This window comes from Acidovorax sp. GW821-FHT09A11 (assembly GCF_059418365.1).
The window spans coordinates 1-56424 of the sequence record NZ_JBWKPS010000011.1; the positions used below are offsets into that span (position 1 = coordinate 1).

Genomic DNA, 56424 nt, shown 5'->3' on the forward strand with positions numbered 1-56424 from the left:
ACAGTGAAACGACTTTGCGCCGATGATAGTGCGGGTTCCCGTGTGAAAGTAGGTCATCGTCAGGCTCTTACAGCCCAAACCGCCCTTCTGCTCTGCTGAGTAGAAGGGCGTTTTGCTTTGGGCCGCACGCAAGCACGTTTACATTCAACTAGCTTCTATTTCTCCGCGTTATGCAGCTGCAAGATATTCTGTATTCCCAAGGCTTTGGCACCCGCCGTGTCTGCGCGGGGTTGGTACAGCAGGGCTGGGTATCGGTGCGCGAATCGTCGTCCGACACCCAGGGTTACGAGCCGTGCACCGACGCGGCAGCCGAGCTGGAGCCGGAAGGGTTGATACTGCGCGTTCAGGGCGTCGATTGGCCCTATCACGCTAAAGCGTATGTGTTGCTGCACAAGCCCGCAGGCACCGAATGCTCTCAAAAGCCTTCGACTTACCCGAGCATCTATACCTTGCTGCCGCCCCCTTTGCGCCAGCGGCCTACGAAAAGTGCGGTTCAAGGGGTGCAGGCTGTGGGCCGGCTGGACCAGGACACCACAGGATTGCTGTTGCTGAGCGATGATGGACAGTTCATTCACCGGATGAGTTCGCCCAAGAAACATGTAGCCAAGGTGTACCAAGTCACCACGAAGCACCCCGTGGATGGCGGACAGATCGCAAAGCTGCTTGCAGGCGTGGTGCTCGACGACGATCCAAAACCGGTGAGGGCAGCGGCCTGCGAGCAAGTGGAGAGCCATCGGCTGGCCCTCACGCTGACGGAAGGAAAATACCACCAGGTCAAGCGCATGCTCGCTGCTGTTGGCAATCGCGTGGAGGGGCTGCATCGGTCGCGCATCGGTGCGATGGAGTTGCCATCTGATCTGGCCCCCGGTGCGTGGAAATGGCTCAACCACGACGAACTGGGTTTGCTTGCTCAATCCAATTGAGAGGTAAGAGGAGGGGAGCGCACAGCAGCACTCTCGCGTGTATTCAGTGCTTGGCTGCTTGGAGAACATTCCAATGTGGGTGCTACTGATTGAGGGGGCTTGTAGCTGGAAGCACCTGAATCCGTGCCCTCTCGATGCCGAGCTTCTGGCCTTTCGAAGCCTGGTTTCTTGATCCAAGGCCGTTCTACATCAAGGATGTTACGTGTTCCTGTTCGGGGTATCCGCATGGGCGGCGCTACACTCGAATGCTGTGTTGAAAGTGGTTGTGTGAAGATTTTTTCGATTGCACGCGCATACCTTGCGCTGGGTGGGCTCTGGATGTCGATGGGGGGCGTGCTGGCTGGAGCGCCTCCTTTGTTCGTGCTCAATTCCCTGGAAGCCAATGTCAGCGTCATTGACCCTGCGACCTGGACCGAGACCGTCCGCATTCCCACGGGCAAGGAGCCTCACCATCTCTATCTCACCCCCGATGAGAAGTCGATCATCGTGGCCAATGCGCTGGGTGATACGCTGACGTTCCTGGATCCGCGCACGGCACAGGTCCAGCGCACCGTCCGCGGCATCGTGGACCCTTACCACTTGCGCTTTACACCGGACATGAAGTGGTTCATCACGGCGGCCAACCGGCTCAACCACGTGGACTTCTATCGCTGGGATGGCAAGGAACTGACTCTCGTCCAGCGCGTGGCCACATCCCGCACCCCAAGCCATTTGTGGATCGACAGCCGAAGTACCACGGTGTACTCCACGATGCAGGACAGCGACGAACTGGTGGCCATCGACATCGCGACGCAGACGATCAAGTGGCGCATCAAAACAGGAGCCATGCCTGCGGATGTCTACGGCAGCGCAGACGACAAGCGCGTGTTCGTGGGCCTGACTGGCAGTGACAGCGTGGAGGTGTTCGACGTTTCCGGTCGCGAACCCGTGAGCATCAAGAAAATCAAGACGGGCAATGGGGCGCACGCTTTCCGCGCGGCGGGTGACGGACGGCATCTGTATGTCAGCAACCGCGTGGCCAACTCCATCAGCAAGATCGACATGACGACCCAGCAGGTGGTCGAGTCCTACCCTGTTCCCGGGGGGCCCGACTGCATGGAGGTGTCCGCCGATGGCCGTTTCATCTATGTCAGTTCCCGCTGGGCGCGCAAGCTGTCCGTGGTGGATACTGAAACGAAGAAGGTCGTGCGGCAGGTCACGGTGGGCAAGTCTCCCCACGGCGTATGGACGCTGCAGCACGCGCCGCGCTGAACGGCGGGGCTGGCCGTAGCCGGCTTTCCCGGGGTTGGGGGCAGCTTGCCCGCGGGATCAGGGGTGCTATATTTTTTATAGCGCTTGGCGCATGCATATCGGGCGCCAATGCCCAAAACGACTGTAAAACTCCTGTTTACCTCACCTTTGACACGGGCCACATGGCCGTGGCGCCCCTGGTCGCGGAGGTTCTCGCGCGCCAGCAGGTGCGCGTGACGTTCTTTGCCGCCAATGAGCGGACCCAGGAAGGCGATGGCAGCCTGGGCGCCCACTGGGCTTCGTGGTGGCGCGCACGCGCGGCAGAAGGGCATGAGTTTGCCTCGCACACCTGGGACCACACGTACTGGCGCGCCGACCTTGGCACGGTAGAAAACCCTTCGTTCCGCGTGCGTCCCTCGGCAGGGCCTCGAGAGGGGCAGGATTTCGTGCTGACGGCCGCCGGGTATTGCGAAGAGATCGCCCGGGCCGCGGACCGGTTGCAGGTGCTGACGGGCAAGACTCCCCTGCCTCTGTTTCGCGCGCCGGGGGGCAAGACATCGCCACGGCTGCTCGCCAGTGCGCGCGCATGCGGCTTCACGCATGTGGGGTGGTCCCCGGCGGGGTTCCTGGGAGACGAATTGCCCAGTGAGAAGGCCAGCAACGCCGCGCTCTTGCACAAGGCCTTGCGCGAGGTGCGCAGTGGCGACATCCTGCTGGCCCACCTGGGCATCTGGTCGCGCAAGGACCCGTGGGCGCCGGCGGTGCTGGAGCCGCTGATCGTGGGCCTCAAGGAGCGGGGGTTTTGCTTTCGCACATTGCGCGAGCATCCTGACTATGCACCCGGGAAGGGGCGCTGAGATCATGGCGGCGGGGATTGTTTGGGTTGTGCACGGCCGCCGCCTGAGCGCAGGCGGGGCCGGCGGTACGGAGGGCGCGTGACGCGATGGGGTGGCTAGGCAACGGATTTGATGCGATTCAGCAATGGCTTTTTGAAAGCCTGTTGCAGCCAGCGATGTTCGCCATGGGACTGGGGAACCAGCTTGAAAGCGGCTACGAGGCCGCGGGCTGGATACTGGTGGGTCTTTTGCAGCTCGTGGTGATCGCCGCGGTGATTGGCCCGCTGCAGCGCTGGCGGCCGGTGGAGGCCGTGACCGACCGGGCGACGATCCGCACCGACATTCTCTACACGCTGATTCACCGGCTGGGCCTGTTCCGGCTGGGCCTGTTCCTGGCGGTGGACCCGCTGGCGGATTCGTTCTTCGGCGCCTTGCGGGTGGCGGGCATCAGCACATTCCAGCTCGATGGCCTCTGGCTCGGTATCACCGATGTACCCTGGGTCAGCCTGTTGCTGTATCTGGTGGTGTTCGATTTCGTGGACTACTGGATTCACCGGGGGCAGCACCATTTTGAATGGTGGTGGCGCCTTCATTCCCTGCACCATGCGCAGCGCCAGATGACCATGTGGAGCGACAACCGCAACCACCTGCTCGATGACCTGCTGCGCGACACGATTCTCGTGGTGGTGGCGCAACTCATCGGGGTCGCGCCGGGGCAGTTCATCGCCATCGTCGCCATCACGCAGCTCAGCGAGAGCTTTCAGCATGCCAACGTGCGTCTGTGGTTTGGCCGCTGGGGCGAGCGGCTGTGGGTGAGCCCGCGCTTTCACCGCCTGCACCACAGCATTGGGATCGGCCATGAAACCATCAAGCCGCTGCCGGGTGAGGGGGCGAGCGCGGGGCGCGCAAGGTATCGCACCGTCCTGGGCGGCCACAACTTCGGAGTGCTGCTGCCCTGGTGGGACATTCTGATGCGCACCGCCAATTTCGAGCTGCGCTTCGATCCGACGGGCGTGCGCGACCAGGTGGAGGCGGGGCCGACCGGGCAGGTACGGGACTACGGCAAGGGTTTCTGGTCGCAGCAATGGCGTGGCTTGCTGCGGCTGCTCGGCAAGGCTTGAAAGCCCCTGCGGACGGTCAAGACGGTATGCTTGCCGGCATGGGACTTCTGTTTGATTCTTTCTGGCGCGCCGCTGCCTACTGCCTGCGCCCGCGTGTGATTGCCCTGTCCGTGCTGCCGCTCGTGCTGATGGTGGCGCTGGCGCTGGGCTTGGGGTACTTCTACTGGGACGGCGCCGTGCGGGGAATGCGCGCACTGCTGGACGCATCCGCCCTCCTGGCCAGCTTCTGGAGCTGGCTGCAGGGCTGGGGGTTGGGAGATGTCACTTCGGTGGTGGCGCCACTGATGGTGATCCTGGCGGTGGCTCCCGCGCTGGTGGTGGTTTCCCTGCTGGTGGTGGCGGTGCTCATGACGCCTGCACTGGTGGCGCTGGTGGCCGACCGGCGCTTTCCGGCCCTGGAGCGCAAGAAGGGCGGCTCCTTCATCGCCAGCGTGGTGTGGTCGGTCAGTTCCACGTTGCTGGCATTGATCGCCCTGGTGGTGTCGGTGCCCCTGTGGCTGGTGCCGCCGCTGGTGCTCATCCTGCCGCCCTTGATCTGGGGGTGGCTTACTTACCGGGTGATGGCTTTCGATGCCTTGGCCGACCATGCCAGCAAGGAGGAGCGGCAGGCTATTTTTCGCCGCCACCGCAGCAGCCTGCTGGGCATTGGCATCCTGACGGGCTACCTCGGCGCTGCGCCCAGCATCGTATGGGCCTCGGGGGTGGTGTTTGCAGCGGCCTTTTTCATCCTGGTGCCGTTGGCGATCTGGATCTACACCCTCGTTTTCGCATTTTCATCGCTGTGGTTCGCGCACTACTGCCTGGCCGCGTTGGCACGCCTGCGGCAAGAGGCTGCGGGGCCGGTGGCCGCTGAGGCGCCCCCGATCCTTGCGCCGGCGAAGGAGCTGGCGCGCGGACCGGACGCCAGTGCCGAGCCGCCTCCTGCTGCCGCAGCCCCGGCGGCACTCGCAGCGCCTCCGACGCCATCTCCCACCCACGGAACCCCTTCCCCATGAATCCCTCTTTCGGCCTGATCATCGTGGGCGATGAAATCCTGTCGGGCAAGCGCGCCGACAAGCACATGCCCAAAGTCATCGAACTGCTCTCGGCTCGCGGCCTGTCGCTGTCGTATGCGGACTACGTCGGGGACAGCCCGGACCGCATCACCGCGACACTGCGGCGGGCCTTTGCCTCGGGCGATGTAGTCTTCTCCTGCGGAGGCATCGGTGCGACGCCCGATGACCACACCCGCCAATGCGCGGCAGGTGCCCTGGGCCGTGAGCTGGCTCTGCATGCCGAGGCCGAGGCGTTGATCTGCGAACGCATGCAGGACGTGGCGCGGGAGCAAGGTGTGCCATACGAAGCCGAGCGGCCGGACAATGTGCACCGGCTCAACATGGGCGTCTTTCCCGCAGGCGCCCGCATCATCCCCAATCCCTACAACAAGATTCCCGGCTTCAGCTGCGAGGGCGCTGGCGGCGGTGCCGTCCATTTCGTGCCAGGATTCCCGGTCATGGCCTGGCCCATGATCGAATGGGTGCTCGACCACCACTATGCAGACCTGTTCAACCGTGCTCCCCAGGTCGAGCAGTCGGTGGTGGTCTATGGCGCGATGGAGGCAGCATTGACACCTCTCATGGAGCGCATAGAAAAATCGCACCCCGAGGTCCGGGTGTTCAGCTTACCCAGCGTGGATCATCCACAATACGGGCGGCACATCGAACTGGGCGTCAAAGGTCCTGCTCCCTTGGTCCCGGCCGCCTGGCAGGATCTCAAGACGGGATTGCACAGTTTTGGTGCGGAGTGTGGCCCTGAATTGGTGCGCAATTTGTAATGCTTGGTGTTGATCGTTGTTGTGCACCTTATTGGTGCAATCTCGCAAATGTCCTATCGGCCTGCAGTCCGTAGTGCTCCTTCATAGTGCGGCGGCTGCACCCAGCTGGCACGCAAACTGCTTTTATTTCCACAAATTCTTTTTTCAACAAGCGCTTTACCCAGGAGAACCTGATGGCCAAGACCGTTGCAGACGTGATGAAGATGGTGAAGGAGAACGAAGTCAAGTTCGTTGACTTCCGTTTTACCGATACCCGGGGCAAGGAACAGCACGTGACCGTGCCGGTGTCCCACTTCGATGAAGACAAGTTCACGTCCGGCCACGCATTCGACGGTTCGTCCGTGGCTGGCTGGAAGGGCATTGAAGCCTCGGACATGCAGCTCATGCCCGACCCCAGCACCGCCAACATCGACCCCTTCTTCGAAGAAACCACGCTGTTCCTGCAGTGCGACGTGATCGAACCCGGTGATGGCAAGGCCTACGACCGCGACCCACGCTCCATCGCCAAGCGCGCTGAAGCCTACCTGAAGGCCTCCGGCCTGGGCGACACGGCCTTCTTCGGCCCCGAGCCAGAATTCTTCATCTTCGACGGTGTGCGCTGGTCCAACGAACCCGGCAAGGTCATGTTCGAGATCGAAGAGTACGAAGCCCCCTGGAACTCGGGCGCCAAGCTCGAAGGTGGCAACCGCGGCCACCGTCCCACCGTCAAGGGCGGCTACTTCCCCGTGCCTCCTGTCGACAGCACGCAGGACATGCGCGCCGAAATGTCCTTGATCCTCGAATCCCTGGGCATCCCGGTCGAAGTGTTCCACCACGAAGTGGCGGGCGCTGGCCAGAACGAAATCGGCACGCGTTTCAGCACGCTGGTCGAGCGCGCTGACTGGACCCAGGTCCTGAAGTACGTGGTCTGGAACGTGGCCAACGCCTACGGCAAGACGGCTACCTTCATGCCCAAGCCCTACGCTGGCGACAACGGCTCCGGCATGCACGTGCACCAGTCCATCTGGAAGGACGGCAAGAACCTGTTCGCGGGCGACGGCTACGCCGGCCTGTCGGACTTCGCGCTGTACTACATCGGCGGCATCATCAAGCACGCACGTGCCCTGAACGCCATCACCAACCCCGGCACGAACTCGTACAAGCGCCTGGTGCCCGGCTTCGAAGCCCCTGTGAAGCTGGCCTACTCGGCCCGCAACCGCTCGGCCTCGATCCGCATTCCTTACGTCGCCAACCCCAAGGGCCGCCGCATCGAAGCGCGCTTCCCCGATCCATCGGCCAACCCTTACCTGGCCTTCTCGGCCCTGATGATGGCCGGCCTGGACGGCGTGGAAAACAAGATCCATCCGGGCGAAGCCGCCACGAAGGACCTGTACCATCTGCCACCCGAAGAAGACAAGCTGGTGCCCACCGTCTGCCACAGCCTGGACCAGGCCCTGGAGTATCTGGACAAGGACCGTGGTTTCCTTACCAAGGGCGGCGTCTTTACCGACTCCATGCTCGACGCGTACATCGAGCTCAAGATGGGCGAAGTCACGCGTTTCCGCATGGCGCCTCACCCTGTCGAGTACGACATGTACTACTCGCTGTAATCGCCTCCCTGCAGGCTGTTGCTCACCAAAAAGGCGGCCTTGGCCGCCTTTTTTCATGGGGCCGGAGAGGCTGGTGAAACCAATCCCGGGGCCGTTGCATCCATGTACAAAGCCCTGCGAGGGCCTGCTGGTGTTGGATTGGCGATGCATGGTGATTGGTGGATACTCCCCTGACCCCTGCATGGCAGTGCGAGGAAACCGAATGAAGAAAACGCTCATCACCCTGTTACTCATCGCCGCGACGGCACCGGCCGCGTGGGCGCAAGACCGCATCTACCGCTGTGGCAACGAATACACCAACAACGCCGCCCAGGCCAAGGAGCGGGGATGCAAGCTGGTGGAAGGCGGCAATGTCACCGTCGTGCAGGGCACCCGGCCGGCGTCGGCGGCCCCGGCGCCCTCGGGCGGCGGCACGCCTGCGGCAACGGCGGCACCTTCGAATGCACCCCGGGCCAACAGCAACGACCAGAAAGCGCGCGATGCCGATGCGCGGGCCATTCTCGAATCCGAACTGCGCAAGGCCGAGGCCCGCCATGCCGAGCTGGTGAAGGAATACAACGGCGGCGCGCCAGAGCGCAATGCCCTCGATTTGCGCAACCCCCAGCGCTACATGGAACGCACGGCGGAGCTCAAGGCCAACGTGGCCCGCAGCGAAAGCGACATTGCCGGCATCAAGCGCGAGATCGCACGCCTGCCGCCCGCCAACTAAGTCACCTTCCTTTTTTCTTGCATGGCACGCGTGTGAGCTCTTCGCCCTTTCCCGACACCCCAGCCACCGACACAGGGCGATTCCATTCGCTGGATCTGATGTCGACCCTGGTGGCCGTGCTGCGCGCCGATGGCGCCGTGCAATTTGCCAATGCGGCACTGGAAAACACGCTCGGCCTGTCGCGCCGCACCCTGGAAGGCGTGGACTTCTCCACCTTTTTCACCGACCCCGCGTTGCTGCAGACCGCGCTGGCAGGTGCCCGGGGCAAGGACTTTGCCGCCTTGCGGTATGAGGCGAGCCTCAAGCGCCTGCACCAGGACCCGGTGCCCGTGCATGTGAACGTTGCCGACGCCGAGCAGGTGGGCGAGATCCTCGTCGAGCTGTGGCCGCTGGAGCAGCAGGCGCGGCAGGACCGCGAGGAGCGCCTGCTCGACCAGGCCCAGGCCAACAAGGAACTCATCCGCAACCTGGCCCACGAGATCAAGAACCCCCTGGGCGGCATCCGTGGTGCCGCCCAGCTGCTGGAGATGGAGCTCGAGAGCCGCGAGCTCACCGAGTACACCCAGGTCATCATCCACGAGGCCGACCGCCTGCAAAGCCTGGTGGACCGGCTGCTCGCGCCACACCGCCACCCGCACCTGGTGGGCGACGTGAACATCCACGAAGTGTGCGAGCGCGTGCGCTCGCTGGTGCTGGTGGAGTACCCGCAGGGGTTGCGCGTGCAGCGCGACTACGACACCTCGATCCCCGAATTCCGCGGCGACCGCGCCCAGCTCATCCAGGCGCTGTTGAACATTGTGCAGAACGCGGCCCAGGCGCTGACCGATCGCATCGCGGCCGGCGACGCGGTCATCACCCTGCGCACCCGTGTGGCCCGACAAGTAACGTTTGGTCGCCAGCGCTACCGGCTGGCACTGGAATTGCATGTCATCGACAACGGACCGGGCGTGCCCGACACGATCAAGGAGCGGATTTTTTACCCTCTGGTGTCGGGTCGGGATGGCGGGTCAGGGCTGGGGCTCACGTTGGCGCAAACCTTCGTGCAGCGCCATCATGGGTTGATCGAATGCGACAGCGTGCCGGGTCGCACCGACTTCCGCATCCTGATTCCCTTGCCTTGAAAGCGCACGATGGTCCCTGACACGCAACCACAGGGAAGGTAAGAAAAACATATGAAGCCGATCTGGATAGTAGATGACGACCCCTCGATCCGCTTCGTCCTGGAAAAGGCGCTGGCGCGCGAAAACCTGCCCACGCGCAGCTTCACGCACCCGCGCGAGGTGCTCGATGCGCTGGCCGACATCACCGCTGGCGACCCCGCGCGCCAAGGGCCCCAGGTCCTGGTGAGCGACATCCGCATGCCCGGCGGCTCGGGCCTGCAGTTGCTGGAAAAGGTGCGCGAACTGCAGCCTGGGCTGCCCGTCATCATCATGACGGCGTACTCCGACCTGGACAGTGCCGTATCCGCCTTCCAGCGCGGCGCCTTCGAGTACCTGCCCAAGCCCTTCGACCTGCCCAAGGCGGTGGAGCTGATCCGCCGGGCGGTGGAGGAAAGCCAGCGCGAAGAGGTGACGGAAGAGCGCCAGGCCGAGACGCCCGAGATGCTCGGGCAGGCGCCCGCGATGCAGGACGTGTTCCGCGCCATCGGCCGCCTCTCCCAGAGCCAGGTCACCGTGCTCATCACGGGCGAATCGGGTTCGGGCAAGGAGCTGGTGGCGCGCGCGCTGCACAAGCATTCGCCGGTCGCCGACGGGCCCTTCGTGGCCATCAATACCGCCGCCATCCCCAAGGATCTGCTCGAGTCCGAGCTCTTCGGCCACGAGCGCGGCGCCTTCACGGGCGCGCAGACGCAGCGGCGCGGCCGCTTCGAGCAGGCCGAGGGCGGCACCCTGTTCCTCGACGAAATCGGCGACATGCCCTTCGACCTGCAGACGCGCCTGTTGCGCGTGCTGTCGGACGGCCAGTTCTACCGCGTCGGTGGCCATGCGGCCGTGAAGGCCCACGTGCGCGTGATTGCCGCGACCCACCAGGATCTGGAAAAGCGCGTGAAGGAAGGCGGTTTCCGCGAGGACCTTTTCCACCGCCTCAACGTCATCCGCCTTCGCCTTCCTGCGCTGCGCGAGCGGCATGAGGATGTGCCCGTGCTCACGCGCCACTTCCTGCAGCAAAGCGCGCGGCAGCTGGGGGTGGAGCCCAAGCGCATTGCAGATTCGGCCCTCGCGCGGCTCGAGCAGTTTGCCTTTCCGGGCAATGTGCGGCAGCTGGAGAACATCTGCCACTGGCTCACTGTGATGGCACCTGCCCAGGTCATTTCCCTGCAGGACCTGCCGCCCGAAGTGCTGGAAGCCCCCGTCCATCAACCCGTGCCGCGTGCAGGCGCCACCACCGAGCCTGCCGCGCAGCAGCTGCAGCCTTCCGTCGGTGCGCCTCCTCTCCCGCATGCGGGCCCCGTGGCCGCTGTGCCGGCTGAGCGCGTTGGTGGACTGCACCCGCCCATGGCCCCGGCCATTGCGCCAGTCAGCGTGGCCCCCGGGGCGGCCGCCTGGCCGGTGGTTCCGGAGGTGTCCGCGGCGCCGGTTGCGGCCCCTGTCGGCCACGGCTGGGAACAGGCGCTGGAGACCGAAGCGCAGAAACTGCTCGCGGGTGGCCAGCCCGAGGTGTGGGATGCCCTGACGCGGCGATTCGAGTCACGGCTCATCCGCACCGCGCTCACCGCCACGCATGGCCGCCGCATGGAGGCCGCCCAGCGCCTGGGCATTGGCCGCAACACCATCACGCGCAAGATCCAGGAGCTGGGCCTGGATGCGTCAGATGAAGGGTGAAATTGGCCTGCAGCGCTTTATTTTCAAGCGCTGTATGCTATTAAAAATATAGCGTATTGGTGTGGCTGCGCCTCTTGCAGAAAGGCGCCGGACGGTTCGCATCGCCCCAGCCTGTGGCGAGGGCGCGGCGTGCTGGTCGGTGTCCTACACGCAAGCACTCCATGGACCGACCCGGGGCGGCGGGGGTGAATCCAACAATGAACTCACTGTCAACCAACCGGAGAGCTTCTATGTCGGATTTCAACGATGCCAACCGTGACCCCTTGACCAACGAGCCGGGCGCCCATCCCGTCGGCACCGGCGTGGGGGCCGCGATGGGTGGGGCGGCCGCTGGGGCGGCTGCGGGTGCCTTTGGCGGCCCCGTGGGGGCAGCCATTGGCGGTGTGGCGGGCGCCGTGGCCGGCGGCCTGGCTGGCAAGGCTGCCGCCGAGGCGGTCAACCCCACGGATGAAGACGCCTACTGGCGCGAACGCTACCACCGCGAGCCCTACTACGTGGGTGGCCGCACGTACGACCAATACCGCCCTGCCTACGAACTGGGCTGGTCTTCCGTAGACCGCTACGAAGGCGACTTTGAGGCCGTCGAACCCCGCCTGGCGGACGACTGGCGTGCCCGCCATTCGGACGGCCTGGCCTGGACGGATGCCCGTCCTGCCGCCCGCGCCGCGTGGGACCGCGTATCCAGCGCCCGCATCAACAACGAGCTTCCGCTGGACGTGGCGGACAACGAAGACACGGTGGACGTTCTCAACGATCTGCTGGAATCGGCGCGCGACGGGGAGTATGGTTTCACCGCCTGTGCCGAGCGCGCCAATTCGGCGCAACTCAAGGGGGTGTTCCAGCGCCATGCGCGGGAATGCGCCGCCGCCGCCACCGAGCTGGAAAGCGAAGTCCGCCGCCTGGGTGGCGAGCCGGCCTCGGGCGGTACCGTGGCCGGGGCTTTGCACCGGGGCTGGGTGTCGGTCAAGTCGGCGCTGTCCATCAACGATGACAAGGCGGTGCTGCAAGAGTGCGAGCGCGGCGAGGACGCTGCCGTGGCGCGCTACCGCAAGGCCTTGAAGTCGGCACTGCCCGCTGATGTACGGGCCCTGGTGGAACGCCAGTCCCAAGGGGCGCAGCGCAACCATGATGAAGTGCGTGGCCTGCGCGATTCGTACTCGAACACCTGATCGGATCTGATCGGACCGCCTGCACCCCGGGCTCCGGCCCGTGGTGCATGCAAGGGCCCCCAGCGGGCCCATGGCGCGTCTTCTGCCCTGCATGAACCAGCAAAGGCTGCAAGGAGAAATCCTTGCAGCCTTTGTGTTGTAGCCTGCCCGGCGTGCGCCCTGGCCGGTGGAATTGCTGCGGGCGGCGCCGGCAGCAGCGCAGCCGCCTTGCCAACACGTCACGCCATTGTGAGCACCACCGGTGCATGGTCGCTGGGCTGGGGGTTCTTGCGCGGAGCGCGGTCCACCACGCACGCCGTCACCGTCGGGCGCAGGGCCTCGCTCACCAGGATGTGGTCGATGCGCAGGCCCCGGTTCTTCTGGAAGCCGAGCATGCGGTAGTCCCACCACGAATAGGTTTTTTCAGGTTGCTCGAACATGCGGAAGGTATCGGTCAGGCCGAGCGCAACCAAATCCTGGAAGTGCCGGCGCTCTTCCACCGTGTGGTGGATCGTGTCCTTCAGGCCCACCGGGTCGAATGAGTCGCGGTCTTCCGGCGCGACGTTGAAGTCGCCCAGCAACGCCAGCCGCGGGTGGGCCCGCAACTCCTCGCGCAGCCAACGGTGCAGCGCCGTAAGCCACAGCATCTTGTACGCAAACTTTTCCGTACCGGGGGCCTGTCCATTGACGAAATAACAGTTGACCAGCCGCAACGCGCCGGAGGGGGTGTCCACCGTGGCGGCGATGACGCGGGCCTGTTCGTCCGTGTGGCCCGGGATGTTGCGCACCACGTCCCGCAGGGGATGCCGGCTCAGGATGGCCACGCCGTTGTAGGTCTTCTGGCCGAAGGTCACCGCTTCGTAACCGGCCTCCTTCAGCGCGTCGTGCGGGAATTTGTCGTCGGTCAGCTTGAGTTCCTGCAGGCACAGGGCATCCACCGGATTGGCCTCCAGCCAGGCCAGCACCTGGGGCAGGCGCACCGACAGGGAATTCACGTTCCAGGTGGCTATTTGCATTTTTTGAACAGTAATAGTGAATAAAAACAAGGGCTCCGCACTGACTGCCAGCAGCTGCAGCGGTGGCTGCCGTGGGCGAAGGCCCGCAGCGCGCATCGTACCCATCATTGCTTTCTTGTGGCATCAGCCTGTGCATTGCGTGCCCGACATGGCACCGCGGCACGAAGCGCCCCATCCCCCGGGACCACGGGCATTTGTCCGACGCTTCGCGGCCACCGTTCCGCAGACACTGGAAATCTGTTCCCGATGGAGAACTCCATGCCATCCATTCACCAGCAAGCGCTGGCTTGCGTTCTGGCCATGGGGGCCGCGGCTGCAGGTGCCCAGGGGGTGAACACTCCTGCGGTGGTGCCTGGCTTGCAGCCTGCGTTGACCCCAGCCTCCACGCCGGTGCAGACGCCGGCCCAGACGCCAGCTCCCCCGCCCGCGCAGACGCCAGCGGAAACACCGGCACCCGCTCCGGCCCTTACCCCCGCACAGACGCCCGATCCGTCGCGCGACCAGACGCCTGCAAAAACCCCGTCAGCCACCCCATAGCTGGGTGCAAGGGGAAAGGGAAGGGCACGTGCCCGCCGAAGAGGGACTCAATCCGCCGCGCGCACGTAGCTCACAAAACTGAAGGGCAGGCCGTTGGTGCTCACATGGTCGCTGCGGGCGGCCTCGGTCCAGGCTTTGCCTAGCACCGGCGCGTGGGCGTCGCCCTCGAAGTCCCGGGCGATCTCGGTCACCTCCAGCCGGTCTGCCGTCGGCAGGGCCTCGGCGTAAATCTGCGCGCCGCCGATCACCCACACCGTCTGGCGGGGATCGCACTGCGCCAGCGCAGCGTCCAGGCTCTCGGCGCGCCGGGCGCCTTCGGCCTGCCAGTCGTGCTGGCGCGTCACCACGATGTTGGTACGGCCCGGAAGGGGGCGAAAACGCGCCGGAAGCGAATCCCAGGTCTTGCGGCCCATCACCACGGGGCAGCCCTGCGTCAGCTGCTTGAAGTGCGCCATGTCCTCCGGCAGGTGCCAGGGCAGGGCGTTGTCCTTGCCGATCACACCGTTGGCGGCGCGGGCGTAGATGAGGTGCACTGGCATGGCGGGACGTCCTTGTTTTTCAGATGTGCAAGGCGGCGAGGGCACCCACGCCCAGGCCCACGGCGGCCACGCCGTACATGCCGTATTCCAGCCATTTTTTCTTGGTGAGCAGCGCAATGGCGGCCAGCGCGATGGCCACCTGCAGCGCCGTGGTGGCCTGGGCCCAGCGGTGGTGCTGGTGCATCTGGGCTTCGCTCTTGCGGTCGAATTCGTGGGCATCGGCCTCGAGCTTCTCGGCGGCCACCTTGATCTCGTTCTTCTCGGTTTCGTAGCGCTCCACCTTGGTCTGGTAGCCGGCCTTGCGGTCATCGGGCGCCAGGTCGCGGGCCAGTTCGGCCAGGGATTGCTTGGTGCTCTTGGACTGGAAGTAGTTCCACTGGTTGGAGGCCTCGGTCTTCTTGATGGCCGCGTCGTTCTTGAGCAGCCCGGCGTTGGCCTGCGTGGCGCCGCCCATGTACGAGAAGATCGCGCCCACCGTGGCCACGATGGCGGTGAACATCGCGATCTTGTTCATGGACGAGCCATTGCCGTCGTTGCCGTGGCTGGCCGTGGCGTCGTCATGGTGGCCGTGGGTGGCATGCTCCACCGCGTGGTCGTGGGGGCCGTGTACGTGAAATCCGCCGGAAGACATGGATGAAAGCTCGTGGTGGTGGTTGTGGGTGGATGCGGGCTGGGCGCTGCTGCACCTGGCCCTGGGGCTCAGGAGGTGTGGGGTCTCAAGGAGGGCTGGTGCGTGATCACACGGCCACGGGGGCCTTGATCGCCGGGTGGCACTGGTAGTCCACCACTTCGAAGTCCTCGTACTGGTAGTCGAAGATGCTGCCGGGGCGGCGCTTGATGTTCAGCACCGGGTAGGGATAGGGTGTGCGCGCCAGCTGCGTTTGCACTTGCTCGTGGTGGTTGCTGTAGATGTGGCAGTCGCCGCCCGTCCAGATGAAATCACCCACATCCAGGTCGCACTGCTGCGCCACCATGTGGGTGAGCAGGGCATAGCTCGCGATGTTGAACGGCACGCCCAGGAAGATGTCCGCACTGCGCTGGTACAGCTGGCAGGAGAGCGTGCCGCGTCCGCCGGGCTCCTGTGCTGGCGCCACGTAGAACTGGAAGAAAGCGTGGCAGGGCATGAGCGCCATCTTGCCGAGCTCGGCCACGTTCCAGGCGCTCACGATGATGCGCCGCGAATCGGGGTTGGTCTTGAGCGTCCTGACCACATCGCTGATCTGGTCGATGTGCCCGCCGTCCGGGGTGGGCCAACTGCGCCACTGCACGCCGTACACCGGCCCCAGGTCGCCGTCCTCGCGCGCCCATTCGTCCCAGATGGTGACGCCGCGCTCCTTGAGCCAGTTGTTGTTGCTCGACCCCGTGAGGAACCACAGCAGCTCCTGGATGATGGACCGCAGGTGCACCTTCTTGGTGGTGACGAGCGGAAAGCCTTCCTTCAGGTCGAAACGCATCTGGTGGCCGAAAACGCTGCGGGTGCCGGTGCCCGTGCGGTCGGATTTTTCCACGCCGTGGGTGAACACGTGGCGCATGAAGTCTTCGTATTGCGAGCGGACGGGGCGGGCGTGTTCGGTCATGGCGGTTGGAAGGCGAAAGACGCGATTTTAGGGGGCGGCTGCCGGCAGGAACCGGCTAAGCTCGCAGACCTTTTCGCCCAGCTGCCCTTTTTAGAAAGAAGCCCCCGATCATGCGCCCTATCTCTCCAGCCCCTTTGTCAAGCGCCGTGCTAGCCGCTCTTGCGTTGGCTGTGCTGCTGCCGGGTTGCGTGGGCACGGTACCCACGGCGCCCACGGCGCCGCGCAAGGTCGCGCGTCCTGTGCCCAACGAGGTACCTGCCGCGCCCGCCAATCCCTGGGCGAACCTGCAAACCCAGGTAGGCAGCTATCCGGTCGGGGGCTCAGACTTCCTGCGTGCCGGCCCGCTGGCCGAGCGGCTGCGTGGGCTGCTCGGTCTCGCCAACTACAACGTGCTGCTGGACAACCTGCAGGTGAGTGGGCCGCTGCGGCAAGACGGCTCCATGCTCTACATCACCGGTAACCGGCCGGACGCAGGCGACACGGAGGCTGCCGCCATCGTGGTCCACGCCGCCACCGACTCGGTACGCGTATGGCTGCTGACCGGCGGGGAGGAATGGGACGTGCAGGACCTGGGGACCCCGAAGACCCTGCCGGCCCACGTTGCCACGATGATGGAAAACGCGCGGCGCTGAGCGCGCAGCCGGTCTGCCGGATGGCGGCGTGCCCAGGGGCTGGGCGGGAATGTGTTTCTATAATCAAGAATCATTCTCAAAAAGGCCGTCACGCCATGTCTGCCGCTCACCCCCTGCACGCGCTCTACAGCCACCACCACGGGTGGCTGCAGTCCTGGCTGCGCCGGCGGCTCGGTTGTGCCGACGACGCGGCCGACTTGGCGCAGGACACCTTCGTGCGCCTGCTCGCACGGCCCACCGCCATCGCCCCCGACGCGATGCGCGAGCCGCGCGCCTACCTGACCACGGTGGCACGCGGGCTGCTGGTGGACTTCTGGCGCCGGGGTGAACTGGAACGCGCCTACCTGGCAGACCTGGCCCTGCAGCCCGAGGTGCTGCAGCCATCCCCCGAAGAGCGCCTGGCCGCCGTGCAGATGCTCCACGCGGTCGATGCACTGCTGCAGGGCCTGACGCCCAAGACGCGCGCGGCATGGCTCATGAACCGGCTCGACGGTCTCACGCACGCAGAGATCGCCGAGCAGCTGCAGGTGTCGGTGCCCCGCGTGCGCCAGTACCTGGCCAACGCCATGCGCCACGCCTACCACCTGCGTTTTGGCGGCGCGGCGTGAGCAGCGCGGGCTGGACAACGGGCGGCTTGCCTGGCGGCGCAGGCGACGACCACCCCGTGCCGCCTGCCGTGCTGGAGGCCGCCATCGGCTGGCAACTGCGCCAGGGCGAGGGCGCCACGTCGCCGGCGGACGCCCAAGCCCTGAACGACTGGCTGGCGGCACACCCCGACCATGCCCGCGCCTGGCGCCAGCTGGGCGACATCGACCAGCACCTGGCCCGTGCCGCCGCAGGGCCTGGAGCCCGCGCGGCCTTGCTGCTGCCACCGCGCCGGCGCCGTCCTGCCCGTGTGGTGGGCGCCGTGCTGGGCCTGGCGTTGGCGGTGGCCTGCGGCGTGCTGCTGCTGGACCGCCACCAGCCCGTGGGCCAACTGCTGGCCGACCACCGCACCGCCACCGGCGAGCGCCGCGCCATCGTGCTGCCCGACCAGACCGTGCTGCACCTGAACACCCGCAGCGCCGTGGACGTCGTGTTCAGCCAAGACCAGCGCACCATCCACCTTCGCACGGGCGAGGTCGCGGTAGAAACCAGCCATGCCGACCCGGCCGAGCGGCGCCCGTTCGTCGTGCTGACCGAGGACGGCAGCCTGCGCGCCCTGGGCACCCGCTTCACCGTGCGCCGCTGGCCACAGGCGCAAGCCACTGGCACCGATGGGGCGCAGAGCCTTAGCACGCCCGCCACCGAGGTCGCAGTCACCCAGTCGGCCGTCGCGGCCCGCCCGGCGACCTGTGCGGCAGCAGCCTCCGAGCCGTGCAGTGCCGAGCGCATCGTGTCGGCCGGGCAGGGCGCGCGGCTGGAGGGCGGGCGGGTGGACCCGTGGGCAGCCCCGCCCGATGCCGATGCCTGGAAGGACGGCATGCTGGTCGTGGACAACCAACCCTTGGGCGAGGTGGTGGCAACGCTCGCGCGGCACCGGGTCGGCCACCTGGGTGTCGACCCCCGCGTGGCCGGGTTGCGCGTGACGGGCACGCTGCCCCTGGCGGACACCGACCAGGCCCTGTTGGCGCTGACCGCGGCCGTGCCCGTCGATGTGGCCTGGACCACCCGCTGGTGGGTCACGCTCAAGCCGCGTGCTGCGCCCTGAGGATGAAAATGTGAAGAAAATCGGCCGCTACCGCTTGATGGGAAAGTGCTGGCAGCTATCAAAAGATGAGCAACTTGGTGCGGCTGATCGACGGTTCCATTCCGTTCAACCCAGATCCAGCAGCCCAAGCAGATCAACCCAGATCGCCCCTGCCAGCCGGCATCCCATCCACCAGCGACGCCGGCCCAAAAAATAAATGGCCCCGGCCCCCTCTCACTTTTCGGCACCCGTTCGGCAATCAGACAGAGACCGTGCATCGGCGCGGTTGCCCCTCTTTTCTGACGTGACCGTTTCGGAGCCTGACCCATGCCCTCTGCTGTTCTCCCCTTTCCGCTGAACCCCTGCGCTGCAGCGCTGCTGCTCGCGTTGGGCGCTTCTGCCGTGGCCGCACAGCCAGCCACGGCAGAGGCCCCTGCGGCCCCGGCCAGCGCTGCGGCCGTGCGCGACTACGACCTGCCCGCCGGGCCACTGGGGGCTTCCCTCAACCGCATCGCGCGTGACGCGGGCCTGGCCCTCACCGCCGATGCCCAGCTGGTGGAAGGCCGCAACGCGGCGCCCGTGCGGGGCCGCTTCGATGCGCCCGAGGCACTGCGCCGCGCGCTGGCAGGTTCGGGGCTGGAACTGCGGCAGACCACGGGCGGCGTCTTCACGCTGCGCGAGGCATCGCGCCCTGCAGCGCAGGCACCCCGGCTCAGCGATGCCGCCACCCTGGGCGCCGTCACCGTGACGGCCAGCGCCGAGGCAGCGCCCGGCGATTTGCCGCCCGCCCATGCCGGCGGCCAGGTTGCCACGGGCAGCCGGGTCGGCCTGCTGGGTCCGCAGAGCCTGATGGACACGCCGTTTCACATCACCAGCTACACGGCCGAACTCATGCAGGACCAGCAGGCGATCACCGTGGCCGATGTGCTGGCCAACGACCCGTCCGTGCGCACGGTGTCGTACAGCCTGACGAACGCTGCTGCTGGGGGCGACATCTTTCTGATCCGCGGCTTCTCGGTGCAGGACTCGGTGCTGTTCGACGGCATCGGCGGCATCGCCACCAACCGTGCCGTGGCGGTCGAAGCGGCCGAGCGCGTCGAGGTGCTCAAGGGCCCCAACGCGTTGCTCAACGGCATGGCGCCCGGGGCGGGCGGCGCGGTGGGCGGCGCCATCAACCTGGTGCCCAAGCGCGCGGGCGATGTGCCGCTGACACGCCTGACCACCACGTACCTGTCCAGAGGCAACCTGGGCGGCCACCTGGACGTGGGCCGCCGGTTCGGCGACGACCACCAGTGGGGTGTGCGCTTCAACGGCATCTACCGTGACGGGAAGACCGCCACCCAGGGCCAGTCCGTCGAGCTGGGCGCTGCGGCGCTGGCCGTGGACTACCGGGGCAGCCAACTGCGGGCCTCGGTGGATGCCGGCCACCAGACGATGAACAATGAAGCGCCGCAAGGCGCCGCGGGCTTCGGCATCGACGACGGCATTGCCATCCCCAGGCCGCCCCGGGCCAGCCATCGCATCGCGCAGGACTGGGAGTTCGCCAGGTCGCGCAGCAACTACCTTCTGGCCAAGGCCGAGTACGACCTCACCCCGGACTGGACGCTCTCTGCAGCCGCGGGTGGCAGCCACACGCGGTCCCGCTACCTCGCCACCGACGTGTTCGTGACCAGCGTGCAGGGCGATGCGCAGGCCACCACGTACTTCTGGCCCAACTGGACGAACTACCGCACCCTGCAAGGCGGGCTGCAAGGCACGGTGCGTGCCGGCGAGCTTACGCACCGCATCCACCTGCATGCGTCGTACCTGAAGAAGGACAGCGGCTTCACGGCGCAGTACTACGGCTTCGACAGCTTCGCCACGAACATGTATGCGCCCGCGGCCACCGCGCGTCCGTCCATCGACGGTTTCTCATCGCGGCCGCCACAGACCGATTCCTTGCAGTTGCCGTCCGTGGCGCTGTCCGACACCGTCTCGCTGTGGCAAGACCGCCTGTCCGTCACCCTGGGCGCCCGCTACCAGCGCGTGAAGGTCGTCAAGTACGACACCACCACCGGGGCCGGCAGCGCCGCGTACGACGAGCACGCGGTGACGCCGGCGCTGGCCGCGGTGTTCAAGCTACAGCCGAACGTATCGCTCTACGGCAATTACATCGAAGGGCTGGTCCAGGGCGATTCAGCGCCACTGGGCACCACCAACGCCGGGCAGGTGTTTCCGCCGGTTCGCACGAAGCAGCGGGAGCTGGGCGTGAAGGCCGACTGGGGCCGCTTCAGCACCACGGCGAGCCTGTTCCACATCCAGAAGCCGAGCGGGCTGGTGGCCTCCAATGGCGACGGCACGTTCACCTACCAGGTCGGTGCAGAGCAGCGCAACCGCGGGGTCGAGCTCAATGTCTTTGGCGAGGTGGCCCGGGGCACGCGCCTGCTGGGCGGCGTGACCTTCAACGATGCCCGGCTGACCCGAACCGAAGGCGGCACCTACAACGGCAACGCCGCGCCCAATGTGTCGCGCTGGCAGCTGAACCTGGGCAGCGACCACGACGTGGCTGCCGTTCCAGGGCTGACGCTGTCGGCCCGCATGATCGCCAGCAGCGCGCAGCATGTGGACGCCGCCAACCTGCGGCGCATTCCGGGCTGGACGCGCTGGGACATCGGTGCCCGCTACAAGACCCAGGCGTGGGGCCGGCCGCTGGTGCTGCGCGCGGGCGTGGACAACCTGTTCAACCGCAACTACTGGTCCAGTGGCTCCGGCAACTGGCTGTATGTGGGAAGTCCTCGCACGGCGACTCTCTCTGCCACGGTGGATTTCTGACGGGAGCAGTGCTGCCGCGGGCGGACGGGCAAATGGAGGGAGGAGGGGTATGGGCGTCACCCCAGTGGGCCTTAGTGCATGAAAATGTGGATTAAATTGGCCTCTACCGCTTGATAGGTAAGCGCTGGCAGCTATCTATTTGATAGTAATCCGGGGCATTCGCTACGCCAGCGTAGCAACGGTAGAGCCGCCTTATCGCACTCGGTTAGATACCCTGTTGACACATCTAGGTATAAATCCTGAGTATCTGGTGCAAATTAGTATTTGTGGAGGCGTCTGGAGTACCAATCGAGCATCGCAGCATCGGTATCGTTCAGTCCGTCAATGCCTGCATGCCTTGCGCCGGTGTTGAAAGGCAGATTCCCATACCAACGACCGAGGAGACATTTCCGATGCCACATTCCACCCCTGTCACCATGCCCCAGCGCCTGGCCGTCGCCGTTGCGCTGGCTTTGACGTCGCTGTGCGGCGCCGCCAGCGCGCAGACCGAGCTCGTGATCGCCACCGTGAACAACGGCCACATGATCGAGATGCAGAAGCTCTCCAAGAACTTCGAGCAGGCCAACCCCGACATCAAGCTCAAGTGGGTCACGCTCGAAGAAGGCGTGCTGCGCCAGCGCGTCACCACCGACATCGCCACCAAGGGCGGCCAGTTCGACGTGATGACCATCGGCATGTACGAGGCGCCCATCTGGGGCAAGAAGGGCTGGCTGCAGGAGCTGAAGACCGACGCCGCGTACGACGTGGACGACCTGCTGCCCGCCGTGCGGGGCGGCCTGTCCATCGACGGCAAGCTGTTCGCCGCGCCGTTCTACGGCGAAAGCTCCATGCTCATGTACCGCAAGGACCTGGCCGACAAGGCCGGCGTGCAGGTGCCCGAGCGCCCCACCTGGCCGCAGATCAAGGACCTGGCCGCCAAGATGCACGACCCCAAGAACGGCGTATACGGCATCTGCCTGCGCGGCAAGCCGGGCTGGGGCGACAACATGGCGTTCCTGACCACGCTGGTCAACACCTTCGGCGGCCAGTGGTTCGACATGCAGTGGAAGCCGCAGCTCGAATCCAAGCCCTGGAAGGACGCGATCACCTTCTACGTCGACCTGCTCAAGAACTACGGCCCACCCGGCTCGTCGGCCAACAGCTTCAACGAGATCCTGGCGCTGACCAACTCCGGCAAGTGCGGCATGTGGGTGGACGCGACCATCGCGGCATCGTTCGTGAGCGACCCCAAGCAGTCCAAGGTGGCCGACCAGATGGCCTTTGCCCAGGCCCCCACCATGAACACGCCCAAGGGCGCCAACTGGCTGTGGTCGTGGAACCTGGCCATCCCCGCCGGTTCGAAAAAGGTCGACGCCGCGCAGAAGTTCATCACCTGGTCCACCAGCAAGGACTACATCCAGCTGGTCGCCAAGACCAACGGCTGGGCCAACGTGCCCACCGGCACGCGCAAGAGCACCTACGCATCGCCTGAGTTCCAGAAGGCCGCCCGCTTCGCCGCCGCCGAGAAGGTCGCCATCGACTCGGCCAACCCGACCGATTCGACCCTGCCCAAGAGCCCGTACGTGGGCGTGCAGTTCGCGGCGATTCCGGAGTTCCAGGCCATCGGCATCGCGGTGGGCCAGCAGATGAGCGCGGCGCTGGCAGGCAAGACCACGGTGGACGCGGCCCTCAAGGCCAGCCAGGTGTCTGCGGACCGGGAAATGAAGAAGGCTGGTTACTACAAGTAAAGGCTGGCGGGGCCACCGAGGCTCCGCCGCCCACTGCCCATCCGTGGATTGACCAGTGCTGATCCTGGGGCTCGCCATTCACCATGGCGGCCCCGTCGCCCTTTCGGAAACACCATGAACCGCCGCCTGCTCCCCCGCCTGCTGCTCACGCCAGCCATGGCCACGCTCTTCCTGTGGATGATCGTGCCGCTGGTGATGACGATTTACTTCTCGCTCATCCGCTACAACCTGATGCAGCCGGACCAGACCGGCTTTGCCGGGCTGGAGAATTTCGAGTACTTCGTCACCGACCCTTCGTTCGGCACGGCGGTGGTCAACACGCTGCTGCTGCTCGGCAGCGTGATCCTCATCACGGTGGTGTTCGGCATCGCCATCGCGCTGCTCATCAACGAGCCGTTCGCGGGCCGGGGCATCGTGCGGGTGCTGCTGATCTCGCCGTTCTTCGTCATGCCCACGGTGAACGCGCTGATGTGGAAGAACATGATGATGAACCCCATCTACGGCGTGCTCGCCCAGGTGTGGATGTTCTTCGGCGCGCAGCCGGTGGACTGGCTCACCGACCACCCGCTGTTCTCGGTGATCGTCATGGTCTCCTGGCAGTGGCTGCCCTTTGCCACGCTGATCTTCATGACCGCGCTGCAAAGCATGAACCATGAGCAGCTCGAGGCCTCGCGCATGGACGGCGCCAACTACCTGCAGCAGCTGCGCTACCTGTACGTGCCGCACCTGGCGCGCTCGGTGGCGGTGGTGGTGATGATCGAACTCATCTTCCTGCTCAGCATCTTTGCCGAGATCTACACCACCACGGGCGGCGGCCCGGGCGATGCGAGCACCAACGTCACCTTCCTGATCTTCAAGCAGGCGCTGCTCAACTTCGATGCGGGCGTGGCCTCGGCCGGCGCGCTGTTCGCGGTGGTGCTGGCCAACATCGCGGCCGTGTTCCTGATCCGCATGGTCGGCAAGAACCTCGACAAATAACCGAAGCACCACCATGACTGCTCGACGCCGTTCCAACTATCCGCTGGGCCTGCTGGCCCTGCGCACCGTGGCTGCCTGGGGCGTGGCCCTGCTGCTGTTCTTCCCGCTGGCCTGGCTGCTGCTGACCGCGTTCAAGACCGAGCTGCAGGCCATCGCCGTGCCGCCGCAGCTGTTCTTCATCCCCACGCTCGAGAATTTTCACGAGGTGCAGGAGCGCAGCGACTACCTGCTGTACGCCAGGAACTCGGTCATCACCAGCGTGCTGTCCACCCTGGTGGGGCTGATGCTGGCAGCGCCCGCGGCGTATGCCATGGCCTTCTTCAAGGGCAAGTACACCAAGGACATCCTGATGTGGATGCTCTCCACCAAGATGATGCCCGCCGTGGGCGCGCTGGTGCCCATCTACGTGCTGGCGCAAAAGAGCCACCTGCTCGACACGCAGCTGGCGCTCATCATCGTGTTCGCGCTGTCCAACCTGCCCATCATGGTGTGGATGCTGTACTCCCACTTCAAGGACATCCCGCGCGAGATCCTGGAGGCCGCTCGCATGGACGGCGCCACCCTGTGGCAGGAAGTGCGCCTGGTGCTGCTGCCGCTGGGCATGGGTGGCCTGGCATCCACCGGCCTGTTGTGCCTGGTGCTGTCGTGGAACGAAGCCTTCTGGAGCCTGAACCTCAGCGCCGCCAAGGCCGGCACGCTGGCCACGCTGATCGCGTCCTACTCCAGCCCCGAAGGCCTGTTCTGGGCCAAGCTGTCCGCCGCCTCGCTGATGGCCATCGCGCCCATCGTGGTCTTTGGCTGGTTCAGCCAGAAGCAGCTGGTGCAGGGTCTCACGTTCGGCGCGGTGAAGTAAATCCGCAGCCTGTCTTCCCCACAGTTTTTCAAGTTTTCAGGAACCCGATTCCATGGCCTACCTTCAACTGCGCGGCATCGAGAAATTCTTTGGTGAGCACCGCGCCATCAAGGGCATCGACCTCACCATCCAGCAAGGCGAGTTCATCGTCTTCGTCGGCCCCTCGGGCTGTGGCAAGTCCACGCTGCTGCGCCTGATCGCGGGGCTCGAAGCCATCGACGGTGGCTCGCTCATGCTCGATGGCCGCGACATCACCGACCAGCCGTCGAGCAAGCGCGACCTGGCCATGGTGTTCCAGAGCTATGCGCTGTACCCGCACATGAGCGTGTACGAGAACATGAGCTTCGCGCTCAAGCTGGCCAAGGTCGATCCGGCCATCGTGCGCGAGAAGGTCGAGCGCGCCGCTGCCATCCTGAACCTCACCACCTACCTGGAGCGCACGCCCAAGGAACTCTCGGGCGGCCAGCGCCAGCGCGTGGCCATCGGCCGCGCCATCGTGCGCGCGCCCAAGGTGTTTCTGTTCGACGAGCCGCTGTCCAACCTCGACGCGGCCCTGCGCGGCCAGACCCGAGTGGAGATCGCCAAGCTGCACCGCGACCTGGGCGCCACCACCATCTACGTCACGCACGACCAGGTGGAGGCCATGACCCTGGCCGACCGCGTGGTGGTGCTGCGCGACGGCGTCATCGAGCAGGTGGGCACGCCGCTCGAGCTGTACGACCAACCCGCCAACCAGTTCGTGGCCCAGTTCATCGGCACGCCGCAGATGAACGTGGTGCCCCTGCCGCAGCTGCCGCCACCGGTGCAGCAGCAGGCACCTGCGGGCGCCGAGGGCGGTGCCATCGGCCTGCGCCCCGAGAACATCACCGTGCGCAACACCGGCGTGACGCCGGTGGGCGGCCAGGTAGACCTGGTCGAAGCGCTGGGTGCCGAGACGCTGATCTATGTGAGCACACCAGGGGGCGCACAGTTCGTGGCCCGCCAGAACGACCGCACCAGCCTGCGCGCCGGTGATGCGGTCAGCCTGGACATCGACGCATCGCAAGCCCATTGGTTCGACCCCGCAGGCCGCGTGGTGGTCCGCCAGACCGCATGACCACCATGACCCTCGGACAAGAACTGCAAGGCAAGGTGGCGGCCATCACCGGCGCTGCATCGGGCATTGGCTTCGCCAGTGCCCAAGCCATGGCCGACGCGGGTGCGCGCGTGGTGCTGATCGACCGCGACGAAGCCGCGCTGGCCAAGGCCTGCGCTGCGATCGGTGCCAGCGCATTGCCGTTGGTACTGGACTTGCTGGACGCCAAGCAGTGCGCCAGCCTGCTGGCGCGCACGCTGGCCCTCGCCGGCCAGCTCGACATCTTCCACGCCAATGCCGGGCTTTACGTCGGCGGCGATCTGGTGGACGCCGACCCCGACGCCATCGACCGCATGCTGAACCTCAACGTCAACGTGGTGATGAAGAACGTGCACAACGTGCTGCCCCACATGATCGAACGCGGCACGGGCGACATCATCGTCACCAGCTCGCTGGCCGCGCATTTCCCCACGCCATGGGAGCCGGTCTACGCATCGTCCAAGTGGGCGGTGAACTGCTTCGTGCAGACCGTGCGCCGCCAGGTGTTCAAGCACGGCATCCGCGTGGGCTCCATCTCGCCCGGGCCGGTCATCACCTCGCTGCTCGCCGACTGGCCGGCCGAGAAGCTGGAAGAGGCCAAGGCCAGCGGCAGTCTCATTGAAGCGGCCGAAGTGGCCAGCGTGGTGCTGTTCATGCTCACGCGCCCCCGTGGCATGACCATCCGCGACGTGGTGATGATGCCCACGAACTTCGATCTTTAAACACCTGCATTCACGCACCATGAATTTCATCCTGCACCTGGGCCTGGGCTCGTTCCACCGCGCCCACCAGGCCGTTTACGTCCACGCATTGCGCCAGCAGGGAGACACCGGCTGGGCCATTGCGGGCGGCAACCTGCGCGCCGACATGGCCGACACCATCGCCGCGCTGCAGGCCCAGGGCGGCCGCTACACGCTGGAAACCGTCACGCCCCAGGGCGAGCGCAGCTACACCGTCATTGAATCGATCCAGCGCGTGATCCCCTACCGGGACGACCTGGCCCCGCTGATCGCCGCAGGTGCCGACCCCGCCACGCGCATCATCTCGTTCACGGTGACCGAGGCGGGTTACTACCTCGATGCGCAAGACCAGCTCGACTGGCCCAGCTTTGCCGACCTGCGCGCCGACCTCGCCGCCGTCAAGGCGGGCCAGGCGGGCCACACCCTCTATGGCGGCCTGGTGAGCATCCTGCGCGCGCGCAGGGCCGCCGGTGCCGGCCCCGTGACACTGATGAACTGCGACAACCTGCGCCACAACGGCGACCGCTCGCGCGGGGGCCTGCTGCAGTTCATCGACGCGCTGGGCGATGCCGCGCTCAAGGCCTGGGTGCAGGAGCACACGAGCAGCCCCAACGCCATGGTCGACCGCATCACGCCACGCCCCACGCCGGACGTGGCCGAGCGCGTGAAGGCCGCCACCGGCTGGGACGACCAGGCCGCGTTGATGGGCGAGAGCTTCATCCAGTGGGTGATCGAAGACGACTTCATCGCAGGCCGCCCCGCGTGGGAAAGGGTCGGAGTCGAGATGGTCGATTCGGTGCAGGCGTACGAAGAAGCCAAGATTCGACTGCTCAACGCCACCCACAGCTGCATTGCCTGGGCGGGCACGCTGGCGGGCTACCAGTACATCCACGAAGGCACGCACGATGCCGCCGTCCGCCAGATGGCCTACGACTACGTGACCGACGACGCGATCCCGGTGCTGCTGCCGTGCCCCATCGACCTGGAGGCCTACCGCGACGTGGTGCTGGACCGGTTTGGCAACCCTGCGATTGCGGACACCAACCAGCGCGTGGCCATGGATGCGTTTTCCAAGATCCCCGGCATGATCGCGCCCACCATCCGGGACCAGCTGGCCCGCGATGGCTCGTTCGACAGCGTGGCCGTGCTGCCCGCGCTGTTCCTGGCCTACCTGCAGCGCTGGCATGCCGGGCAGATCCCCTACACCTACCAGGACCAGGCCATGGACCCGGCCGTGGCGCATGCGATCTGCGATGCGCCGGACCTGGTGGCCGCCTATGCCGCGGATACCACCCTGTGGGGTGAAATGGCCTCAAACCCGCGGCTGGTTGCCACGCTGCGCAACGCCTTTGCCCGCGTGCAGGCCTTCGTGGCCGGGCGTGCGGAACGCCAGGGGTTGGTGTAAGTTGAGCGGCCCGACCACAGGAATGACGCCATGACCGTGAAGACGACGCCTGTCTCTCCGCGCCAGACCAAGCCCGAGCTGGAGCACGACTACGTGCGCTTTCCCGAGCTCGGGTACGAGTCGCCCGAGGCCGCAGGTTTCATCCGGTGCCTGTCGCATGGGTTTCCCACGCCGCTGGCGCGCTGGCACTACCACGACGAGTATGAGCTGCACCTCATCACCGCCACCTCGGGCAAGGTGTTCGTGGGCGACTGGATCGGGCAGTTCCAGCCCGGCCATCTGGTGTTGACCGGGCCGCGCCTGCCACACAACTGGATCAGCATGGACCTGCCCGAAGGCGGCGTGCCGCTGCGCGACCTGGTGATCCAGTTCTCGCACGCGCCGCTGGTCGCCAGCAGCGAGAGCATCCCCGAGCTGCGCGAGGTGTTGCCCCTGCTGGAGCGCGCACGCCATGGCATCGAGTTCTTTGGCATGGAGGCCCAGGCGCAGGAACACTGGCACCGCATCAAGGCGCGCCAGGGCCTGGCCCGGTTTGGCGCGTTCTGTGAATTCCTGAGCGACCTGGCCCGCTGCACCGACTTTCGATTGCTGTCGAGCACCCAGCTGCAAAGCGAGGACAACGACACCCAGCTCGACCAGATCAACGCCATCGTGAGCCGCATCACCGACCACCTGGCCGACCCGTTGTCGGCTGCCGACCTGGCACAGGAGCTGGGCATGACGGAGAGCCGGTTTTCCCGCTTCTTTCGCCGTGCCACGGGCAACACCTTCACCGACTTCGTGAACCTGGTGCGCGTGAACCGCGCGTGCCAGCTTCTGATGGAGACCGAGCGCTACATCACCCACATCGCCTACGACGTGGGCTTCAACAACATGGCCAACTTCAACCGCCGCTTTCTGGACATCAAGGGCATGACGCCCAGCGAATACCGCAAGCAGGGAGCCGGAAGATTCGGAAAGGCCCCGTGAAGTGGCGGGGCGCCTTCGCTGCGGGGCGGCCCTTGCCGGGCATCTGTGGCCTGGGTCGCGCCGGTTGCGTGCGGCGGAGGGCCTGGCTTCCACTTTGAACCACTGAAATCTGCCAACCACCCATGTACCTCGGAATTGATTTGGGCACCTCGGGTGTCAAGCTCCTGCTGCTCGACGAAACGCAGGCCGTGATCGCCACGGCCGACGCCGCCGTGCCCCAGCACCGCCCTCGGCCCACCTGGAGCGAGCAGCACCCGGCCGACTGGCTGGCCGCCGTGGAAGCCGCCGTGCCGCAGCTGCGCGCCCAAGCCCCCGCCGCATGGGCGCGGGTGCGCGGCATCGGGCTGTCTGGCCACATGCATGGCGCCGTGGTGCTGGGCGCGCAGGGCCAGGTGCTGCGCCCCGCCATTCTCTGGAACGATGGCCGCGCGAGCGCCGAATGCGCCGCGCTCGAGCAGGCCGTGCCCGCCGCGCACCAGGTCACCGGCAACCTCGCCATGCCCGGCTTCACCGCGCCCAAGCTGTTGTGGCTGCGCACGCACGAGCCGGCCGTGTTCGGCCAGATCCGCACCGTGCTGCTGCCCAAGGACTGGCTGCGCCTGCAGCTCACGGGCGATGCGGTGAGCGACATGTCCGACGCATCGGGCACGCTGTGGCTCGATGTGCAGGCCCGCGCCTGGAGCCCCGCGATGCTGCGGGCCTGCGGGCTCGATGCCTCGCACATGCCCGCGCTGGCCGAGGGCAGTGCACCCACGGGCACGCTGCGCAGCGATGTGGCCCGCCGCTGGGGCCTGAGCGGGGGCGTGGTGGTGGCCGCAGGCGCGGGCGACAACGCCGCCAGCGCCGTGGGCGTGGGCGCCCGCACCGCCGGGCAGGGCTTTGTGTCATTGGGCACGTCGGGCGTGGTCTTCCGGGTGACGGACGCCTTTGCGCCCGCCACCGAACGCGCCGTGCACGCCTTTGCCCATGCGCTGCCGCAGCGCTGGCACCACATGTCGGTCATGCTCAGTGCGGCAAGTGCGTTTGGCTGGGCCGCGCGGCTCACGGGGCAGGGCGATGAAGCCCGGCTGTCTGATGCCGTGGGTGCCCTCAGCCCCCACCGCCAGGCCCAGGCGCCGCTGTTCCTGCCCTACCTGAGTGGCGAGCGCACGCCGCACAACAACGCGGCTGCGACCGGCGTCTTCATGGGCTTGCGCGCCGAGCACGAAGCGGCGGACCTGGCCCATGCGGTGATGGAAGGCGTGGGCTTTGGCCTGCTCGACGGGCTCAACGCCATGCGGGCGGTCGGGGCAGGGCAGGGCCGTGCGCTCGGGGCGATCGGTGAGGGTGAGGATGCCCTGGCACTGGTCGGTGGCGGCGCCCGCAGCAACCCCTGGGCGCAATTGCTGGCCAGCGCGCTGGGCACGCCGCTGCAGCGTCCGCAGGGTGCACATGCTGCTGCCGCCCTGGGCGCGGCGCGGCTGGCGGCCATGGCCTGCGGTGGCGACGAGGCCCACTGGTGCCAGCCCTTGCCCGCCGACGCCACTTTCGACCCCCAGCCCGCACAACAAGCCCTGCTGGCCGAGCGCTACGCCCGCTTTGTCGCGCTATACCCGGCGCTGCAGTCGCAGTTCTGACGCTGCTCTCCGCACCCTCTTCACATCCACCATGACTTCGGTACACCACACTTCCCAGGCCACGGCCCCCGTCCAGGCCGCCATCGCGGGCGAGGCCCTCATCGACCTCATCCGCCGCCCCGATGGCAGCTACCTGCCGTGCCTGGGTGGCGCGCTGTACAACCTGTGCCGCGCGCTGGCCCGGCAGGACGTGGGCACGCAGTACCTCAACCCCTTGTCGCGCGACCGCTTTGGCCGCGAGCTGGCCGCGCAGCTGGTCGCCGACGGTGTGCTGCTGGCCCAGCCCGGGCCGGTGCAGCAAGTCACATCATTGGCCGTGGTCAATCTCAATGAACACGGCCACCCCGACTACGCCTTCTACCGCGAGGGCGTGGCCGACCGCGCCGTGTCGGCGCACGGTCTCAGCGAGGCCTGCGCCGCCTTGCCCGCGTTGCAGCTGGTCTGCACCGGCGCCCTCGCGCTCGATGCCCGCGACACCGCCATCTACCAGCCCTGGCTCGCAGCCCAGCGCGCCGAAGGCCGCTGCGTGGTGGTCGATGCCAACCTGCGCCCCTCGGTCATGCCCGACCTGGACGCCTACCGCACCACGGTGCACGCGGCGTTGGCACACGCCCACATCATCAAGGCCAGCGACGAAGACCTGGACCACCTGGCCGTGCCCGGCACCGGTGCCCTGGCCCGCGCCCGCCACCTCCTGGCCGCCAACCCCCAGGCCCATCTGCTAGCGCTGACGCTGGGCGCAGAGGGGGCCTGGCTGCTGCACCAGAGCGGCATGCAGTGTTTTGCCAAAGAAGCGCAGCCCCTGCGGGTCATCGACACCGTGGGCGCGGGCGACAGCTTCCTGGCGGGGCTGCTGGCGCACCTGCTGCGGCAGGCGCCGGCAGCGGGCGCTGCCAGCTTCGTGCAGTTCGTTGAAGCGCTGTCCGTCGAGGCCGGCCAGCAGGCTCTTCGCCATGCACTGGCCAGTGCGAGCCTGTGCGTGATGGAGCAGGGGTGTGTGCCGCCCGGGTGGGAGGCCGCGAGCGGGTGGGCGCGGGCGCACCCTTGCGTCGCCGGGTAGCGGCCGGCGCCGCCACGGTCTTGCGCCCGTGCCGGCCTGCGCGCAGGTGGGCTGGCGGGCTGGCGGTACGATGGCACCGGCCTGTCCGGGCAGGACAGCCCATCGCAACCTCCATCTTTGCCCGCGCGGACCTTGAATCCACCATGAAGCCCGTCCCTGCCCCTGTTCCCGTCACGGCCCATGCAGCGGCCGACGCCTGCAACGTGGTCCGCCAGTCCATCACCCACTGCTGCGCCCTCGACCACCACCACGATGCCGCCATCCTCGGCACATGGCTGGCCAACAAGACGCCCGAGAACCTGGCCGCCTGGATGGCGGCACCGGGCGCGATGGCGTGGGGTGTGTATCGGGGGGACACGATGGTGGGGTTTGCGCTGTGGGCACGCTCCACGCTGGCGCTTTGTTATGTGGTGCCAGAAGCATTGCACCAAGGTGTGGGCCGTGCCCTGCTGCTCGGCGCGGAGGCCCATGCGCGGCAGTTGGGCCTGGCGGCTGTGGGGCTTGAGAGCACGCGCACGGCGGAAGATTTTTACCGCCGCCACGGGTATGAACCATCGGGCGCGCTGCAGGTGTGGGCGGGGCTGCAGGCGCAACCCATGCGCAAGGTGCTGTGAGGCGGTTTTTTGCGCGGCGCGGTTGACGGTTGTGGCCCTGGTGGCGGCTGCGGGTTTTAGCGAACAATCGGGCGCTGGCGCCCGATTTATCTGCGCTGAAAGCTATTGTCTTTATAGCAAATTGGCTGCGCCGTACCTCCGCACGCGCCACCCGTGGGCGGGATGCCCGGGAGGGGGCTTCGGGGCGTGGGCCCTGTTCAGAGTTCCTGGGCGTAGACGATGAAGCCGTGGTGCTTGGCCATCTTGTCGTACAGCTGGCGCCCGGCCGCATTGGTTTCGTGGGTCTGCCAATACACCCGCGACGACTTCGCGGCACGCGCCGCGCCATACACGGCGTCGATGAGCGCGCGCCCCACGCCCCGGCCGCGCGCGGCTTCGCGGGTGAACAGGTCGCTGAGGTAGCACACGGGCTCGATGCGCGTCATGCTGCGGTGAAAGAGGTAGTGCGTCAGCCCCAGCATCTCGCCGCTGGCCGCATCGTGCGCCACCAGGCAGAAGACGGGTTCCGCCGGGTCGTGAAAACGCTGCCAGGTGGCCTGGGTGATGTGCTCGGGCAGCGCGGTGGCCCCAAAGCGGCCATAGAACGCGTTGTAGCCATCCCAGAGCGGGCGCCAGGCGGCGTAGTCTTCGGGCTGAACGGGGCGCACGGTAACGGGGGTGGTCATGGGCCGGCTTCCTGGGATTTACTGGAGCACCCGCCCCGGGTTCATGATGCCCTGCGGGTCGAGCGCCTGCTTGATGGCGCGCATCATCGACAACGCCACGGGCGACTGGTACTTCTCCAGCTTGTCGGCCTTGAGCTCCCCAATGCCATGCTCGGCCGAGAACGAGCCGCCGAACTCGGCCACGGCTTCGTACACCAGGTGGTGCACATGCTGCTCGTGCTCGCGCAGGAAGGCCTTGGCATCCCCCTCGGCCGGTGCCTGGACGTTGTAGTGCAGGTTGCCGTCGCCCAGGTGGCCAAAGTTGACCAGGCGCACGCCCGGGATTTCGCGCTGCAGCACCGCGTCGGTGTGCGCGACGAAGGCGGGGATGCGCGAGATCTGGATGGAGATGTCGTGCTTGATGTTCAGGCCCTCCTCGGCCTGCGCGAGCGGAATGTTCTCGCGGATGTGCCAGAGCTGGCTGGCCTGGGTGAGGTTCTCGGCCACGACGGCGTCGGTCACGCAGCCCATCTCGAACGCGGTCTCCAGCAGCGCTTCAAACCGCGCGCGGGCATGTTCTTCGGATTCGCTGTCGGAGTTTTCGAGCAGCACGCACCAGGGAGCGTTCTCGTCGCCGAGGAAGGGCACGCGCAACTGCGGCATGTGTTTGCCCACCAGGCTCAGCGCGAACTGGCCCATCACTTCAAAGCCCGTGAGGCCAGCGCCCAGCTGCTTGTGCGCCAGGCCCAGCAGGGCCACGGCGTGTTCCATCGACGGCACGGCGGCCCAGGCCGTGAGGCGGGCGGCGGGCTCGGGGTAGAGCTTGAGCGTGGCGGCGGTGATGATGCCCAGCGTGCCTTCGCTGCCGATGAACAGGTCGCGCAGGTCGTAGCCCGTGTTGTCCTTGCGCAGGCCCTTGAGGCCGTCCCACACCTCGCCCTGGGCGGTGACCACCTCGAGGCCCAGGCACAGGTCGCGCGCATTGCCATAGCGCACCACCTGCGTTCCGCCCGCGTTGGTGCCCAGGTTGCCGCCGATGGTGCAGCTGCCCTCGGCCGCCAGCGAGAGGGGGAACAGCACACCCGCATTGCGCGCCACGTCCTGCAGGTTCTGCAGGATGCAGCCGGCCTCCACCGTCATGGTGAGGTTGTCGGTGTCGATGCTGCGCACCGCGTTCATGCGCGTGAGGCTCAGCACGATCTGCGTGCCGGAATCATCGGGTGTCGAGCCCACGGCCAGGCCGGTGTTGCCGCCCTGCGGCACGATGGTGGTTCCCGCCGCCGCGCAGGCCGCGACCACGGTGGCCACCTCCTGCGTGGTGGCGGGGCGCACCACGGCCAGGGCCTTGCCGCGCACGCGGCGGCGCCAGTCCTGTTCCCAGGCGGTGAGGTCGCCCTCGGTGATCACGTGGGCAGGGCCGACGAGGGTGCGCAAGGTGTCGAGCAAGGTGGTCATGGACAAGCGTCTTCTTCAGTTCGAGGGAGGGGGATGGCGCGCGGGGCGGCTGGCATCAAGGGGCCGGCGTGGCCGCGGCGGCTGCCGCCGCCTTCGCGTTGCGCTGGCGCAGCCGCACGTGCAGTGTGCAGGCCACGAACAGGGCCAGGCACAGCGCGACCTCGGCCCAGGCCAGCCATTGCGACGGCGGCCTGTCGCTCCAGCCGCGCACCACGCCTTCGGTGAAGTACAGCCAGATCACCAGGCTGACCCAGCGGTAGGTGTACATGCGGTTCTTGAGGATGCCCGCCAGCGGGATGCACAACGGCAGCGCCTTGAGCGCGAGCCAGGTCCCGCCGGGCCGCAGGGGCGCCAGCACCAGTTCCCAGGCCAGGCACAGGACGATGAGCGCCAGCAGGCTGCCGGTGGCCAGCCAGCGTGTGGCACGGACGCCGCTGTCGGCGGGGCTGGAAGGGAGGGCGGGGGCTCTGGGGGATGCGGTCATTGGGGTGGCATCATATCGGCCATGCCTTTTTCCTTACAGACAGTAGCGTCGCGCTTCGAGGCGCTGATCACGGAACTGTCGCACTTTCCCTGGAAAACCACCGCGCTGACCCTGCGTGAACGCTTTCGCGAGGACCATCTGGGGCTCACCGCCAGCAGCCTGACCTTCACCACCATCCTCGCGCTGGTGCCGTTTTTTGCCGTCGCCCTGGCCGTGTTCACGGCATTCCCCATCTTTGGAAAGCTGCAGGACGTGTTGCAGCGCTGGCTGGTGGACAGCCTGGTACCCGACAGCATCTCCCGCCAGGTGCTGGGCTACCTCACCCAGTTCGCGGCCAAGGCCAGCGGCCTGGGCGTGGCGGGTTTCAGCATCCTGCTGGCCACGGCGCTGGCGCTGATCCTCACGATCGACCGCACGCTCAACGACATCTGGCGCGTGCAGCGCCTGCGGCCGCTGGGGCAGCGGGTGCTGATCTACTGGGCGGCCATCACGCTGGGCCCGCTGCTCATGGGGGCGAGCCTGGCGCTCACCTCGTATGTGATGTCGGCCTCCGGCGGGCTGGTCAAGCGCCTGCCCGACGGCGTGCAGCTGCTGTTCGATTCGATCCAGTTCCTCGTGCTGGCGGCGGGCATGGCGTCGCTGTACCACTATGTGCCCAACACCCCGGTGAAGTGGCGCCACGCGTGGACCGGCGGGCTCTTCGTGGCCGTGTGCATGGAGCTGGCCAAGAAGGTGCTGGCGCTGTACCTGGGCAACGTGCCCACCTATTCGGTGGTGTACGGCGCGTTCGCCACGCTGCCCATCCTGCTCATCTGGATCTACGTGGCCTGGGTCATCGTGCTGCTGGGGGCGGTGGTCACGGCCTACCTGCCCAGCCTTCTCGCGGGGGTGGCGCGGCGTGGAACCGTGGCGGGCTGGACGTTCCAGCTGGCCGTGGAGGTGCTGCAGGAGCTGCACCGGGCCCGCTTCCACGCCATGAAGGGGCTGCGGCCGAGCCAGCTGGCGCAGCGGCTGCGCGTGGACATGCTGCAGCTGGAGCCGGTGCTGGAGGCGCTGACGGCCCTGGACTGGGTGGGGCAGGTGAGCGATGCGGCGATGAGCGTGTCGGACGTGCCCGAGTCCCGGTACGTGCTGCTGATCGACCCGCAGAACACGCCGCTGGAGCCCCTGGTGCACAAGCTCCTGCTGGAACGCTCCACGAGCCTGGAGCCCCTGTGGGCGCGCGCGGGGCTGGGCGGCCTGCATGTGCGCGACGTGCTGCAGGCAGAGTAGGCCGTGGCTGGCCAGGCGGTCCGCTCCATTGGTTTGCTATTATTTTTATAGCTATCCGCGCATTGCAGTGAAGCGCCGTGGCCTGTTGGAGCCAGAAATCACAGGGATACCTTCCCCGTCCAGATGTCCTTGTACATCACCCAGTCGCCCATGAAGCTGTACAGGGGCCGCTTGAAGCTGGCCGGCTTGTTCTTCTCGAAGCCGAAGTGCCCCACCCACGCGAAACCGTAGCCGCAGAGCAGGCCGTACAGCAGGTACTGCGGCTTGCCCGTGGCGATGAGCATCGCCAGGCACACCAGCGTCAATGTCGAGCCGGCGAAGTGCAGTCTGCGGCAGGTGCGGTTGCTGTGCTCGCTCAGGTAGAAGGGGTAAAACTCCGCGAAGCTCTTGAAGGCGCGCGGATCGGTCGTGGGGGCGGCGCTGAGGTCCATCGTTGTCTCCTGGTTGTTTTCAAGCGCTTTATACGCCCAAGCCCGTCCCCATGGCGTGCCGGTTTGACAGGCGCCGCCGCGTGGTATTTAATTAATCGACTAGTCGATCTATTAATAACCGTGCGAGGTGTGCGATGCGGACCGTGAACCCCGAGCGCCACCAGGCGCGGCGGCAGCAGATCCTGGAGGCCGCGGTGGCCTGCTTCATGCGCAAGGGGTTCCATGCCACGCGCACGGCGGAGATCTGCGCCGAGGCGGGCATGAGCCCCGGCAACCTGTTCCATTACTTCCCGACCAAGGAGGCCATCGTTGCCGCCATCGTCGAGGAAGACCAGCGCGAGACCGCCGGGCGCTATGCCGCGGCGGCCCGCGCCCGGAACCTCTACCAGGCGCTCCAGGACATCGTGGAGGAGAGCGTCGCCCAGCTGGCCGACCCCGTGTACCTGCGCATCGGCGTGGAGGTGCTGGCCGAAGCGGTGCGCAACCCGCTGGTGTTTGCGAGCGTGGCCGGCAGCGAGGCGGGCCGCAAGGCGGCCCTGGTGCATCTGCTCGGCGCGGCCGTGGAGCGCGGGCAGGCCCGCCTCGCCCTGCCGCCGGCGCAGGCGGCGGACTGGATCCTGCTGCTGCTGGACGGCGCCTTTGGCCGGGCGATGGTGGAAGAGCGCTTCGACGCCGCTGCCTGCCGCACGCTGGTGCTGGGCGCGCTCGCGGCGGTGGTGGTGCCGGCCGCATGACGCGCGTGGCTTGCCCCGCCATGGACACCAACCGCTCGCCCCCGGACGGCAACCCGGCCCAGCCCGCCGGGGCGGCGAACCGCGAACATGCCATCGACGCGCTGCGGGGATTTGCCCTGCTGGGCATCGCCATGGTCAACGCGGGCAGCTTTGCGTCCACCTACTTCGGGGTGGGCGTGTCCGACCCGGCCTTCTCGCGGCCCGTGGACCATGCCGTGCGCTGGTTCGTGGCGCTGGTCTTCGAGACCAAGTTCTATCTGCTTTTCTCGCTGCTGTTCGGCTACAGCTTTGCGCTGCAGATGGACTCGGCCCAGCGCTCGGGCGGCGCGTTCGTGCCGCGTTTCCTGCGGCGCCTTCTGGGGCTGGGGCTGCTGGGGCTGGCACATGCCTGGCTGCTGTTCGCGGGGGACATCCTGGTGACCTATGCGCTCCTGGGCCTCGTGCTGCTGGCGCTGGGCCGGCTGCGCCCCGTGGCCGCCGTGGTGCTGGCCCTGGGGTTGCTGGGCATCACGGCCTGGGGCTGGGGGGCGATCGCCTGGCTGGTGGCGCTGGCCCCGCCGCTGGACCTGCCCGTGGCCGAACTGCACGCCAAGGCGCAGCAGGCCGCGCAGGCCTACCGCACCAGCGTGCAAGAGGCCATCGCGCAGCGGGGCCGCGACATGGCCGATGGCGTGTGGTTCGTGCTGGTGTTCGTGCAGGGGCCCTGCGCGCTGGCCATGTTTTTGCTGGGGCTGGCGGCTCGGCGCTCGGGCTACCTGGCCAGGGTGGCGCGGCAGCCGGCCCGGCTGCGCCGATGGATGGCGTGCTGCCTGCCCGTGGGCGCGGCGGGGGCCTGGTTCTACGCGTCCGTGCAGCCCGGGGCCAGCAGCGTCACCCACCCCGAGCACCTGGGGCTGGCCGCGTTGGCGGTCGATCTGGCCACGGCGCCATTCCTTACCTTTGGGTACGTCGCGGCGCTGCTCTGGCTGCTGCAAAGCGGCCCCGCCGGCCGCCGGCTGGGCGCGGTGCTGGAACCGGCGGGGCGCATGGCGCTGTCGAACTACCTGCTGCAGTCGCTGGTGGGGGCGCTGGTGTTCACGGCCTACGGCTGGGCGCTGGTGGGCCAGGTGGCGCCGCTTCTGGTGGGGCTGGGCGTGCTCGTACTGTACGGTGCCCAGCTGGCGCTGAGCCGGCACTGGATGGCCGCCCACGCCTATGGCCCGGTGGAGTGGCTGCTGCGCGCCGTCACGCTCTGGCAGCGGCCGGCATGGCGGCGCCGCGCGCGCTGACGGCGAGAGCGCGCACGGTGGACGCGGGGACGCGGGCCGGCCGCGCCCTGCCGTGCTGGTTCAGCGGGCCAGGAAGTCCCGCAGCGCGAACAGCGTTTCTTCCGGCGCTTCGGTCATCTGGTTGTGGCCCACCGGCAGGGGCGCGACCTGCACTGTCCTGCCCGCCGTGCGCGCGGCGTTGACCAGGCCCTGTGCGGCCTTGGGCGCGGTCATCTGGTCCTGCGTGCCCAGTGCAAACAGCACGGGGCAGGTCAGCTGGGCCATGGCCGCTTCGCCGCCGCCATAGCTGTCGCAGGCGACGAAACCCCGGTGAAACACGTTGACGGCGGGGTTGCTGCGCAGCACCTTGCGCCCGAGCGCCATGCCGGCGCCAAACACCCAGGTGCCGGGGCCCAGGGCGGAAGGGGGCGCCGCCAGCGTGCTGCGAGAAAACACGTTGACCATGCGCATGGCCTTCTCGGGATCGCTTTGCGAGGCCTCGATGAGCGCGGGCGACACCTTCATGGGAAACGCCGTGCCCACCAGCACCAGATGGCTGATGCGGTCCTTGAGCCGCGCGGCCGCCTCCATGGCGATGAGCGAACCCCAGCTGTGCCCCACCAGCGCCGCCCTCTGCACGCCGGCCGCGTCCAGCAGCGCGCCAATGAAGTCGGCGCCCTGCTCCACCGAGGCGGGCGCGTCGCCGCCGCTTCTGCAGTGGCCGGGCAGGTCGATGGCCAGCACGTTCCAGCCGTGGTTGGCCATGTAGCGGCTTTGCAGGGCCCAGACACTGTGGTCGTTCAGCACGCCATGGATGAAGACCACGGTGGGCTTGGATGCATCGAAGACCTTGCCCCCGGTGTAGCAGTAGACGGGGCTCTCGTTGACTTGAAGTTGCATGGCGTGTTCCTGTGTTCGCTCTCTTGTGTGGATTGTCTCGGTGGAAAAGGGGCATGGGGCTGGCGCCTAGCCAGGTGCCTGTCCGGTTGGGGCCATCGCGCGGTGCGTGTCCAGCGCCTCCAGCCAGCGCCGCGCGGCATCGCGAACGCGGTCGCTCGGGTCGTGCGCCGCCGTGGCTTGCGCCAGGGAGCGCAGGTGGGCCGCATCCTGCTTCCAGTAGCCCAGGCCCAGCACGGCCAGGAAGCGCACGGTTTCCTCGGCATCGCCCGTGGCGGCGCGCGCCAGCGCGGGCACGATGCGCGGAGCCCTTTCGCTGCCCAGGGCGCGGTCTCCCAGTGCCATGGCAGCGTGCTGGCGCACGAGCGGCGTGGGCGAGCCCAGGCCGCGCAGGGCTTCGTCCACGTCCGCCGGGCCCAGCGTGCAGGTGCCGCGCCCCGGAGCCAGCTTGCCCTGCAGGGCAAGCCGGAGGGCAGGGTGCTGCAGGCCGGCGTGTTCCAGGGGGGCATAGTCCAGCGGGCGGGGCTGAAGGCACCGGTCCCGAAAGGGCCCCAGCGGCGCGGCCAGGCCGCTGGCGACCAGGTCGTCCGCCAGCGTGCCCACCTGCGACAGCAGCCACCGCCCATCCCCCAGCTGCCCCAGCGCGCAGGCGCACCCGAGCCGGCCCGCGCGGCCAAGGTGGGCCCGGCTACCGCGTGGGACCGGCCGCAGCAGGTGGTGGCGCAGGGCGTCCAGCACCTCGGGGCTGGCGGATCCAATGTCGCCCAGGAGCCTGGCCGCGATGGACTGCGTGTCCGCGCGCTCCAGCAGCGCCAGCAAGGCGGGCGCCGCGACGGGGCCGAGCCGCCGCAGCGCGTGTTCGGTGTCCTGCGTGGCATGGTCCACGGCTTGTTGGCGGCCCAGGCCCAGCTCGGGCGCGGCTTCATTGCGCAGGCATGCCAGGTGATAGCGCAGTTGCTGGTCCGGGGGCAGCGCTTCCACGCGCAGCGCCTCCGCGATGGCGGCCGCATGGCCGGGAAGCAGGGCGGCGAAGGCATCGTCTCCCAGGCAGCGCCGGGCCCACTGCACGCCCTCGTCGCTGTCCTCATGCAGCAGCACGGCGAAGTCCGGCGTGAGCCGGTCCGACCAGGGCAAGGCCCGCAGCGCGGTGCGCAGGCGCTGGCATGCGCGCACCAGGGCCTCCAGGCATTGCTGCTCGGTGGCCCGCCAGTGCGCCACGTCGCCGCGACAGGCATGTGCCTGCAGCTCCTGCTGCATCCGGGCCAGGGCTGGGCTGTCGGCCGGCAGGTCAGGCCAGCCCCAGTCCGCCGGATTCCAGCGCAGGCTGTACAGCGTGCCGCCCCCGCCGTCATCGCCGCCGCCCTTGGCCTGGGCGTAGGCCTGTTCGCTGTTCAGCGCGATCGCGGGCAGGAAGAGGGGGCCATCAAGCTCGCGGCCCATGCCGGCCAGGGCGACCGCATAGAAGCGGTGCTCCGGGTGCCGGGCAAGGACGGCGCTGGCCACCGGGAGCGCGGCGTCAAGGAAGGCCTGCTCGAAGGCGTCCCAGGAAAACACGGGCTGTGGGGCTGCGGCTTGCATCGGCGTGGCTGGCGTGGTCGGGCCCAGGCCTTCAGGCGGCCTTCTCTGCGGCCTTGAGGGCGCGCTTCAAATCGTCGATCAGGTCGTCGGCATCCTCCAGCCCGATGGACAGGCGGATCGTGCCCTGCGTGATGCCGGCACCCGCCAGGGCCTCGTCGCTCATCCGGAAATGCGTGGTGCTGGCCGGGTGGATCACCAGGCTGCGGCAGTCGCCCACGTTGGCCAGGTGGCTGAAGACCTTGAGGGTTTCGATGAACTTCTTGCCCTGTTCGCGGTTGCCCTTGAGGTCGAAGCTGAACACCGAGCCCGCGCCGCGCGGCAGCAGCTTTTGCGCCAGCGCGTGGCTGGGGTGAGATGCGAGCATGGGGTGGCCCACGCGCGACACGAAGGGCTGAGCGGCCAGAAATTCGACCACCTTTTCGGTGTTGCGCATGTGCTGCTGCATGCGCAGCGGCAGGGTCTCGATGCCCTGCAGGATGAGCCAGGCCGTGTGCGGGCTCATGCAGGCGCCGAAGTCGCGCAGGCCCTCGCGGCGCGCGCGCAGCAGGAAGGCGCCCACGGTGCTCTCTTCGGCGAACACCATGTTGTGAAAGCCGTCGTAGGGCTGGGTCAGCTCGGCGAACTTGCCGGCGGATCTGGGGCCGTCCCAGTCGAAGCTGCCGCCATCGACCACGACGCCACCCACCACGGTGCCGTGGCCCGAGAGGAACTTGGTGGCCGAGTGGTAGACCAGATCGGCGCCATGCTCGAACGGCCTGATGAGCCAGGGCGAGGTCAGGGTGGAGTCCACCAGCAGAGGCACACCGGCCTCGTGCGCAATCGCGCTCACGGTGGGGATGTCCAGCACGTCCAGGCCCGGGTTGCCCACCGTCTCGCCAAAGAACAGCTTGGTGTTGGGCCGCACGGCGGCGCGCCAGGCGTCGATGTCGCCGGGCTTGACGAAGGTGGTCTCGATGCCGAAGCGCGAGAGCGTGTAGTGCAGCAGGTTCTGCGAGCCGCCATACAGCGCGGTGCTGGCCACGATGTGGCTGCCGGCACCCATCAGCGTGGCCACGGCCAGGTGCAGCGCGGCCTGGCCGCTGGCGGTGGCAATGGCGCCGACGCCGCCTTCCAGCGCCGCCACGCGCTGCTCCAGCACGGCGTTGGTGGGGTTGCTGATGCGGCTGTACACGTGGCCGCCACGCTCCAGGTTGAACAGCGACGCGGCATGGTCGCTCGACTCGAAGACGAAAGAGGTGGTCAGGTGGATGGGCACCGCGCGCGCGCCGGTGGCGGGGTCGGGGCTTGCACCCGCGTGCAGGGCCAGCGTGTCAAAGCCGGGGTCGGAGTAGCCGGGCATCTGTGTGTCTCCCATGTTGTCAATTCAGCCGGGCATTGTGGGCTATATTTGGTGCAAGACAGCCTCTAGCGCCTGCCGCGCTCTTCCCGCCCTCTTGGAGACCCAGAAACCATGAAAGTCAGCGACATCCTCCGCGTCAAAGGGAACACCCTCTACACCGTCACGCCGGACGAGCCGCTGGCGGGCGCCGTGGATGTGATGGCCGACAGGGACATCGGCTCGCTGGTGGTGATGGAGCTGGGCGATCTGGTGGGCATGCTCACCTTTCGCGAAGTGATCCAGGCCGTGGTGAGGAATGGCGGCAGCGTGGGCACCCTGCAGGTTCGCTCGGCCATGGACGATGCACCCCTGACCTGCACGCTCGAAACCGACATGGACGAGGTGCGCCGCATGATGCTGGACCGCCATGCGCGCTACATGCCGGTGATGGACCGCAAGATGCTCATGGGCGTGATCAGCTTCTACGACGTGGCCAAGGCCGTGGTGGACAGCCAGAACTTCGAGAACAAGATGCTCAAGGCCTACATCCGCGACTGGCCGGAAGACGACGCCCGCGGCGGCTGACCACGGCCGCGCCCTGGCGGCGCTCAGCGCGGGCGTGCTGCCTGCGCGCAGAGCCAGGCCTCCAGTTCGTCCGGTGGCAGCGGCTTGCCAAACAGATAGCCCTGCATGACGGGACACCCATGCGCCTGCAGCCATTGCTGCTGGCCCGTGGTTTCCACCCCTTCGGCCACCACCACCATGCCCAGGCTGTGGGCGATGCTGAGCACCGACACCGTGAGGGCCCGCGCGGTGGGGCTGGTGGTGAGGTCCTGCACGAAGGCCATGTCGAGCTTGAGCGCTGAAATGGGAAGGCGGTGCAGGTAGCTCAGGCTGGAATAGCCGGTGCCGAAATCGTCCAGCGACAGCCGGAATCCCTTGCCGTGCAGCGCCTCGATGTTGGCCAGCGTGACGGGCCGCGCGTCCATCATGACGCTCTCGGTGATTTCCAGAAGCACGTCGTCCGCGCGCAGCCCGTGGCGCCGCAGCGCATCGCACACCTGCTGCGCAAGGTCTGCCTGGTGGAAGCTGCGCCCTGACAGGTTGACCGCCACGCAGGGCACGTGGTGGCCCGCCGCGCGCCATGCCGACAGCTGCGCACAGGCCTCGTCCAGCAGCCACAGGGTCAGCTCGTGAATCAGGCCGGACTCTTCGGCCACGGGGATGAACCGGCTGGGCGGCACCATGCCCCATTCGGGGTGCTGCCACCGCGCGAGGGCTTCCACGCCGTGCAGGGTGCCGGGCGCTTCGCCGAGCACCTGGGGCTGGTAGTGCAGCGTCAGGCGGCGTTCGGCCAGGGCCTGGCGCAATGCGCGCTCCAGCGCTGCACGTTCCTGCGCGCGCCGGTTCATCTCCGCGCTGAACAATTGCAGACTGTGCCGGTGATCGCTCTTGGCCTGTGCCATCGCCTGGTCGGCATGGCGCAGCAGCGTCTCGATGGCGTCGCCGTCGTCGGGAAACATCGCGATGCCGATGCTGGCGTGGCAGACATGGGCCTGTCCATGGATGTCCATGGGCCGGGACATTTCCTCCAGCATGCGGTGCGCCGCCTGCACCGCTTCCTCGGTGGCGCACTCGGACAGCAGCAGCACGAATTCGTCGCCCGCCAGCCGGCCGATCAGGTCCCGCGCTCGCAGGCACTGCGTCAGCCGCCTGGCCACTTCGCACAACAGCGCGTCGCCCGCGGCATGCCCCTGCGTGTCGTTCACCTGCTTGAAGCGGTCCAGATCGACGAACAGCAGCGCGCCGGGGCGGCCGTCCTGCCGCAGGCCGGCCAGCGTGCGCCCGGCGCTGCTGAGGAACATCGCGCGGTTGGGCAGGCCCGTGAGCCCGTCAAAAAAGGCGAGGCGGTGAATGCGCTGCTGCGTGGCATTGCGCTCGATGGCCAGCGCGCACAGGTGCAGGCATACACCCACCAGCCGGTAGTGCAGCGCATCCGGGCCGCGCGGCTCGCGAAAGTAGAAGGCAAAGGTGCCCACCACCTTGCCCGTGTGGTCGCAGATCGGGCTGGACCAGCAGGCGCGCACGCCGCTGGGTGCGAACAGCGCGCGGTAGTCGTCCCACAAGGGGTCGGTGGCGATGTCGTTGACCGCCACGGGGATGCCCCTGAAGGCCGCGGTGCCGCACGACCCCGCACGGGGGCCGATGGGCAGGCCGTCGAGCGCCTGGCAGATGGCGGGAGGAAGCCCCGGTGCCGCCAGGGGGCGCAGCAGGCCTTGCTCATCCACGGCCAGGATGGAGGCGGTGACTTCGGGGGCGATGCGCTCCACTTCGTGGCAGACGAGGGCCATCAGATCGGCCAGGGGCAGTTCATTGACCATGCCCTCGAGCACCCGCTTTTGCAGCACCTCGTGCATCTTGGTGAGCGTGATGTCCGTCAGCACGGTGATGCTGCCGCCCGGCCCGCCCGAGGCCTCGTCCGATGCATTGATCATCATCGACACCCAGCGCGGCGCGCCGGCCCGGCTGTACAGCAGGGTCTCGGTGTGGAAACTGCCCTCGGTGTGCATGCCGCTGCGGATGTCGGCGAGCAGCCCCGGGTCGGAGTGCGGGCCCAGCAGCACATCGCTCAGGTGCCGCCCGAGCACCTCCTGGGGCCTGAAGCCGAACAGGCGGGTGAAGCCCTCGTTGATGTACACGACGAGCCTGGCGCTGTTGCTCATCACGATGGCGTTGTCGCTGGCATCCAGGGCCCTGCGCAGCGGGGCGTCTGCCAGGAGGCCTGTCGGTGGGCGGTCCAAAGGGGAGGGGGAGCCTGGAAGGTGCGGAGCTGAAACGGGCATGGTTGTCCCAAAGATCGTCCACCCATGCTAGCAAGCGCATCCCGCGATGCCAAGCAGGTTGGTTGCGCGTGGTATCCGCACCGCACGGAGGGCCCGCCTTCGGGCTCCTGGCGCACGGCACGGGCCATCACCCCGGGGGGCAAGGCGCGGCCGTGCGGCCGCTCTGGGATAATCCCGCGCCATGAGCGGCAATACTTTCGGATCCTTATTCGCAGTCACCAACTTTGGTGAATCCCACGGCCCGGCCATTGGCTGCGTGATCGACGGCTGTCCGCCCGGCATGGCGCTCGCCGAGGCCGACATCCAGGCCGACCTGGACCGGCGCCGCCCCGGCACCAGCCGCCACGTCACCCAGCGCAACGAGCCCGATGCGGTGGAGATCCTGTCGGGCGTGTACGAAGGCAAGACCACCGGCACGCCGATCGCGCTGCTGATCCGCAACACCGACCAGCGCAGCAAGGACTACAGCAACATCGCCGAGAGCTTTCGCCCCGGCCATGCCGACTACACCTACTGGCACAAGTACGGCATCCGCGACCCGCGCGGCGGAGGCCGGTCTTCCGCCCGCCTGACGGCGCCCACGGTGGCCGCTGGCGCCGTGGCCAAGAAGTGGCTTGCGCAGCGGTACGGCGTGCAGTTCCGCGCCTGCATGACACAGCTGGGCGACCTGTCCATCCCGTTCGAGAGCTGGGACCACGTGCGCAGCAATCCCTTCTTCGCCCCCGTGGCCGACGTGCAGCAGTACGAGGATTACATGGACGCCCTGCGCAAGGCCGGTGATTCCTGCGGTGCCCGCATCCGCGTGCAGGCCACCGGCGTGCCCGTGGGGCTGGGCGAGCCGCTGTACGACAAGCTCGATGCCGACATCGCCCACGCCATGATGGGCCTGAACGCGGTGAAGGGCGTGGAGATCGGGGCGGGCTTTGCCAGCGTGGCCCACCGGGGCACGATGCATGGCGATTCGATGACGCCCCAGGGCTTTCGCACGAACAACGCGGGCGGCGTGCTGGGCGGCATCAGCACCGGGCAGGACCTGGAGGTGAGCATCGCGATCAAGCCCACCAGCTCCATCATCAGCCCGCGCGAATCGATCGATGTGCACGGCAAGAGCACCGAGGTCGTCACCAAGGGCCGCCACGACCCCTGCGTGGGCATCCGCGCTGCGCCCATCGCCGAGGCGCTGCTGGCGCTGGTCGTCATGGACCATGCCCTGCGCCACCGCGCGCAGTGTGGCGATGTGGTGCCGCCGGTGCCGCCCATCCAGGCATCGTTTCTGTAGGAATCGGCATGGCACAGCGCACCGGGCCCGGCCCGGGCGCTTCGCCGCCGTGGTTTGCGGGGCGTGCAGGGATGCGCGCCCTTTTTACTGGACTGGACAAGGCACTCTCCATGCGCAGGTTGTTGGCACAGGCATTCCGTGGTTCAGGATGGGCGCGCGGCGGCGCGGTGCTCGCGGCGGCGGGCGTCCTCGGGGGCCTGCTGGCGGGTTGTGGCACGGCCACGCGATGGGCCGGCGATCCGGCACCTGCGCACATCGACATCACGCTCATCGGCTTCAACGACCTGCATGGCAACATGGAGCCGCCCCGCATGGCGCATGCCGTCCCAAGCCCCGCAGGGCCGGTGGCGGTGCCTGCGGGCGGGATGGCGTACTTCGCGAGCGCCATCGCAGCCCTCAAGGCGCGGGGGCCGCACCACGCGGTCGTGTCCGCCGGCGACATGGTCGGTGCGTCGCCGCTGGTGTCCTCGCTGTTCCTGGACGAGCCCACCATCGAGGCCGTCAACGAGATGCAGATCGACTTCAACGCGGTGGGCAACCATGAGTTCGACCGCGGCTGGCGCGAGCTGCTGCGCCTGCAGCAGGGAGGTTGCGAGAAGTTCACGGCGCGCCAGCCCTGCCAGATCAGCCAGCCATTCAAGGGCGCCCGCTTTGGCTTCCTGGCCGCGAACACGGTGCGCGTCGAGGACGGGCGGACACTGCTGCCCGCGACGGGGCTCAAGCGCTTCACGCAGGGTGGCACCACGGTGACGCTGGGCGTCATCGGGCTCACGCTCCAGGCCACGCCCACCATGGTGAGCCCCTCGGGCGTGGCCGGGCTGCGCTTCGAGGACGAGGCGGCCACGGCCAATGCCCTGATTCCCCAGCTCAAGGCGCAGGGCGCCGACGTGATCGCGGTCGTCATCCATGAAGGCGGCAGCACCACGGCCGGGGTGCAGGAGACCAGCTGCGCGGGCCTCTCCGGCGACATCGTCCCCATCCTGGAGCGCCTGGACCCCGCGGTGGACGTGGTGGTCTCCGGCCACACGCACCAGGCCTACGTGTGCGACTACGCCCGTGTGAATCCCGCCAGGCCCTTCCTCCTGACCAGTGCAGGCCAGTATGGGACGCTGCTCACCGACATCCAGCTGCGTGTGGACACCCGCACGCGCCGCGTGGTGCGCAAGACGGCGCGCAACGTCATCGTGCAGGGAGAGGCCTTCACCGGCAGCCAGGGACACGTGCCCATGACCTCGGCCGTGCCTTCCTTCCCGGCCGATCCGGCGGTGCAAAAGATCGTCGACACCTACCGCGCGGCGGCCATACCGCTGGCGCAGCGCCCGGTGGGGCAGGCCGTGTCGGCCCTGCGCCGCGTGCTGACGCCCTCGCTGGAGAGTGCCCTGGGCAACCTGGTCGCCGATGCGCAGCTCCACGCCACGCGCGCGCCGGAGCAGGGCGGGGCGCAGCTGTCCTTCATGAACCCGGGGGGGCTGCGTGCCGACCTGGTGCCGGATGGGCAGGGCCTGGTGCGCTACGGGCAGCTGTTTGCCGTGCAGCCCTTTGGCAACCAGCTGGTCGTGAAGACCTTCACGGGCGCGCAGATCAGGGCGGTGCTGGAGCAGCAGTTCGCCAGCGGCAGCAACACCGTGCAGCGGCCCCGCGTGCTGTCGGTCTCATCGGGCTTTGCCTACCAGTTCGACCTGTCCCGGCCGGCGGGCGAGCGCGTCAGCCAGATGGTGCTGCAGGGTGCTGCGCTGCGTGACGACATGCCGGTGCGCGTGGTGATGAGCAGCTACCTCGACAGCGGCGGAGACAACTTCACCGTGCTGACCGAAGGGCGCGACCGCCTGGTGGGCGGGCTGGACCTGGACGCGCTGGAGGCCTACTTCCGCATGCAGAGTCCGGTGGCCGTGCCTGCGACCAACCGCATCACGTCCGTCGCGCGCGCCGTGCGTTGAGCGGCGGCGGCTATTCCTTGCCCGGGCGCAGTGCCGCCAGCCAGCGCAGCGGGTTGAAGCCCGTGACCAGGCCGGTGGCCACCAGCACGAGCGCGCCGCCCCAGAGCATGCCGGGGCCCAGGGCCTCGCCCAGGAACACATGCCCCCAGGCCACCCCGAACAGCGGGATCATGAACGCGGAACTCATCGCCGCCACCGGGGATACCTGGGCGAGCACGCGCAGGTTGAGCCAGTAGGCCAGGCCCGAGGTGGCGATGCCCATGACCGCCACCGCCGCCACGGCCCCGGGGGTGAAGCGGGCTTCGGGCAGGCTCCATGCGGCGCCCGGCAGCAGCAGCACCAGCGCGGCGGCGTGGATGCCCGCGGCGATCGACAGGGGCGACATGCGCGTGGTGGCCCGCTTCATCCAGGTGGTGGAGACCCCGTAGCAGGCCGACGCGATGATGCAGGCCAGCGCCGCGACCAGCAGGGACGGCGTGGGCTCCACCGGGCCGAGCTGCACGATCAGGGCCACGCCCGCGAAGCCGCACAGGCAGCCCAGCCACTTGCGCTGGCTCAGCGTGTCCTCCTTCATCCATGCGGCCGCGAGCACGCTGAAGGGAACGGCCATCGTGTTGAGCAATGAGCTGTAGCCCGCCGGCAGGTGCAAGGCGGCCCAGGCATACAGCAGGAACGGCAGCGCCACGGTGAGCGTGCCCAGCCCGAACAGCTCGCGCCAGTGGCGCCACGGCCAGGGCTCGCCGGCCGCCCGCATGATGGCGACCAGGGTCAGCGTGCCCAGCCCGATGCGCAGGGCGGCCATCACGTTGGGCCCCAGCAGCGGGCTTGCGATGCGGATGAAGAGAAACGAAGCGCCCCAGAGGGCCGACAGCAGCACCAGCTGCAGGAAGTGGCGGGTTTTCACCGCAGGCATTGTCGGGCAGCCGCGGTGTTTCTGTGCACCAGGGGGGTGTTTTGCCCATGAAAATAGCCTCTGGCGCTTTTACTTCAAGCGCCGAAGGCTATATTTTTGATAGCGTATCGCCAAGGTGGCCGCTGGGCCTGGCTGGAGGCGGGTGCGTGGGCAGCCCAGCCCGGCAACAAACGGGCCGTGGGCGCCGCGGCGGTTATTTGCGCACTTCGTCCACCATCGCGCGGAAGTCGTCGATGTCCTCGAAACTGCGGTACACGCTGGCAAAGCGGATGTAGGCCACCTTGTCGAGCTTCTTGAGCTCGCGCATGACCAGCTCGCCGATGCGGCTGGAGATCACTTCGCGCTGGCCGAGGTTGAGCAGCTTTTCCTCGATGCGCTCGATGGCGCTGTCGATCTGGTCCGTGCTGACCGGGCGCTTGCGCAGCGCCAGATTGAAGGAAGCGAGCAGCTTGGCGCGTTCGTACTCGATGCGCCGGCCATCCTTCTTCACGATGGCCGGGAAGCTCACTTCCGGCCGTTCGTAGGTGGTGAAGCGCTTGTCGCACGCGCCGCACTGGCGGCGGCGGCGGATGAACACCCCATCTTCAGACACCCGCGTTTCGACGACTTGCGTTTCCAGGTTGCTGCAGAAGGGGCACTTCATGGCGGCTGCTGACCGGTGAAGTTAACGGTAGACCGGGAAGCGGGCCGTCAGCGCATTGACCTTGGCGCGCACGGCGGCGATGTTGGCCTCGTCGCGCGGGTTGTCCAGCACATCGGCGATCAGGTTGGCGGTGATGCGCGCTTCTTCTTCCTTGAAGCCGCGCGTGGTCATGGCGGGGGTGCCAATGCGCACGCCGCTGGTCACCATCGGCTTTTCAGGGTCGTTGGGGATCGCGTTCTTGTTGATGGTCATGTGGGCGGCGCCCAGCACAGCCTCGGCTTCCTTGCCCGTGATGCCCTTGGCACGCAGGTCCACCAGCATCACGTGGCTTTGCGTGCCGCCGGAGACGATGCGCAGGCCGCGCGCGGTCAGTGTCTCGGCCACCACCTTGGCGTTCTTGGCCACCTGCTCCTGGTAGGCCTTGAACTCGGGCTGCAGCGCTTCCTTGAAGGCCACGGCCTTGGCCGCGATCACGTGCATCAGCGGGCCGCCTTGCAGGCCGGGGAAGATGGCGCTGTTGATGGCCTTCTCGTGCTCGGCCTTCATCAGGATGATGCCGCCACGGGGGCCGCGCAGGCTCTTGTGCGTGGTGCTGGTGACCACGTCGGCATGCGGCACGGGGTTGGGGTACACACCCGCGGCGATCAGGCCGGCGTAGTGGGCCATGTCCACCATGAAGATCGCGCCCACGTCCTTGGCCACCTTGGCAAAGCGTGCGAAGTCGATGTGCAGGCTGTAGGCCGAGGCACCGGCGATGATGAGCTTGGGGCGGGTTTCGTGCGCCTTCTTCTCCATGGCGTCGTAGTCCAGAGCTTCGTTGGCATCGAGGCCGTAGGAGACCACGTTGAACCACTTGCCCGACATGTTCAGCGGCATGCCGTGGGTGAGGTGGCCGCCTTCGGCCAGGCTCATGCCCATGATGGTGTCGCCGGGCTTGAGGAACGCGAGGAACACGGCCTCGTTGGCGGATGCGCCGCAGTGGGGCTGCACGTTGGCGGCCTCGGCACCGAAGATCTGCTTGACGCGGTCGATGGCCAGCTGCTCGGCCACGTCCACGTGCTCGCAGCCACCGTAGTAGCGCTTGCCGGGATAGCCTTCGGCGTACTTGTTGGTCAGCTGCGTGCCCTGCGCCCACATCACCGCGGGGGATGCGTAGTTCTCGCTGGCGATCAGCTCGATGTGGTGCTCTTGCCGGGCATTTTCAGCCTGGATGGCGGCAAAGAGTTCGGGGTCGGTTTGTTCGACAAGAATATTGCGGTCGTACATGATTGGCAGTCCTATGAACTTGTGTCCCTTGAAACAAGGGCTGCCCAGGCGAACGGCTGAACGCAGAAGGGATGAACCCCGTGCGGCACGCTTCCCAGTGGTTCACAAGGGGCAAGCCCTTGCTGGTTTCCACGTCAGCGGCAGCACCCTGTGTGCGGGATGCCGCGCCTATCGCCAGTCGCGTACCCCGCTAGTGTAGCTGACGTGGCATGCGCAACCTGTGTCGCATCGCGCGAAGTGCCGTGCGCCCCGGGGTCATGGCGCCCCGGCCGGCGGCACAGGATCGGCTCAGAGCCCCGTCAGCAGGGCCACCTTGTCGGCCGCCACCGCCGCTGGCGTCGCGGGCGGCGCAGACACCGGGATGATCTGGGCGGGTGCCTGGGTGGACAGCGTGGGCGGTGGCGCGGTGGGCATGGAGCGGCCGCCGGCCACCTGGCGCAGGCGGAAATGCTCGGCCATCACCTTGGCGGCATAGCCGCCGTCGTCGGCCAGGTTGCCGGCGCCCACGTAAAAGCGCAGCCCGCCCTCCACGGAACCCGCGCGCGAAATGCATTCCTGCAGGACCTTCACGCCCACGCGCAGGTTGCTCACGGGATCGAAGGCCGCAAAGTGCCCCCCGAAGTTCTGGTACTTGTCGGTATGCACGTTGGTCATCACCTGCATCAGCCCCTGGGCGCCCACCGCGCTTTGCGCAAACGGGTTGAAGCTCGACTCGATGGCCATGATGGCCAGGATCAGCGTGGGATCGATCTTGGACTTCGCGCCAATTTCATAGGCCTCTGCCACCAGCACGCTCAGCGGCTCGGGGGCAACGCGGTACTTCTTGCTGAGCCAGAAGGCGACGGCGGCCTGCTCCTTGGGCAGGTCCTTGGGATTGCCCGCCGTGGCGCGCTCGCTGGCCTCCGGCTCGATGGGCATGCCAAGCACTTCCACCTGGCGGGCCTGCAGCCAGTTCATCAATTGCGCTTCGCCTGCCTGGCGCAGGTCCGGGCGGGCCGTGAGGGTGATCACGACAAAGGCCACAGCCAGGCCGATGAGGGCGAAGCTGTTGTGGGTGATTTCAAGAAAACCTTCGGTCACGTCGGCCACGAAGGTCCGCACGCCGGAGACTATTTTTCCTGACGCTGTCATAGCTCTTCCTTTCTGAAGCGCCGCACTGAGCCTGGGCAGTCATCGGTGACTGTCCCGTCTCAGCGGGTCGCCTGGATTGGTACGCCATCAAGTGGGCCGCACATCTCTGGGGTGCTTTGGGCCTGGTTTGACTTAGCCGGGTTCGGCAGCGGGTTGGGGTTTTTACTAGCCTGTTTTTGGGGCTGGGGGATTCTAGGAGGTCACTAAATGCTTAGTCAATACTAATGAATTGAATCATAAGACTAATAAGTTATAAAAAATATGTAAAAAATCACAGTTTTTGGGGTGCTGGCGGACGTTTGGGGCCTGTGGCCTCAGGCGGGTTGTTACAAGCTCATGTCAAATTCAATCGGTGAACTTTTCGCCATTGAGAATCCAGTTTGAACTGCGGCAACTACTTTGGTAAGGTTCAGTTGCCTGTTGATTTCAGGCATCGCCAGACGAAACCAAGTCTCCCTCCAAAGGCATTCAGTGCCCTGGTGCAGCAGATGAGGATTCCAAGGCACCCCCTGGAGGCAATACCTTGCCTCCTCGCAGTGTGGACCTTCATCTCCGCATTTGCGACCGATGGCAAAGACCGTTGTGTCAGCCGTCAAGCCCGGCAGGCAGGCCTTGAGGCACTGTCCGCCGGGCTTTCTTGTTTGTGCTGGCGGGCTGTCTGGGCTAGCGGCGCTTATATATAGATAATGGGGGCTGTTCCCTAGAGCGGCGACAGTTCGCCCGGAGTCGCGGGCGATGCCCCTTGCGGGGGTCGCAGCATGTCAGCCCGTCTGGCAAAGCCTTGTGCCAGATCACCCTCGGGGTTTGGCGCAGCGCCATGCTGCGGTCTGTTGGCCGAACCCGGTGAAAATAGTCTCCTTGTTGCCTTGGCGCGCGTGCAGTGCGGTTGCCAGGGCGGGCCTCCAGGCAATGCGCCTGGGGGAGCCTTTGTTATCCATTGGATCCATGTTTCCATTTTTTTCCCGCAGCAAAATGTCCGACGCACCTGAAGTGAATCCGGCCCCGGCCAAAACCCATGAGCCGCATCCGCTTGATGCGTTGACCGGCGGCGCCTTTTCTGCCGCCACCTCTGGTGAGCGCGCCTCCCGCATCCGCGACTGGCTGGCCACGCAGCCTGCCCCGGAGCAGTTGCAGGAGGTCTTCAAGGAGTTGAGCGGCCGTGACAAGGGCGCAGCCCGCGCGGTGCGAGAGCGCCTTGACGAAATCCGCCGCGCCAAGGGGCAGGAGGCCATCGCCGCCGAGTGGGCGGAAAAGGCACAGGCCCTTCTTGCGGCCCCCAAGCTCAATATCGCCGATGCCATGGCCTGGCAGCGCGATGCGGCCAAGGCCGGTGCGCCGCTGTCGCGCGAGCCGTTGTCGCTGCTCAAGGTGCAGGTCGCGGACCGTGTGAAAGTGATCGAAGACCTGCAGCATCGCGTGCAGGTGCAGCGGGAGGCCGCCGTGCTGCTGGCCCAGCGCATTGAAGTGCTTTCCACCAAGCCCTGGCGCGATGCGCAGGCGGCGCTCGAACTCCTGCGTGCCGATGTGGCCCGCTGGCAGGAACAGGCACAGGAACTCACCAGCGATGCCAGCTGGGCGAGCGTGGAAGCGCGCTTTCCTGCGCTGCTCGATGCGTCGCGCACCCAGTTGCTGGTGGTGTGGGAGGCTTTCCAGCCCGCCGTCGCCCAGGCCGTGGCGGCCGCGGCCGATGCCAGCGCTGCACTGCCGCCCGTGCCCGTATGGGCCGACGAGCTGCGCGCCGCGCGTGGCCTGCCCACGGAGGCCGCTGCTGCGGCGGCCGCGGCCAAGCCTGCGCGTGCGGCCAAGCCCAAGGCAGCTCCTGAAGTGATCGAGAAGGCCGCGCAAAGCGTGCGCGAAGCCCTGGCCGTCCTCGAAAAGGAAACCGCCGAAGGCCATGGCAAGGCCAGCGCGGGTGCTGCAGCCGCGCTGCGCGCCGTGCTCAAGGTGCATGGAAAGCACATCGACAATGCCCTGGAGCAGCAGGTGCACGCGGCCCTGGTGGCGGCTGGCGAGCTGGAAGGCTGGCAGCGCTGGAGTGCCGACCAGGTGCGCGAGGACCTGGTGGCCAAGGCCGAGGCCTTGCTCAACCGCCCTGAAGGCCAGGCCCTGGGTGGCCGCAAGATGCAGGAAATCCTGCGCAACCTGCGCGACCAATGGAAGCAGGCGGACCAGGGAGGCGCACCCAACCATGCGCTGTGGAAAAAATTCGACGAAGCCTGCAACGCGGCCCACAAGGTGGTCGAGGCCTGGCTGGACAAGATCCGCACGGAGGCTGCCGAGCACAAGGCGCAGCGCCTGGCACTGATCGAGGAGCTCAAGGCATGGTCGCAAGCGCACGCGGCGTCGGGTGACTGGAAGGCCATCAACCGCGCGCTCCACCAGTTTGGCGACCGCTGGCGCGAAGGTGGTCATGTGGGCGAGAAGATCTTTGCCGAGCTGCAGCCCTTGTGGAAGCAGGCCATCGCCTCGGCAGCGGCCCCGCTGGAAGCAGCCCAGAAGGAGAGCCTGGCGCGTCGCCACGCCATGATCGACGAAGCCACCGCATTGGGGGCTGCGCCCGCGCTGCGCATCGATGCGGTCAAGGCGCTCCAGCAGCGCTGGCAGGCCGAGGCGCAGACGGTGCCGCTGGACCGCAAGCACGAGCAAAAGCTGTGGGACGCGTTCCGCAAGCCCATCGACGAGGCTTTCAACCGCAAGTCCGCAGACCGTGAGCGCGCAGTCACCGAATTGAGCGCCCGCGACCGCGTGGTGCTGGAGGCCTCCAAGTCCCTGGAAGCCGCCAATGCGACGGGGGATGCGCAGCAGATCCGCTCTGCCATGCAGGCGCTGGAGGCCGCGCTGCGCGGTCAGGCGCAGGCCGCGCAGGCCGTGGCCTCGGCGCAGAAGGACGAGCAGAGCCAGTCCCCCGTGGCGGCTGAATCCGCTTCGGAAGCTTCGGCGGATCCGGTGGCCGAGGGTGTGGAGGCGGAGCCGGTGGCTTGCGCACCGGCGCCCGTGGCACCCAAGCCCGTGGCGCGGCCCGTGGTGGCCGTGCGCGGTGACGACCGGCCGGGCATGAAGAAGGATGCGCCTGCTGCGCCGGGCCGTGGTGCGCGCCCCGGCGACCGCAGGGATGGCCGCCCTGGCGACCGTGATGCCGGCCGTGGCGGCCCGCGTCCAGACGGCCGTTTTGGCGACCGCAATGACCGGGGTGGCCGTTTCGGCGACCGTCCTGCGCAGGAAGACCGGGGCCCGCGCCTGGGAGACACCGCTTTCCGCGCGCAGCGCGAAGCCATGGAGCATGCCCAGCTGGCCCTGAAAAAACTGGCGGCGCAAGCCCACGGCGAGGCACTGACGCAATTGCTGACCGCGTGGGAAAAGCGCGACGCGGGCCTGGTGCCCAGCACGCAGGATCTCGGAGCGGGTGTGACGGCATCGGTGCGCAACGCCTGGGCGCAGGCCCTGTCGGCGGCGCCGAAGGGCGATGCCTCGGAAGCGCTGCTGCGCCTGGAGATGGCCGCAGAGGCGCCCACGCCCGCGGAGCACATCGCCGCCCGGCGCATGCTGCAGCTGCAACTGCTCACGCGCCGCAACGATCCCGCGCCAGCGCAGACCTGGGGGCAGGACGCGGCCCGCGTGCTGGCCAGCGCCAGCGACGCGGCCAATGCGCGCCGCCTTCAGAACGCGCTCAAGGCACTGCTGCGCAAGTAAGAGGGCCAAAGAGGCGATGGCTGGCGGGTTGCCGGTGCACATCCGGCCTTTCGGGGCGGCCGATGAGGCTGCCGCGGTGGCGCTGTGGCACGACTGCGGGCTCGTCCGTCCCTGGAACGATCCTCACAAGGACATCGCCCGCAAGCTTCTGGTGCAGCCAGAACTTTTTCTGGTGGCGGTGGTGCCGGCGCGAGACGGCATGGCGGAACGGCTCGTGGGCACCGCCATGGCGGGCTATGACGGCCACCGGGGCTCCGTGTACTACCTCGCGGTGGCACCGGGGCATCAGCGGCTGGCGCTGGGGCGCCGTCTCATGGCGGAGGTGGAGCTGCGCTTGCTGCGGCTCGGGTGTCCCAAGGTCAATGTGCTGGTGCGCACCAGCAATGCCCGGGTCCTGCATTTCTACGATGCCCTCGGCTATGCGCGCGACGAGGCGTTTTCATTGGGCAAGCGGTTGATACCTGATCTTTGAGCAGGGCCGGGGAGGGCTTGTCCGGAGCGTGGACTACGCAGGGCATTGATGGCCACGAAGAGCCGCCCGTTGCCCGCCTGTCGAGGGCGGGGCAGGAATAAAAAAAGCCGTTGCGGTTGCAACGGCTTTTTTATTGTTTGGT

The 56424-nt window shown here is 67.4% G+C and carries 49 protein-coding genes, 1 tRNA gene and 1 riboswitch (1 of these 51 only partly in view); of the genes, 33 read left to right on the top strand and 17 right to left on the bottom strand.

Going from position 1 to position 56424, the window contains the following annotated elements:
- Positions 1-170 precede the first annotated feature (170 nt).
- The 11 genes from AC07PV_RS21460 to AC07PV_RS21510 all read left to right on the top strand — a co-directional run bounded on the left by AC07PV_RS21460 (position 171) and on the right by AC07PV_RS21510 (position 12212).
- Positions 171-923 carry a 16S rRNA pseudouridine(516) synthase gene (locus AC07PV_RS21460; RefSeq protein WP_492253523.1) on the top strand — a complete coding sequence of 251 codons (753 nt, stop codon included), beginning with the start codon at positions 171-173 and terminating at the stop codon, positions 921-923.
- 267 nt (positions 924-1190) lie between these two features.
- Entirely contained in the window at positions 1191-2174 is a 984-nt protein-coding gene (locus AC07PV_RS21465; RefSeq protein ID WP_218341545.1) for a YncE family protein, read from the top strand.
- Positions 2147-3010, top strand: coding sequence for a polysaccharide deacetylase family protein (locus AC07PV_RS21470; RefSeq protein ID WP_494631273.1), 864 nt, complete (start codon positions 2147-2149; stop codon positions 3008-3010). The genes AC07PV_RS21465 and AC07PV_RS21470 overlap by 28 nt, the downstream gene beginning before the upstream one ends.
- Positions 3011-3096: 86 nt before the next feature.
- Complete coding sequence (locus AC07PV_RS21475; RefSeq protein ID WP_494631274.1) at positions 3097-4110, top strand: sterol desaturase family protein; 1014 nt, start codon at positions 3097-3099, stop codon at positions 4108-4110.
- 38 nt (positions 4111-4148) lie between these two features.
- Entirely contained in the window at positions 4149-5105 is a 957-nt protein-coding gene (locus AC07PV_RS21480) for an EI24 domain-containing protein (RefSeq protein ID WP_218341548.1), read from the top strand.
- Positions 5102-5923 carry a competence/damage-inducible protein A gene (locus AC07PV_RS21485; RefSeq protein ID WP_494631276.1) on the top strand — a complete coding sequence of 274 codons (822 nt, stop codon included), beginning with the start codon at positions 5102-5104 and terminating at the stop codon, positions 5921-5923. The genes AC07PV_RS21480 and AC07PV_RS21485 overlap by 4 nt, the downstream gene beginning before the upstream one ends.
- A 173-nt stretch (positions 5924-6096) precedes the next feature.
- Positions 6097-7512 carry a type I glutamate--ammonia ligase gene (glnA, locus tag AC07PV_RS21490; protein WP_218297751.1) on the top strand — a complete coding sequence of 472 codons (1416 nt, stop codon included), beginning with the start codon at positions 6097-6099 and terminating at the stop codon, positions 7510-7512.
- A gap of 202 nt (positions 7513-7714) precedes the next feature.
- Positions 7715-8221: a hypothetical protein gene (locus tag AC07PV_RS21495; RefSeq protein ID WP_218297750.1), complete on the top strand. Its 507-nt coding sequence runs from the start codon at positions 7715-7717 to the stop codon at positions 8219-8221.
- A 98-nt stretch (positions 8222-8319) separates the two neighbouring features.
- Positions 8320-9342: a nitrogen regulation protein NR(II) gene (gene glnL, locus AC07PV_RS21500; protein WP_218297761.1), complete on the top strand. Its 1023-nt coding sequence runs from the start codon at positions 8320-8322 to the stop codon at positions 9340-9342.
- 51 nt (positions 9343-9393) lie between these two features.
- Positions 9394-11043, top strand: a complete 1650-nt coding sequence (ntrC, locus tag AC07PV_RS21505) for a nitrogen regulation protein NR(I) (protein ID WP_494631277.1) — start codon at positions 9394-9396, stop codon at positions 11041-11043.
- Between the two features lie 230 nt (positions 11044-11273).
- Positions 11274-12212, top strand: a complete 939-nt coding sequence (locus AC07PV_RS21510; RefSeq protein ID WP_218297748.1) for a ferritin-like domain-containing protein — start codon at positions 11274-11276, stop codon at positions 12210-12212.
- Between the two features lie 218 nt (positions 12213-12430).
- Here AC07PV_RS21510 and xth read toward each other — a convergent pair whose 3' ends face one another.
- The 4 genes from xth to AC07PV_RS21530 form a co-directional block, all read right to left on the bottom strand.
- Positions 12431-13207 carry an exodeoxyribonuclease III gene (gene xth / locus AC07PV_RS21515; RefSeq protein ID WP_494631279.1) on the bottom strand — a complete coding sequence of 259 codons (777 nt, stop codon included), beginning with the start codon at positions 13205-13207 and terminating at the stop codon, positions 12431-12433.
- Between the two features lie 584 nt (positions 13208-13791).
- A complete protein-coding gene (locus AC07PV_RS21520) occupies positions 13792-14283 on the bottom strand; it encodes a dihydrofolate reductase (RefSeq protein WP_218297746.1) in 492 nt (163 codons plus the stop codon).
- Positions 14284-14302: 19 nt separating this feature from the next.
- Positions 14303-14914 carry a DUF4337 domain-containing protein gene (locus AC07PV_RS21525; protein ID WP_218297745.1) on the bottom strand — a complete coding sequence of 204 codons (612 nt, stop codon included), beginning with the start codon at positions 14912-14914 and terminating at the stop codon, positions 14303-14305.
- Between the two features lie 106 nt (positions 14915-15020).
- Positions 15021-15860 carry a thymidylate synthase gene (locus AC07PV_RS21530; RefSeq protein WP_218297744.1) on the bottom strand — a complete coding sequence of 280 codons (840 nt, stop codon included), beginning with the start codon at positions 15858-15860 and terminating at the stop codon, positions 15021-15023.
- A gap of 146 nt (positions 15861-16006) precedes the next feature.
- On the opposite strand from AC07PV_RS21530, the gene AC07PV_RS21535 reads away from it, so the two are divergent.
- From AC07PV_RS21535 to AC07PV_RS21600, 14 genes are all read left to right on the top strand, one after another.
- Positions 16007-16492 (top strand): Ivy family c-type lysozyme inhibitor, encoded by a 486-nt coding sequence (locus AC07PV_RS21535; RefSeq protein WP_494631281.1) that lies wholly within the window; start codon positions 16007-16009, stop codon positions 16490-16492.
- Positions 16493-16587: 95 nt separating this feature from the next.
- Complete coding sequence (locus AC07PV_RS21540; RefSeq protein ID WP_121420580.1) at positions 16588-17100, top strand: sigma-70 family RNA polymerase sigma factor; 513 nt, start codon at positions 16588-16590, stop codon at positions 17098-17100.
- Positions 17097-18182, top strand: a complete 1086-nt coding sequence (locus tag AC07PV_RS21545) for a FecR domain-containing protein (RefSeq protein WP_494631283.1) — start codon at positions 17097-17099, stop codon at positions 18180-18182. Before AC07PV_RS21540 ends, AC07PV_RS21545 begins: the two co-directional genes overlap by 4 nt.
- 306 nt (positions 18183-18488) lie before the next feature.
- Positions 18489-20972, top strand: a complete 2484-nt coding sequence (locus tag AC07PV_RS21550; protein WP_494631284.1) for a TonB-dependent siderophore receptor — start codon at positions 18489-18491, stop codon at positions 20970-20972.
- 392 nt (positions 20973-21364) lie between these two features.
- Positions 21365-22699 carry an ABC transporter substrate-binding protein gene (locus AC07PV_RS21555; RefSeq protein ID WP_056413437.1) on the top strand — a complete coding sequence of 445 codons (1335 nt, stop codon included), beginning with the start codon at positions 21365-21367 and terminating at the stop codon, positions 22697-22699.
- Between the two features lie 114 nt (positions 22700-22813).
- Complete coding sequence (locus AC07PV_RS21560) at positions 22814-23677, top strand: carbohydrate ABC transporter permease (RefSeq protein WP_369642826.1); 864 nt, start codon at positions 22814-22816, stop codon at positions 23675-23677.
- A 13-nt stretch (positions 23678-23690) separates the two neighbouring features.
- Complete coding sequence (locus AC07PV_RS21565; protein WP_218341559.1) at positions 23691-24530, top strand: carbohydrate ABC transporter permease; 840 nt, start codon at positions 23691-23693, stop codon at positions 24528-24530.
- A 52-nt stretch (positions 24531-24582) separates the two neighbouring features.
- Entirely contained in the window at positions 24583-25626 is a 1044-nt protein-coding gene (locus tag AC07PV_RS21570; protein WP_369642825.1) for an ABC transporter ATP-binding protein, read from the top strand.
- A gap of 5 nt (positions 25627-25631) precedes the next feature.
- The gene (locus AC07PV_RS21575; RefSeq protein WP_218341561.1) at positions 25632-26366 is read left to right on the top strand and encodes an SDR family oxidoreductase; all 735 of its coding nucleotides are present in this window, start codon (positions 25632-25634) and stop codon (positions 26364-26366) included.
- 19 nt (positions 26367-26385) lie between these two features.
- Complete coding sequence (dalD, locus tag AC07PV_RS21580; protein ID WP_494631286.1) at positions 26386-27789, top strand: D-arabinitol 4-dehydrogenase; 1404 nt, start codon at positions 26386-26388, stop codon at positions 27787-27789.
- 30 nt (positions 27790-27819) lie between these two features.
- The gene (locus AC07PV_RS21585) at positions 27820-28758 is read left to right on the top strand and encodes an AraC family transcriptional regulator (protein ID WP_218297734.1); all 939 of its coding nucleotides are present in this window, start codon (positions 27820-27822) and stop codon (positions 28756-28758) included.
- Positions 28759-28880: 122 nt separating this feature from the next.
- Positions 28881-30374, top strand: a complete 1494-nt coding sequence (gene xylB, locus AC07PV_RS21590; RefSeq protein WP_494631287.1) for a xylulokinase — start codon at positions 28881-28883, stop codon at positions 30372-30374.
- 31 nt (positions 30375-30405) lie between these two features.
- Positions 30406-31434: a PfkB family carbohydrate kinase gene (locus tag AC07PV_RS21595; protein WP_492245416.1), complete on the top strand. Its 1029-nt coding sequence runs from the start codon at positions 30406-30408 to the stop codon at positions 31432-31434.
- A gap of 143 nt (positions 31435-31577) precedes the next feature.
- Positions 31578-32048 carry a GNAT family N-acetyltransferase gene (locus tag AC07PV_RS21600; protein ID WP_494631288.1) on the top strand — a complete coding sequence of 157 codons (471 nt, stop codon included), beginning with the start codon at positions 31578-31580 and terminating at the stop codon, positions 32046-32048.
- 197 nt (positions 32049-32245) lie between these two features.
- Here the strand turns inward: AC07PV_RS21600 and AC07PV_RS21605 are convergent, their stop codons facing one another.
- From AC07PV_RS21605 to AC07PV_RS21615, 3 genes are read right to left on the bottom strand one after another with little or no spacing between them, the layout of a single operon-like run.
- Positions 32246-32713 carry a GNAT family N-acetyltransferase gene (locus AC07PV_RS21605; RefSeq protein WP_494631289.1) on the bottom strand — a complete coding sequence of 156 codons (468 nt, stop codon included), beginning with the start codon at positions 32711-32713 and terminating at the stop codon, positions 32246-32248.
- An 18-nt stretch (positions 32714-32731) separates the two neighbouring features.
- Positions 32732-34147, bottom strand: coding sequence for an FAD-binding oxidoreductase (locus AC07PV_RS21610; protein WP_218341566.1), 1416 nt, complete (start codon positions 34145-34147; stop codon positions 32732-32734).
- 55 nt (positions 34148-34202) lie between these two features.
- The gene (locus AC07PV_RS21615; RefSeq protein ID WP_494631290.1) at positions 34203-34631 is read right to left on the bottom strand and encodes a DUF2069 domain-containing protein; all 429 of its coding nucleotides are present in this window, start codon (positions 34629-34631) and stop codon (positions 34203-34205) included.
- A 21-nt stretch (positions 34632-34652) separates the two neighbouring features.
- Here AC07PV_RS21615 and AC07PV_RS21620 point away from each other — a divergent pair, with 21 nt between their 5' ends.
- The gene (locus AC07PV_RS21620) at positions 34653-35903 is read left to right on the top strand and encodes a YihY family inner membrane protein (protein WP_218297727.1); all 1251 of its coding nucleotides are present in this window, start codon (positions 34653-34655) and stop codon (positions 35901-35903) included.
- A 98-nt stretch (positions 35904-36001) separates the two neighbouring features.
- On the opposite strand, the gene AC07PV_RS21625 is transcribed toward AC07PV_RS21620, so the two are convergent.
- The gene (locus tag AC07PV_RS21625) at positions 36002-36334 is read right to left on the bottom strand and encodes an Mpo1-like protein (protein ID WP_218297726.1); all 333 of its coding nucleotides are present in this window, start codon (positions 36332-36334) and stop codon (positions 36002-36004) included.
- Between the two features lie 134 nt (positions 36335-36468).
- On the opposite strand from AC07PV_RS21625, the gene AC07PV_RS21630 reads away from it, so the two are divergent.
- Both AC07PV_RS21630 and AC07PV_RS21635 read left to right on the top strand, forming a co-directional pair.
- Positions 36469-37068, top strand: coding sequence for a TetR/AcrR family transcriptional regulator (locus AC07PV_RS21630; RefSeq protein ID WP_494631292.1), 600 nt, complete (start codon positions 36469-36471; stop codon positions 37066-37068).
- 20 nt (positions 37069-37088) lie between these two features.
- The gene (locus AC07PV_RS21635) at positions 37089-38336 is read left to right on the top strand and encodes a DUF418 domain-containing protein (protein WP_494631293.1); all 1248 of its coding nucleotides are present in this window, start codon (positions 37089-37091) and stop codon (positions 38334-38336) included.
- 60 nt (positions 38337-38396) lie between these two features.
- On the opposite strand, the gene AC07PV_RS21640 is transcribed toward AC07PV_RS21635, so the two are convergent.
- The 3 genes from AC07PV_RS21640 to AC07PV_RS21650 all read right to left on the bottom strand — a co-directional run bounded on the left by AC07PV_RS21640 (position 38397) and on the right by AC07PV_RS21650 (position 42129).
- Positions 38397-39215: an alpha/beta fold hydrolase gene (locus tag AC07PV_RS21640; protein WP_218297723.1), complete on the bottom strand. Its 819-nt coding sequence runs from the start codon at positions 39213-39215 to the stop codon at positions 38397-38399.
- Between the two features lie 66 nt (positions 39216-39281).
- Positions 39282-40790, bottom strand: coding sequence for a HEAT repeat domain-containing protein (locus AC07PV_RS21645; protein WP_494631294.1), 1509 nt, complete (start codon positions 40788-40790; stop codon positions 39282-39284).
- Positions 40791-40821: 31 nt separating this feature from the next.
- Entirely contained in the window at positions 40822-42129 is a 1308-nt protein-coding gene (locus AC07PV_RS21650) for an O-acetylhomoserine aminocarboxypropyltransferase (RefSeq protein WP_369643763.1), read from the bottom strand.
- Positions 42130-42240: 111 nt separating this feature from the next.
- Between AC07PV_RS21650 and AC07PV_RS21655 the strand changes: the two genes are divergently transcribed.
- Positions 42241-42693 carry a CBS domain-containing protein gene (locus AC07PV_RS21655; protein ID WP_218297720.1) on the top strand — a complete coding sequence of 151 codons (453 nt, stop codon included), beginning with the start codon at positions 42241-42243 and terminating at the stop codon, positions 42691-42693.
- 23 nt (positions 42694-42716) lie between these two features.
- On the opposite strand, the gene AC07PV_RS21660 is transcribed toward AC07PV_RS21655, so the two are convergent.
- Entirely contained in the window at positions 42717-44951 is a 2235-nt protein-coding gene (locus tag AC07PV_RS21660) for a sensor domain-containing protein (protein ID WP_494631295.1), read from the bottom strand.
- Positions 44952-45132: 181 nt separating this feature from the next.
- Here AC07PV_RS21660 and aroC point away from each other — a divergent pair, with 181 nt between their 5' ends.
- Both aroC and AC07PV_RS21670 read left to right on the top strand, forming a co-directional pair.
- Positions 45133-46230 (top strand): chorismate synthase, encoded by a 1098-nt coding sequence (gene aroC / locus AC07PV_RS21665; RefSeq protein ID WP_218297718.1) that lies wholly within the window; start codon positions 45133-45135, stop codon positions 46228-46230.
- A gap of 110 nt (positions 46231-46340) precedes the next feature.
- Entirely contained in the window at positions 46341-48167 is a 1827-nt protein-coding gene (locus AC07PV_RS21670; protein WP_494631297.1) for a bifunctional metallophosphatase/5'-nucleotidase, read from the top strand.
- 10 nt (positions 48168-48177) lie between these two features.
- Here the strand turns inward: AC07PV_RS21670 and AC07PV_RS21675 are convergent, their stop codons facing one another.
- The 4 genes from AC07PV_RS21675 to AC07PV_RS21690 all read right to left on the bottom strand — a co-directional run bounded on the left by AC07PV_RS21675 (position 48178) and on the right by AC07PV_RS21690 (position 52120).
- Positions 48178-49080 (bottom strand): DMT family transporter, encoded by a 903-nt coding sequence (locus AC07PV_RS21675; protein ID WP_494631298.1) that lies wholly within the window; start codon positions 49078-49080, stop codon positions 48178-48180.
- 193 nt (positions 49081-49273) lie between these two features.
- Positions 49274-49723: a transcriptional regulator NrdR gene (gene nrdR, locus AC07PV_RS21680; protein ID WP_218297715.1), complete on the bottom strand. Its 450-nt coding sequence runs from the start codon at positions 49721-49723 to the stop codon at positions 49274-49276.
- Between the two features lie 21 nt (positions 49724-49744).
- Positions 49745-50989 carry a serine hydroxymethyltransferase gene (glyA, locus tag AC07PV_RS21685; RefSeq protein WP_218297714.1) on the bottom strand — a complete coding sequence of 415 codons (1245 nt, stop codon included), beginning with the start codon at positions 50987-50989 and terminating at the stop codon, positions 49745-49747.
- Positions 50990-51024: 35 nt separating this feature from the next.
- A riboswitch (ZMP/ZTP riboswitch) is annotated at positions 51025-51181 on the bottom strand.
- Positions 51182-51277: 96 nt separating this feature from the next.
- A complete protein-coding gene (locus AC07PV_RS21690; protein WP_218297713.1) occupies positions 51278-52120 on the bottom strand; it encodes a lytic transglycosylase domain-containing protein in 843 nt (280 codons plus the stop codon).
- 945 nt (positions 52121-53065) lie between these two features.
- Between AC07PV_RS21690 and AC07PV_RS21695 the strand changes: the two genes are divergently transcribed.
- Entirely contained in the window at positions 53066-55810 is a 2745-nt protein-coding gene (locus tag AC07PV_RS21695; RefSeq protein WP_494631299.1) for a DUF349 domain-containing protein, read from the top strand.
- A 34-nt stretch (positions 55811-55844) separates the two neighbouring features.
- Positions 55845-56282, top strand: coding sequence for a GNAT family acetyltransferase (locus AC07PV_RS21700; protein WP_369643762.1), 438 nt, complete (start codon positions 55845-55847; stop codon positions 56280-56282).
- A 138-nt stretch (positions 56283-56420) separates the two neighbouring features.
- Here AC07PV_RS21700 and AC07PV_RS21705 read toward each other — a convergent pair.
- Positions 56421-56424, bottom strand: a tRNA-Leu gene (locus AC07PV_RS21705); it runs 81 nt beyond the window's last position.

Excerpts from the sequence above, each read along its gene's own strand:
- AC07PV_RS21460 (WP_492253523.1), top strand. The coding sequence starts at position 171 with ATGCAGCTGCAAGATATTCTGTATTCCCAAGGCTTTGGCACCCGCCGT.
- AC07PV_RS21470 (WP_494631273.1), top strand. The coding sequence starts at position 2,147 with ATGGACGCTGCAGCACGCGCCGCGCTGAACGGCGGGGCTGGCCGTAGC.
- AC07PV_RS21475 (WP_494631274.1), top strand. The coding sequence starts at position 3,097 with ATGGGGTGGCTAGGCAACGGATTTGATGCGATTCAGCAATGGCTTTTT.
- AC07PV_RS21480 (WP_218341548.1), top strand. The coding sequence starts at position 4,149 with ATGGGACTTCTGTTTGATTCTTTCTGGCGCGCCGCTGCCTACTGCCTG.
- AC07PV_RS21485 (WP_494631276.1), top strand. The coding sequence starts at position 5,102 with ATGAATCCCTCTTTCGGCCTGATCATCGTGGGCGATGAAATCCTGTCG.
- glnA (WP_218297751.1), top strand. The coding sequence starts at position 6,097 with ATGGCCAAGACCGTTGCAGACGTGATGAAGATGGTGAAGGAGAACGAA.
- AC07PV_RS21495 (WP_218297750.1), top strand. The coding sequence starts at position 7,715 with ATGAAGAAAACGCTCATCACCCTGTTACTCATCGCCGCGACGGCACCG.
- glnL (WP_218297761.1), top strand. The coding sequence starts at position 8,320 with ATGTCGACCCTGGTGGCCGTGCTGCGCGCCGATGGCGCCGTGCAATTT.
- ntrC (WP_494631277.1), top strand. The coding sequence starts at position 9,394 with ATGAAGCCGATCTGGATAGTAGATGACGACCCCTCGATCCGCTTCGTC.
- AC07PV_RS21510 (WP_218297748.1), top strand. The coding sequence starts at position 11,274 with ATGTCGGATTTCAACGATGCCAACCGTGACCCCTTGACCAACGAGCCG.
- xth (WP_494631279.1), bottom strand. The coding sequence starts at position 13,207 with ATGCAAATAGCCACCTGGAACGTGAATTCCCTGTCGGTGCGCCTGCCC.
- AC07PV_RS21520 (WP_218297746.1), bottom strand. The coding sequence starts at position 14,283 with ATGCCAGTGCACCTCATCTACGCCCGCGCCGCCAACGGTGTGATCGGC.
- AC07PV_RS21525 (WP_218297745.1), bottom strand. The coding sequence starts at position 14,914 with ATGTCTTCCGGCGGATTTCACGTACACGGCCCCCACGACCACGCGGTG.
- AC07PV_RS21530 (WP_218297744.1), bottom strand. The coding sequence starts at position 15,860 with ATGACCGAACACGCCCGCCCCGTCCGCTCGCAATACGAAGACTTCATG.
- AC07PV_RS21540 (WP_121420580.1), top strand. The coding sequence starts at position 16,588 with ATGTCTGCCGCTCACCCCCTGCACGCGCTCTACAGCCACCACCACGGG.
- AC07PV_RS21550 (WP_494631284.1), top strand. The coding sequence starts at position 18,489 with ATGCCCTCTGCTGTTCTCCCCTTTCCGCTGAACCCCTGCGCTGCAGCG.
- AC07PV_RS21555 (WP_056413437.1), top strand. The coding sequence starts at position 21,365 with ATGCCACATTCCACCCCTGTCACCATGCCCCAGCGCCTGGCCGTCGCC.
- AC07PV_RS21560 (WP_369642826.1), top strand. The coding sequence starts at position 22,814 with ATGAACCGCCGCCTGCTCCCCCGCCTGCTGCTCACGCCAGCCATGGCC.
- AC07PV_RS21565 (WP_218341559.1), top strand. The coding sequence starts at position 23,691 with ATGACTGCTCGACGCCGTTCCAACTATCCGCTGGGCCTGCTGGCCCTG.
- AC07PV_RS21570 (WP_369642825.1), top strand. The coding sequence starts at position 24,583 with ATGGCCTACCTTCAACTGCGCGGCATCGAGAAATTCTTTGGTGAGCAC.
- AC07PV_RS21575 (WP_218341561.1), top strand. The coding sequence starts at position 25,632 with ATGACCCTCGGACAAGAACTGCAAGGCAAGGTGGCGGCCATCACCGGC.
- dalD (WP_494631286.1), top strand. The coding sequence starts at position 26,386 with ATGAATTTCATCCTGCACCTGGGCCTGGGCTCGTTCCACCGCGCCCAC.
- AC07PV_RS21585 (WP_218297734.1), top strand. The coding sequence starts at position 27,820 with ATGACCGTGAAGACGACGCCTGTCTCTCCGCGCCAGACCAAGCCCGAG.
- xylB (WP_494631287.1), top strand. The coding sequence starts at position 28,881 with ATGTACCTCGGAATTGATTTGGGCACCTCGGGTGTCAAGCTCCTGCTG.
- AC07PV_RS21595 (WP_492245416.1), top strand. The coding sequence starts at position 30,406 with ATGACTTCGGTACACCACACTTCCCAGGCCACGGCCCCCGTCCAGGCC.
- AC07PV_RS21600 (WP_494631288.1), top strand. The coding sequence starts at position 31,578 with ATGAAGCCCGTCCCTGCCCCTGTTCCCGTCACGGCCCATGCAGCGGCC.
- AC07PV_RS21605 (WP_494631289.1), bottom strand. The coding sequence starts at position 32,713 with ATGACCACCCCCGTTACCGTGCGCCCCGTTCAGCCCGAAGACTACGCC.
- AC07PV_RS21610 (WP_218341566.1), bottom strand. The coding sequence starts at position 34,147 with ATGACCACCTTGCTCGACACCTTGCGCACCCTCGTCGGCCCTGCCCAC.
- AC07PV_RS21615 (WP_494631290.1), bottom strand. The coding sequence starts at position 34,631 with ATGACCGCATCCCCCAGAGCCCCCGCCCTCCCTTCCAGCCCCGCCGAC.
- AC07PV_RS21620 (WP_218297727.1), top strand. The coding sequence starts at position 34,653 with ATGCCTTTTTCCTTACAGACAGTAGCGTCGCGCTTCGAGGCGCTGATC.
- AC07PV_RS21625 (WP_218297726.1), bottom strand. The coding sequence starts at position 36,334 with ATGGACCTCAGCGCCGCCCCCACGACCGATCCGCGCGCCTTCAAGAGC.
- AC07PV_RS21630 (WP_494631292.1), top strand. The coding sequence starts at position 36,469 with ATGCGGACCGTGAACCCCGAGCGCCACCAGGCGCGGCGGCAGCAGATC.
- AC07PV_RS21635 (WP_494631293.1), top strand. The coding sequence starts at position 37,089 with ATGGACACCAACCGCTCGCCCCCGGACGGCAACCCGGCCCAGCCCGCC.
- AC07PV_RS21640 (WP_218297723.1), bottom strand. The coding sequence starts at position 39,215 with ATGCAACTTCAAGTCAACGAGAGCCCCGTCTACTGCTACACCGGGGGC.
- AC07PV_RS21645 (WP_494631294.1), bottom strand. The coding sequence starts at position 40,790 with ATGCAAGCCGCAGCCCCACAGCCCGTGTTTTCCTGGGACGCCTTCGAG.
- AC07PV_RS21650 (WP_369643763.1), bottom strand. The coding sequence starts at position 42,129 with ATGCCCGGCTACTCCGACCCCGGCTTTGACACGCTGGCCCTGCACGCG.
- AC07PV_RS21655 (WP_218297720.1), top strand. The coding sequence starts at position 42,241 with ATGAAAGTCAGCGACATCCTCCGCGTCAAAGGGAACACCCTCTACACC.
- AC07PV_RS21660 (WP_494631295.1), bottom strand. The coding sequence starts at position 44,951 with ATGCCCGTTTCAGCTCCGCACCTTCCAGGCTCCCCCTCCCCTTTGGAC.
- aroC (WP_218297718.1), top strand. The coding sequence starts at position 45,133 with ATGAGCGGCAATACTTTCGGATCCTTATTCGCAGTCACCAACTTTGGT.
- AC07PV_RS21670 (WP_494631297.1), top strand. The coding sequence starts at position 46,341 with ATGCGCAGGTTGTTGGCACAGGCATTCCGTGGTTCAGGATGGGCGCGC.
- AC07PV_RS21675 (WP_494631298.1), bottom strand. The coding sequence starts at position 49,080 with ATGCCTGCGGTGAAAACCCGCCACTTCCTGCAGCTGGTGCTGCTGTCG.
- nrdR (WP_218297715.1), bottom strand. The coding sequence starts at position 49,723 with ATGAAGTGCCCCTTCTGCAGCAACCTGGAAACGCAAGTCGTCGAAACG.
- glyA (WP_218297714.1), bottom strand. The coding sequence starts at position 50,989 with ATGTACGACCGCAATATTCTTGTCGAACAAACCGACCCCGAACTCTTT.
- AC07PV_RS21690 (WP_218297713.1), bottom strand. The coding sequence starts at position 52,120 with ATGACAGCGTCAGGAAAAATAGTCTCCGGCGTGCGGACCTTCGTGGCC.
- AC07PV_RS21695 (WP_494631299.1), top strand. The coding sequence starts at position 53,066 with ATGTTTCCATTTTTTTCCCGCAGCAAAATGTCCGACGCACCTGAAGTG.